The sequence below is a fragment of the Nostoc sp. DedQUE09 genome (genome assembly GCF_034530915.1).
Classification (GTDB): Bacteria; Cyanobacteriota; Cyanobacteriia; order Cyanobacteriales; family Nostocaceae; genus Nostoc.
The window spans coordinates 57,672-115,342 of sequence record NZ_JAVRCE010000001.1 but is presented as its reverse complement, the minus strand read 5'-3'; the positions used below and the strand labels follow the sequence as shown (position 1 = coordinate 115,342).

Below are 57,671 nucleotides of genomic sequence, written 5' to 3'. Positions count from 1 at the left end.
AATTAAGCAACTGGATAACCCGCAGCAGCTAACGCTTCCTTAATTGCTGTTTCTGATGCTTGAGTTTCTACACTGACAAGCTTGGTTGTTGGATCGGCCTGAACGCTAGCATTAGCATCGATTGCCTGAAGTGTTTTGGTGATGGTGCTTGCACAAGCAGAACAAGCCATGTTGGGAACTGTGAGTTGGAGAGTCATAGATTTACGGGATAAAATGAACAACTTAGCCAGATCGAGCTGGATGACTGAGACGTATCCCTCACACATCAGAAATAACTGGGAAGAGAGTCGCCTTGAATTCATCCTAGACTCTCTAGCCGGCTGGAGAGTCTAGAGATTTTTAAAAGTTTTTCGCTAAACTTCAAATTTCTTTACAACTTTGGTTTGGGCAGGGCTATTTCATTCCCTAAATTGCATGAAAAATCAAGGGTTCTAGCGATTAAAGATTGATTATTTTCTTACCAACGTGCCGATAAAATGAAAAATTTTACTGTTGTTTAAGTGCTTAAAAGTTCATCTCATTGTCACCCTCCTCAATGCATCGGGGAGGGTTAAGGTGGGGTAAAACCTTGATTAATCAGCTATTTTAGAGTTTTGTCTACACCGTAGCTTTAATCAGGGAAGGTTGAGACAGGTCAAAATAATGTGCAGCTTCACAGAGAATTGGTATTAACTGTTGACAGTGGAGAAATCTTACTGGAGTTGCTTTAATTTATTATTTGCCGATAGCAATAACTCTTGAGCTTTTAAATAAACAGTTGTACCTTTTTCTACCTTTTCTAATTGGTTAATAATCCCGTGGAACTGACTAATTATGCGATTGCGATCCAAATTTTTGGGGTCAGTGGGAATTGAAGCCACTAAACTTTCTATTTCTCGTTGTGCCATAAAGAAAGCCTGTACAGAAACGGACTCAGCTTGTCTTCTTACTTTGACTTGACCCAAATTAGTCTCATAAATTGCTAATAACTTTTGTGCTTCCAGATAACCTACCAAATCTTCAGAAGAAATCTGTTTTAAGCGATTAATAGCTTCTGACCATAAATTTTCTATTTGTTCCCATTCGGTGACTGTGTGCGGTGGATTTTGACCAGCTTTTGCAGCTTGCCAAGAAAATTGCTGCGCTGCGGTAATTAAAGCACTGACGCGCTCATTTCCCGCTGCTAATCCCACAACTTCTTTAAAATCACGCTTGTAGGCATCTAGTTGATTTTGAGCAGTTTTTCCGGCTAAGGTTTGTCCGGGAATCTCTTCTAACTTATCCAATGCTGAACGCCAAGCTGCGATCGCCGACTTTTTATCGGTTACTGTTGTAGCAATTTGATACTGCTGTTTTGCATTCAATAATGCCTGGCTATTATCAGTGAGCAAGGTTTGAGCGTTTTTTTCCTGAAAAACCTTGGCTTCTAGTTGTCCTACTTGACGACGTGCTGCATTCAAACCGTAAACGCTGAACCGCCAGTCGTACCACCAATATTTGTATTCCGGCCAATCGTTAACCAACCCAATTGGCAAGTTATTTAGATGTGTTTTTGTCTGTTGCAGTTGCTGTTCACCCAACGCCAAATCTGCCGCACTAGTGGGTTTTTCAATCAAGTATTCAGCTTGCTCAATTGATATCAACGCCTGTCGATAGTGCTGTTCCATGCTCATGTAACTGGGTAGCAATAAAAAAGGTGCATTTTGCACCACACTCCGACGAATTATTGGGTAAGGCTGATTCGCCACCCAAACCACACCTGCGGGAATGCCGATAAGTACTGCTATCCATATCAATTTAGTACCTATACCTCTGTTGGGTTTGCTAGGTCTTTTTTGATGCGATATACTGCTAACCTGCCCCTGTGCTGCTATTTCCTGTTCTAATTCAGCTAGAGTTTTTGGTTTTGATGGTTTTGCTGGTTGCTTCAGCCCTGTAGGTTGTTGGCTGATTACAGATGGATTTATCCCAGAAACATTTTGAGAGTTATTACGAGAAAATTTTTTAGTAATTTTGTGTAAAAAGGTCATATATAGATTCAGTGCTTAGTTTAGTATTCCCCAACTAAGCTCGAAATAAAAACAATACGTGGCTTTTTACAAAAGCTCTAAGGGTGCGATCGCTATTTTATAGTATTTTTGTACCCTGAAAAAGTGGTATCCACAGGTCATATTGATGTGCAGGTTGAAGCAGAAATGGTAGACCTTGTGGCGCGATTGAGTCTGGTGTTGACGTTTAAGGCGTAGCTGCTAAATAAAAAGCCCCTGGTCAACGCCAGGGGTATCCATCTTTATTCCCTCATTTAGAATGGCATCTGTAAAGCTATAGTAAATCCGTATTAATGCGATAAACGCATAGCAATGATGATTATTTTGCAATCAGCTAGATAGGAAGTTACTCAGTGGCATGGATGAGAGTGATGTCTACGATGGTCACTGAGCTTGTCGTACCACTTGCCTACGGCACGCTCCGCAAACGTGGAAGCAAGCTACGCAAAGCGTCTTGTAGAGAAGTGCGGGCTGCGCCTACGCCTTTTGCAATCTCCATTCAAAACATGGGATTGTGTTCATTATCCCAACACTTGCGATCGCTCCAATTTCTGCCAGTATGTTCGCATTCAGATGCATTATCTATCCAAGGGATCGATGTAGAGTGGTACGAGTTTCCAATGGAAGTGAATAAGCTAGCACTGAATAAGGGTAATAATAAGGATAAAATTATTAATGTACAAATTGGTAGAGTGATTAAATATCCAATGAGCAGTACAATGTTGCTACGAGTCAAAAGAAATGTACTTATTTTATTGTTCTTTTGACGAGTTTTTAAGCTGGTTTTTGAATTCAACAAATGCATAATGCAACCCTATTAATGCCAGCTTATATAACAATCACATTTGATTTTTAAAAGCCAAGCGAACTGAGAGCAAGCCAATCAGGTTTTGCTCTCTAGTCTATTTAGCAAAAATCAAATATAAGTCTTATATAAGTATGGATTTTTACGTAAGAACATTATTCAAGCTATACACTCTGATGTCAAAGGCAGAAATGACGACTTCTTATAATTTTTAATTTTTGGGCGCAAAAAAAATTTTTACATGAAAATATGTTGAAGTTTTGGCAACCACTTTTGTGTAAATACTGATAAATTTCACTCACAGCGTTCTTTTGTCAATGCAGCAAGAATACTGATATAACGCTGGATTGTTACATATCTGTATCTGATATCAAAATTTGGTTAGCAAAATTTTGCCTAATGCTGGCAGTATAGAAGTAGCGTTAATATTTTCTTATGCCTAGAGATAAGAAATCTAAAGCTTTAGAAAGGGGTGTATCTGATGTTGTCGGTTATGAAATTTTTTTAACTGAACTAAAAACACGAATTTCTAGCGCTCAGTTACGCGCCGCAATAGCAGTCAACAAAGAATTAGTATTACCCTACACTTTTGATTTTCTCAATTTAGGTGAAGATTTTCTGGAACCTAATTTTGAGCCTGCTTTAATCAACCACATCCGCGATTTTTTAATAGAGTTAGGGGTTGGTTTTGGTTATTTAGGTAGTCAATACCATCTTGAAGTTGGTGGTGAAGACTTTTATATTGATTTGTTGTTTTACCACGCACGTTTACACTGCTTATAGTGATTGACCTAAAAATTGAAGAGTTCAAACCAGAGTATTCTGGTAAGATGAATTTCTATGTTAGTGCAGTGGATGATTTATTGAGGCAACCAGATGATCAGCCTACAATTGGAATGATTCTATACAAGAGTAAAAGTAAGGTAATTGCCGAACATTCCCTGCGAGATATGCATAAGCCAATTGGTGTTTCTGTGTATCAGCTACAAGATATTTTGCCGGAGGCTTTGCAAGGTAATTTGCCAACGATTGAGCAGTTAGAAGCTGAATTGGAAACGATTACTAAAATTGAATTAAGGCTCGTTTAGGTGCAAAATTTCAGGGGAGAATAATTCATCCACTTGGAGAGACGTAGATGAGCAAAACGAAATCTAGCAATACTAACTTGACCAAAGAAAACGTGGTCAGCGGGAGACGCAAAAAACGGAGAGAGTATTGAATAACTCCTCCGCGTCTTTGCGTCTTCAATAAACAACTACCACCAAATTCGATTTCCATTTTCGTCAACTCGCGCTTCCCGAATTACGTCGGAAATTTCTTCAGCATCTTTAACGTGGTGGAGTGCCTTCTTTTCGCCGTTGGGTTCATCCACAACGAAGTAAGTCGGGACTGTGATTGTGTCGCCTGTAATATCTGGTACATGATCAATAGCTGCCTGTTTAGCCTTCTCTTCAACTGATTGAGGCTTATCAGAAATTCTATCTCCTGGATTCGCGGTTAGGTTTCTTTCGTTCACATCTGGCTTTTCACGAGAATCCCGATCTTCGCCTACTGGTTGATTAATTTGATTTTCTTGATTTTTATCACTCATGGCGCTTTCAGTTATTAAAATATGGAACTCGACTAACAACAGCTTAAAAAATCAAGAGTATAAAGAGTTCTTTCTCTGGAGAGAGTTTGAGAATATATTTTGAATAGATTTTGTGAGGAACATATCTTAGGTTATAGCCTAGCTCTGAGGTTTATAAATAACCTCCTACTCCAGAAATAAATAATAATTAAAAATTACAGTTCAGGAACAACTCTTAAAAAAGCCAATTTTATGAAAATCAACCCACAGTAAACATAAATGTAGATTAATCCTAATGCGATCGCACCGTAGTATATTAGTAGACCTTGCTAGGTAAATCGCATCATCATGGAACATTCTTCTATTAATGGCAAAATTCCAGCGAGGATAAAAACACGCCGGGATTTTTAACCTATGTGCTAGGTACTACAGTTGCATCAGTAGCTATCGGATATCTATTTCCCAAAGTCAGCCAAAGTCGTCTCAGGGTCGAGTTGTTCGTGACCCAGCTAAACGTTCTTTACCACTAATCACTGTAGTAGTCAAGCAAAACCAAATTCATTTGGTCGATCGCAGACCTGCTGTAGATCCTCCTTAAGCTACCAGTAAAAAATCAAATTTAACAATGCCACCATACTTTTTCAGCAAATTTATGAATTATAAAAGACTAACAAAAATTACTGCATGATTTAAATTTGTCGGGTAAGCTGACAACAGCAGTTTCATTCTCAAACCAATGACCACAAGTAGTCCCAAAATTTTAGCCCTGGACTTTGATGGAGTGATTTGCGACGGATTAATTGAATATTTTGAGGTAGCATGGCGTACCTACTGTGAAATTTGGTCTTCTGCTAACGACACACCGCCAGATGATTTAGCTTTGAGATTCTATCGACTAAGGCCTGTTATTGAAACGGGTTGGGAAATGCCCATTTTAATTAAAGCCTTGATAGATGGAATTCCTGACGAAAAGATTCTTCATGAATGGGTGAGCATTGCCCCACAAATTTTGTTAAATGATAAGCTCCAAGCAAGAGAAATTGGTGCAAAACTAGATCACCAGCGAGATGAATGGATTACCACTGATTTAGGTGGTTGGCTGAGTCTGCATAGATTTTATCCGGCTGTAGTAGAAAAAATAAAATTAACTATTGACGGTGGAGTTAAACTATACATTGTGACAACTAAAGAAGGGCGCTTTGTAGAGCAGTTGTTGCAACAAGAAGGAGTGAATTTACCACCAGAAGCAATCTTTGGAAAAGAAGTCAAGCGTCCCAAATATGAAATTTTGCGAGAATTAATTCAGTCAGCAGAAGATAAGTCAGTTAGTCTCTGGTTTGTAGAAGATAGACTCAAGACATTACAGTTAGTCCAACAGCAAGCAGACCTTGAAGATGTAAAACTTTTCCTTGCAGACTGGGGCTATAATACGCAAGCAGAAAGGGAAACTGCTCAAAACGATCCGCGAATTCAGTTGTTATCACTTTCTCAGTTTGCCAAAGATTTCTCCGCTTGGCTTTAATATATTAAATATCTAGTCAAAAAGAGACGTAGCGCTGCTATGTCTCTACAAAGATTCGGAATGATGGATATTTAATTTCTGGACGTATTTATATAAATTAAATATGTATTTTGTAAATTTAGCTGAAATAATAACTCATAACTATTCACTCCTAACTTCGTACTTACTTTTATGCTTGACCTAACAAAACTGGCGCGACAAATGCAGGGTTTAAGTCAGCATCTTACCTTAGAAGCTGCTGCTAGTCGTCAGCGTTTAGAACTGGCACAACAACATTTAAAAAATGCTTACGAGTGTCAACAAGATTTAATCGATCGCCAAGAAAAATGGCGCGATCGCATTCTCTTTGCTAATGCTACCCCAATTGAGCCGCTAGAAACCTGCATCGATATCCCAGTTCCCCCCAAAATTCATACTGTCATTGCTACCGATGGTTCCCAAATTGCCCCCAACCATCACGAAATTGCTTATTGTTATCTCCTAAATATCGGCAGAGTCGTCTTACACTACGGACAAAATCGCCATCCATTACTCGATAGTTTGCCAGAAGTATTTTACCGCCCAGAAGATTTATATATGTCTCGGCAATGGGGAATTAGAACCGAAGAATGGATGAGTTTTCGCCGCACTGCTTCCGAAACAACGGTGTTAGCAGAACTTGCGTGTGATGCAGCACAAGCGGAAACGCCAGCGCTAGCGATGGTAGATGGTTCGCTAATTTACTGGTTTTTAGAACAGTTGCCGATAGATGCACGCGATCGCATTTTACCCCCTATCTTAGAAGCTTGGCAGCAAATGCGTGATGCTCGAATTCCTTTAATGGGCTATCTTAGCGCCTCTCGCAGCATCGAAACAATGAACTTTTTACGGTTATTAGCTTGTCCCCATCCAGCGCCAGACTGTAAAAGTCATTGTCCAAATCAGCTAGAAAAAGTACCTTGTAAAATTTTTGAACAGTTGCGAGATACTTCTGTTTGGGCAAGCAGACTCAAACCAGGACAACGCACTACTTTGTGGCGCAGCAATTCTCCTATTCTCGAACTTTATGGCGATCAAATCATTTACTTTTGCTACGTCCACGTTGGCACTGAAATCGCCCGAATTGAAGTTCCAGCATGGGTCGCCGAGAATGCAACCATGTTAGACCAAGCACTGGGACTGATGTTAGCACAAGTACAAAAAGGATATGGCTACCCTGTAGCGATCGCCGAAGCGCATAATCAAGCAGTAGTAAAAGGTGGCGATAAAGCGCGTTTCTTTGCGCTTCTCGAACAACAAATGATTAAAGCTGGTTTAAAAAACGTGGGAACTTCCTACAAAGAAGCCAGAAAGCGCGGGAGTATTGCTTAAAATAATTTGTAATGACGCTCCTGCGTCGCTAACGCTGCGCTAACGTAATTCATAATTCGTCATTGAATTCTTAAGTACGAATTACACTTTGTGGTACTAATGCCTTGGCTTAAGGACAATGACAGGTAAAAATTCTGATTAATTCAGTTTACTTAACACTTCTTATCTTAATTTTAAAATATAAATGTTTACTTTACAGCTTTTTAGGGAAACCTTTATTTAGTAGATAAATAAGTCAATCGCTAGCTTACTTAGTAGAAACTAGTAGATAGTTATTGACTATACATCAAGTTAACTACGTTTTATTCGTAAGCAAAATAGTCTTTGCCATAACTGATATTAGGTGAGTCTCTAGGTTGATATATCTTATCAAAATGGGTGTTCAACTTCAGTAAAAAACGTACTAACTTATTTAACCTTTATTAAAAAAGATTCATACCTAAAAAGCTGATGAAACTAGTTAAATCTGAGTACAAACAATCTGAAGAAAAATACTCTCGATTTTTCTCACTTTCTATAGATTTATTGTGTATTGCTAATTTTGATGGTTATTTTAAGTATTTAAATCCAGTATGGACAAAAACACTAGGTTGGTCAATTCAGGAACTTGTTACTAAACCCTTTATCGAATTTATTCATCCTGAAGACCGTGAATCTACTATTGCAGCAGCCCAAAAAATTACACAATCTGTAGATGCAGTCAGCTTTGAAAACCGCTATCTTTGTCAGGATGGTTCTTACAAATGGCTATCGTGGAATGCGACTGGTTTTAGTGAAGAAAAGTTGATTTATGCAGTAGCTCGTGACATAACTATTAACAAAGAGAATGAAATAGCCCTAAAAAATTCTATCCAAGAATTAAAAGCTTTTAAATTTGCCTTAAATGCTCATTCACTGGTAGCTATTACTGATAGGGCTGGAAGAATAACCTATGTGAATGACCTATTTTGTGAAGTTTCTAAATATTCTTCAGAAGAACTTCTAGGGCAAGATCATCGAATTATCAATTCTGGATACCACACAAAAGAATTTTTTGCAAACTTATGGAAAACTATTGCCCAAGGAAAAATATGGAAGGGAGAAGTTCAAAATAAAGCCAAGGATGGAACTTTTTATTGGGTTGATACTTTGATCGCCCCAATGTTGGGACAAGATGGAAATCCTTATCAATATGTATCAATTCGTACAGATATTACACAGCGTAAGCTTTCAGAGTTAGCTTTATTGGAGCGATCGCGCTTGTCAGTTTTGAGTGCAGAAGTCAGTTTAGCTTTATCTCAAAGTGGCACACTTCCAGAAATTTTGCAAAATTGTACAAATACTATTTCCCAATACCTTGATATCGGCTTCGTTTGTATCTGGACATTTGAACGCCAGACAAACCAGCTACAATTACAAGCTGGCGTTCATTGCACAGATATTACTTGTAGTGCTTTGAGCGATACTCAAGATTTCCCAGAACATATTGCTTTAGTCAATAATATTATTGGCTCAATGATTCAAAATCATCAAGCTATTTTTAACCAAGAACTATCCGTTAATCATTCAGAAAAGCTTATAGAGTCTACATTTTCAATTTCTCGATTTTCTGCTTATCCATTAATAGTAGAGCAGCAAATAATCGGTATAATGGCTTTATTTAGTAAGCAATTATTTACCGAACCAACTCATAACCTATTAAATTGGATTGCTAATAATATTGCTGTAGCTATTGACCGAATCTGGGCGCGAGAAGAACTACTTAGCCGTCGGGAAGCCTTATTACTGCGTCTAGCTAGCCAAATTCGCAGTTCTCTTGACCTAGATATGATCCTAGAAACTGCTGTGAATGAAATTCGCAGCTTATTACAAATTGACCGTTGCTACTTTCTTTCTTATTTACCGCACCCATCCCAAGCAAGTCTAACTATTACCTATGAAGCACGAAACCCTAACTTAACAAGTATGTTAGGCAGTATTCCACTGCAAAAAAGCAATTTTTTTACTCAGAATCTTCTCTCTCAAGAACTAATCTGCATCGAAAATATTAATAGTAAATCACAACTTGATTATGATATGCAAGAACTTTTAACTGAGTTTGGGATCACATCTCAACTAATGCTACCAGTTAAGAGTAATTCCGGGGAGATTGGAGCAATTGTGTGCAGTCATTGTAGTGGCGATCGCATTTGGAATAACAGTGAAATTAGCCTGTTACAAGCTGTTTGCGATCAAATAGCGATCGCTATCGATCATGCACAACTTTATACCCAAAGTCGTGCTGCTACTTTAGAAGCTCAAACCCAAGCTGAAAAGCTCACTGAAACCTTGCATAAATTGCAACAAACTCAATCTCAACTGATCCAAAATGAAAAAATGTCTAGTTTAGGACAATTAGTCGCCGGAGTTGCCCATGAAATCAACAATCCAGTTAATTTTATTCATGGTAACTTAACCTATGCTAACGAATACTTTCAAGAGATGTTAACTCTCTTGCACCTTTATCAGCAACACTATCCCCAACCGGAAGTAGAAATTGAAGATTTCACAAAAAAAATTGATTTGGAATTCCTTACTAGTGACCTTTCTCAACTTCTTTCCTCGATGAATATGGGTACTAATCGTATCCGTGAAATTGTTTTGGGATTGCGAAATTTTTCTCGCCATGATGAAGCAGATAAAAAATTAGTTGATATCCATGAAGGAATTGAAAATACGTTATTAATTTTGCACCATCGTTGGAAAAATAATGGAATTGGCTTAGATATATCTATAGTTAAAGAATATGGCGATTTGCCTCTAGTTGATTGTTATGCTGGGCAGCTTAATCAAGTATTCATGAATATTTTAACTAATGCGATCGATGCCTTAGAAGATTCAATGTTAAAGAAAAAGACAAATCATAAACCACAAATTATAATTTGTACTGAAATTTTAGAGAGTAAATTTGTCCTCATCCGAATTGCTGACAATGGATTAGGAATGGTAGAAGACATTAAAAAGCGGTTATTTGATCCATTTTTTACCACAAAAGAGGTAGGAAAGGGAACAGGTTTAGGACTTTCAATTAGCTACCAAATTGTAGTAGAAAAACATGGTGGAATTTTGAATTGTCTATCAGAACCAGGAAAAGGTACAGAATTCTGGATTCAAATTCCCATTTAAAATACTCTACGTTTAAAAATACCATGTTTTTACGCAAAGCTGTACTTTGACATTTATTTAAAAAAAAATATGTAAATAGCCCTCTGCTCACATAGTATGTATAACTGATAACTGATCTTAGTCTGCTCATGTAGACTAAGGTCAGTTAGTCGTTCCGTACTCTAAGATCAACTATCTATAATTTAAATTGAATTTTATGAACAAATGCTTAGTAGCACCGTGGCACGTTACTAAATATCGCTTATTCAGTAAAAGTAAAGTTTTGATTGTAGCGGTAATCATGGCGCTAATAAATACAGGCTGTATTGGAAAAGAATTTCAGAAAAATAAGCCTGTTGTGGATAGTGTCTCAAGTAAACAAAACTTACCAACTTTAAAAATTGGGATGCTACTTACACAAAGCCGGATAGAGCAAGAACAGATGATTAAACCCTTAAAAGAATACTTAGAGCAATCTCTTGGAGAAAGGGTTGATACTGAGTCGCCATCAAAAATTATTGGGGGACAAGGGAGACACAAAAAACTAGAGATCGATAAAGTGCAAGATGCGATCGCCAGTTCAGTAGATTTTCAGATTGCTAAGGATTATGAGCAAATAATTGACTGGCTATTGCAAGATAAGCTAGACATGGCTTATTTAGGGCCTATGAGCTATCTGGAGGCAATAGACCGGGGTGCTAAAATTGAACCGTTGGTTGCTCCCATTGATAAACATACGGGACAACCCTGGTATCGGGCGTGTATCATTATCAAAAAAGACAGTCTCATCAAAACCTTAAAAGACCTCAAAGGTAAACGTATTGCCTTTGTAGACAAATTATCAACCTCTGGGTATTTGATGCCACTAGCAACGTTCAAAAAACTAGGAATTGATGATCGTCAAAATTTTGCTCAAGTCCTCTATGCTGGTAGCCATAGTAATAGTATGGCTGCATTAGAAAATGGCATTGTTGATGCCGCAGCGACTAATATTCCCTCTTACTTGAAACGGCAAAAAAGCGGCAAGCTAACACCTCAAAATTCCAGAATACTGTGGGAATCTGCCCCCATACCTAATTCTCCAATAGTAGTGTCCAAAAAACTGCCACCTGAGTTAGTTCAACGACTAAAGCAGGCTTTTATTAGTAGCCCAGAAGGTCTTGAGGATATTATCGGAACTGAGTCAGCTGGATACACCCTTGTTATTTCTTCAGATTACGCTCCTATCGAGCAACTCCGAAAATATCTCAACTTAATTTCTGTTCCGGCAAAATGAAAATTTCTACAAAGTTTTTTACAGGTTCATCTGTGTCTGTCGGACTGATAATAGCTATTCTCGTTGGCAATAATGTAGCTGTACAACAAATTAAGCAGACTATCCGTGAGAAAAGCAATCAAACCACTGAAACTATCAGAGTTGCTCTGATTGCGGAAAATGCCTTGAAATCTGAAATTATTGAACTCAAAGATATTATCTTACTTAAAACTCAAGATACAGGAAAAGTCAAGTTTTCAAAAGAGTTTTTAGACTCCCTGGATAAATTAGAAAAACTGATGCCAAATGCTACAGAAATTTCAGTGATTCGCCGCCGTCACCAGTTTCTTAGCCAATTAGCAAGTCAACTAACTAATTGGAATTATCAGGACACTTCTTTAGCAGATTCCCAGCAATACTTTAGAGCCATCAATTCCTTTGATAGAGATATTGAGTTGTTCCTGAGTCAGGTGATTAAACGTGCGAACCAGCAGAACCTCCTAGTTGAAGATGAACTGGAAAATTTATATCAAGTGCAGAGAATTATCTCCTTTGTAGTTGTGCAAGTAATTGTAATGCTATTTGTTGGTAAATTTCTAGTTATTTGGCGTCCAATGATTAAATCTTTGGAAAAATTACAAGCAGGAACAGCAGAAATTGCTGCCGGAAACCTAGATTACCGTTTAGATATTCAGACAGGAGATGAAATAGAAAACTTGGCTAAATCATTTAACTACATGTCACTGAAGCTAGCTGAATCTCGTGAAACGCTGATGAAGAACACTGAATTAACCCAAATGAACCAACGTCTAGAGTTGGAGATTTCTGAACGGAAACAGGCACAATCAGAACTTCAGAAAGCCTTGCAAGAACTCCAAAGCACTCAAGCCCAATTGATTCAAACAGAGAAAATGTCTAGTCTTGGTCAGCTTGTGGCAGGGGTTGCACACGAAATTAATAACCCCGTTAATTTTATCTCTGGTAATATCGTCTACGCCAGTGAATACACTGAACACCTGCGAGAAGTAGTACGCCTCTACCAAGAAGAATTCCCAAATCCTGGACAACAAATTCAGGAAAAGGTAGAGGAAATTGATTTGGAATTTATGCTAGATGATATGCCCAAAATTCTCAACTCAATGAAAATGGGATCTAAACGAATTCAGCAGATTGTCTTGTCTTTACGCACCTTTTCTCATCTAGATGAAGCAGACATGAAAGAGGTTGATATCCACGAAGGTATTGATAGTACACTGCTGATTTTGCAGAATCGATTAAAAGGTAAGCCAGAGAATCCCAAAATTGAAATCCTTAAGGAATATGGTGAGTTACCTCTGGTAGAGTGTTATGCAGGGCAGTTAAATCAAGTGTTTATGAACGTAATTAATAATGCGATCGATGCTCTTGATATGTGCAGTTCTCAATGTTCTCGGCAAGAGATTGAGAGCAATCCTAGTAAGATTATAATTAGTACTAAGCTGATTAGTGATAACCGAGTAGTAGTGAGAATTGCAGATAATGGGCCAGGTATGACCCAAGAGGTGAAAAATAAACTGTTTGACCCATTTTTTACCACTAAACCTGTGGGTCAGGGAACAGGGTTAGGCTTATCAATTAGCTATCAGATTGTGGTGCAGAAACACTCTGGAGTACTGCGGTGTAAATCAGAACTGGGCAAAGGAACCGAGTTTTGGATTGAGATTCCTTTGCATCAGATGGGGAAATCGGTAAGCCACAATGGATTAAAATTGCCTGCTGATTTGCAAGAGTCAAAAGTCTAGAGAAATTATTGACTAAAAACTATGCAAAATTTAAGTACGTCTAACATCATAGGGATGAGTTTAGAGCTTTTTCATGTTCAAAGCAATACTGCTTTTGAATTACCACCAAATATTGCAGTGTTTCATATAGGTAAACCTAATGACCAAATTCCACCGGATATTGATGTTTCCAACTTGCCAGATGCAGATGTGGTTTCTCGCATCCATGCACGAATTCAAATTCATATAAATAATTACTTTATTGAAGATTTAGGAAGTTCTAATGGGACATTTGTCAACAATACTAGATTAGAACCTAGAACACCCTGCCAAATAAATGTAGGAGATAAAATAGACTTTGGTCAAGGAGAAAAAGTTACATTTATATTTCAAGAGAAGATAAAATCTCAACAAAATCTTCTTCCTCTTGCAAGTTCCACAAAAATGCAGGCTCAAATTACTCTGAACAGCAGACAAACTCCGGTAAATCAAACAACCAGGTATATAGGCTTTGCTTTAATGGTTGCAGGCATCATCATTTTAACTGCAAATATTCGTGTTGGTATATTTTTTGGTATTCCTGGTTTATTGCTATGTATTTCTGGTATTTTCATCCTTTGTCAGCAGCAAATAAACCCTAACTTAGGATGGATTTTGATAGCGCTAGGAATTGTAGTCATAGCTTTTACTGGTAATGTGTTCGCGTCAGTTAGTCTTTTAGTTGTTGTGGCATCATCAGCATTATTTCTCGCTGGATATCAACTTTTGAATACTGGAAAAATATTAAATTATGATTTGCGATCGCTCCACAAATTAATTAAAAAATAGGTAGTTTTAAATAATTTCGAATTATCTTTATTATGCTCTCCACAATGCCACTTGCTGTTTCAGTTCCGTCATATCCAAATAATCGTTAGCAAAAGCTTTACGTAAAAGTGAATGAGGAATAAAACCATCATATTTTTGAATTTCCGGTGCTTCGGAGCTACTGACTAAATCTTCTGGAATAATCCTTTGTTCACACAAGGAAGCAATTTCACGATAAAGATATTTAAATTTATCCTTGCCTAATTTAATTGTCAAATAATAAGGATTTACTCCGCCAATACTTGTAATTTCCAACGATTCCCGACAGTATGAGTTGAGTAATCTTTCTAAAGTGCGATAAGCAACCGTACCCATCCAAGGAAAAATACAGCATTTACCTTTTTCTAATTGCAAAATATTCTGCTTATTTAATCCAACTTGATCTGCCAATTGGCGAACTTGACATAACCGTTGCAAAGCATTTTTTTGTAAGTAACTATACTCAATATTCTCAAATAAGACTTGCTGCATTCGTTGTAAAACTTTGGTATGAATAGTACCACCTCCACCACGCCAATAAATACTAGATTTACCCTCAGACTGTTTAACAAAAATAGCCTTCTTTTTAAAGTCAACTTCTACAACTTCCCAAGTTCTCCCAGCTAAAGCAAATTGATTGCCAACAGGAAGCGGTGTGACAATACTGCCAATTTCTGTTGCACCTTGCTTAACAATATATTCTTGTTGTTCAGCAAAGACAGCATAAAACTGAAATTTTCTCACTACTTTTTCTCCTGCCAAACCCAGGATTAATTTACCTTGTTCAGTAAGCTGAATATGACCAATATCAATTAAACAGCGGAGTAATAATTGAAAATCTTCTTTTAAAATAGCAGCAAAGGGCGGCAGACTAAAAATTTGTTTAGCTAGGGCATTAACTGAAATTTCTCCTGTTGCTGTTAAAATACTCATTGTTTGGTGATAAAGCAAACTCAAAGGATATTTAATTGGTTTGATTGGTTCAATCCATTGTTCTTCTAAATAAAGTTGAATTATTGCAATACACTGTAAAAGTTGCCAGGGGATTTGTTCTGGCAGAGAAGCTTCTGATAATGGCTTATCTTCAGCGCAGACGAAACGCATATCAGCAGCTTCACCTCTTCTACCACTTCGTCCCAAGCGTTGTAAAAAGCTAGCTACAGACAAGGGTGATTCTAATTGAATCACTCGCTCTAAATGACCGATATCTATGCCTAATTCTAGAGTCAGGGTGGCGGCGGTAACAGCTGGATTGTTGGGTTCACGCATCGCATTTTCAGCAGCTTGCCGTAAACTAGCAGATATACTCCCATGATGCACATGATATATATCTGGTAGTCCTTGTTCTGTGGCAATTTGTCGCAAAGATGCAATTACAGATTCGGTTCGTGTGCGATTATTAGCAAATATCAGGCATTTGCGAGACTTGCTGAGGTTGAAAATATATTGTTCATCAGCTGTCGCCTCTGATTCATCTACTCCATCAGTAATATAAAAATGTTCTACAGCCAGTTTTATCTGGCGTTTTATACCATCAATTTTTGGTGTAATTACTGGCTTATCTGTTCCCGAACTCAGCCAATTTTCCGCTATTGAGTAATCCCCAAGAGTTGCCGATAAACCAATACGACGCGGTTGTTTTTGTGTCAACTTTGCTAAACGTTGTAATTGGCAAATAATTTGACAACCGCGTTCTGAACCCATAAAAGCGTGAATTTCATCAATGATGACAAACCTTAAATCATCAAATAAGCGAGGTAGGTCTTGATTTTTATTAATTAGCAAACTTTCTAGAGATTCTGGGGTAATTTGGAGAATGCCTTGAGGATTCTTTAAAAGCTTATTTTTTCGAGTTTGCGAAACATCACCGTGCCAGTGCCAAACTGGAATATCTGCTTCTTTGAGTAAGTCGTTGAGACGCTCAAATTGATCGTTAATTAAAGCTTTGATTGGACTAATATATAATGCGCCAATTGTGGTAGCAGGGTTTTCATGTAATAGAGTCAAAACTGGTAAAAAAGCTGCTTCTGTTTTACCCGCAGCAGTTGCAGCAGTAACTAGCAAGTGAGCATCAGTGTCAAATATAACTTGACAAGCGGCAATTTGAACTGGTCGTAATTCAGTCCACTGGTGATGATAAATATATTCTTGGATGAAGGGTGCAAGTCGGTTAAAGGCATCGCTCATATTTTTTATGGATAATAGTGTTAGTAAAACTACTCCTTGGTATTTTAGAACCCTCGAATTATGGATCAACGAGTTCCATGCTTGGAATTACCGATTGCTAAAAGCGATCGCTACTCTTAAATTTCTGTCGTAGAGACTCTACGACAAGAGCATTGATAGCAGAAGTTCCACCTACTATGTCATATATGGAGATTGTTGCTTAATTATTTTATGTCTATTCAAGTCTACGGAATTCCCAATTGCAGCACTTGCAAAAAAGCTTTGATGTGGCTCCAACACAACAACATTGACCATGAATTTATCAACACCAAAGATACTCCGCCGACTCGTGAGATGATTCAAAACTGGGTAAAGTCTTTGGGTTTTGCTCCCATGCGAAACACCTCTGGTCAATCCTACCGCGCTTTAGGAGATGAAAAGAAGACTTGGGCTGATGAACAGTGGGTTGATGCATTCACTCACGATGCAATGCTGCTCAAACGTCCACTTTTCGTCAAAGATGGAACAGCTGTGCTGGTTGGCTTTAGAGATGAGGGAATAGTTCGAGAAAAATTAGATTTAGCTTAAAGAGTTCTAAGCGTTGAGTTTCCCGATAGTTAAAACTAGGGAAACTATATTATTAGCGATTATTATAGCGTTTCCTAATAAAACAAATTACATCATAGCCCCCTGGCACGAAACAGCGGCGAGGGGGTTGGGAGTTGCGTTCAGTACCGACTTAACCGAGAATCGGTCGCGATCGCCTTTTTAGATTTGATGCGATCGGAAGCCGATAGGGCCTTCACCAGAATATGTCGTGGTTCCAATTAGGGTCTTCCCACCATCATTAGATGTGACATTGAGCGCTACTACATTCTGTCCCACACGACTACCGATTATCCAAGTCCCACCAGGATTCCAGGGTGCTGTATTACCACCCCACTGGTTTTCTACTGTGTAGTTGTTGCCGGCGACAATGTTACCTTTAAAGCCGATGGGGCCTTCACCAGCATAAGTGATAGTTCCAGTCAGGGTTTTACCGCCATCGTTCGATGTAATATCGATCGCAACAACATTTTGATTCGATCGAGAGCCAAGTACCCAAGTCCCACCAGGATTCCACGGAGCAGATGAGCCTCCCCACTGGTTTTCCACATTATAGACACGGCCATCAACAGCAGCACTCTTAAAACCGATGGGGCCTTCACCAGCATAAGTGATAGTTCCAGTCAGGGTTTTACCGCCGTCGCTGGATGTAATATCGATCGCAACAACATTTTGATTTCCGCGAGCGCCAAGTACCCAAGTCCCGCCAGGATTCCACGGAGCAGATGAGCCTCCCCACTGGTTTTCTACGTTGTAATTGTCGCTTCCAGTTAAGGTAGCCTTAAAACCGATGGGGCCTTCACCAGCATAGGTCGTAGTTCCATTAAGTGTTTTGCCGTTGTCACTTGATGAAACTTTGAGTTCGACAATGCGCTGATCTGCTCTAGCTCCAATTACCCATACTCCACCAGGATTCCACGGAGCAGATGCACCACCCCACTGATTTTGTACATTGTATAGATTATTAGCATTAGTGGTTGTTGTAGCTGTCATTGTTTTCCTCCAAAGTTTTGATTGTTTAGTCAAAGTGAATCTATAGCAATCCAATTTGATTTGGAAAAAATTACGCACAATTAACAATACCTTCGCCAAATTACGAGGCTTGACATCGAACAAACCTAAGATTTTAAATGCTTCTTTTTGCCATGTAACAAAAAATTTCCTCAGGAAAATTTTGTTCTGTATGGTTTTACAGAAGTATTTTTAACTGTCGTGTAAGTCTGAGTGCAGATTCTAGTTTCTGCCTCATATTTAAGCAAGCGCTTGTCTTAGGCTATTTTGGCAAAAGTATTGTTAAGCAGCAAATATTACTGTTTTGCGCTGTCGTAGTTATACTAGTATAAGAGTAGTTAAAATTGCAAGCGTAGTTAAGAAAATTTTTGATAAAAATGTGGTTTTGCTTTACTAACCGAGCCGTGGCATAGTTAATAAATCCTTTAGTACAGTCCGGTGCATCAGTTTTATTTATAGTTGCAATCACTTTTTTCAGGAGTAGCCCAGTTGTGAGTTCCGTTAGCGGATAGCTAGGTTTAGCCCGTGCTGAGTGCAATTATTGCTTTTTTACTCAGCATTGTTTTGGTAAGTACTTGGGAAAATTTTGTCGATTTTTACTCCTATTGACTCAATGCAGATTAACATCCATCAGTCAAACTGAAGTAATAGGGCAAGTATATAAAGAGGCAAAAACCATGAATAAGCATAAGGAAACATTACGTGTCATCCTTGCTATATCCATCATTGTGGTTGGAGTAACACACTTTCTTGTTCCACAAGAATATGTCAAAATTGTGCCGCCGCAACTACCTTACCCTTTAGGATTAGTTTATCTCAGTGGCTTTTATGAAATTTTGGGTGGTATCGGGTTATTAGTTCCGCCTGTAAGTCAAGCTGCTGCTTGGGGACTTCTTGCACTTTTTATTGCTGTTTACCCAGCCAATATTTACATGGCGGCTAATCTGATTAAGATTGAACATATACCAAACTCACCTTGGGTACACGTAGTTAGACTTCCGTTGCAAGCCGTTTTAATTGCTTGGGCTTGGTGGTATACAAAATCTTCTGTTGGGGAAAAACAAGCTTCGATCATTCCTAAGTCATTGATTCCCAAGGAACTAGAATGAGAATAAGTGCGTTTCTTATATTTGAATTATGCGCCTTGCAACTTTGTTTGGAATAACACTCTCGTTAGCAATTGGCATTGGAGAAGTTACGCTTCCGGTGACTCAAGCTGTGCAGCTTAGAGATGGCTTAGTCTATTTCGTCCAACCGCCAAAACTTGTTAACGCGACAACTACTTACAAAGAGGTGAATGTTTTAAGCGCAACTTACTATTTCACTATCAATGTGCCGGAAAATGCTGGAGAATCCCTCCAAAAGGTAACGATCGCACAGAAAGAGGGAGCAGAAAACATCCACTACAATCTTGATGATACCCGTGCATTTGTCGGAACACGCGATCGCAAAGAAACGCAACTGAAACTAGGCTCAGTCACAAACGACCGCGACACACGCACGGTTTCTGTAAACTTTGACCCACCTGTAACTCCAGGACAGACAATTACCATCGCCCTCCGTCCTGTAAGTAATCCAAGCTTTTCTGGTGTTTACTTATTGGGTGTTACAGCATTCCCTGTGGGTGAGAAATCTCACGGTCAATTTCTTGGCTTTGGACGGTTTCAGTTTTACAGCAATAGGGGAAGTTGGTGGTTTCCATAGAGAGAATAGGGAATAGAAAATAGGGAACATTTTCTAAAAGTTGTGTTATAAAAACGGGCAAGAGTCTTAAACAATACGAAAGGGCTTAACATCAAGCTTTTTCGTTAAATACTTCTGAGGATTCAGGAAAAATACAGCTAATTTTTCCTGAGTCGCTGACGTATACTCTGATTTTTCGGTAAATGCGTAATTGTTACAGCAATGGAATCAAATGCTACTGTCAGCAATCAAGCTTTAGCGTTTAATCATCAGTAATCTTTAAAAAATAGAAAACAATTATGTTAAGTATTCCTATTAATCTAAATTTACCTCGTATACCCCGTTTAGTAACTTCTCTACCTGGGCCTCGCGCTCAAGCAATTGTACAACGCGATCGCGCCGTAACTTCCCCTTCTTATACCCGCGATTACCCGTTAGTTGTATCTCGCGGTCAGGGCTGTATGGTAGAAGATGTGGATGGCAATGTATTTCTGGATATGACCGCAGGTATTGCTGTCACCGCCACCGGACACGCCCACCCGGAAGTTGTCAAAGCAATTCAAGAACAGTCGGCGCGGCTGCTGCACATGTCAGGGACAGATTTTTATTATGAGCCGATGGTGGAACTAGCGGAACAATTAGCAATTCGCGTTCCCTTTCCCCACCCACATAATGATAGTGGGTTTCCCGCAAAAATATTTTTCACCAATTCCGGGGCAGAATCCAACGAAGGAGCAATCAAACTAGCTCGATATTACACCAAGCGATCGCTAATCGTAGCCTTCTTAGGTGCATTTCACGGACGCACTTATGGGGCAATGTCTCTGACTGGTTCCAAAGCAGTGCAACGAGCTAATTTTGGGCCTTTAGTTCCTGGGGTAACTCATATCCCTTATGGCACTCACGCAAGTTTAGATTACTTGGAAAAACAGCTATTTACGACGATTTTACCACCACAAGAAGTAGCAGCGATCGTCGTCGAACCAATTCAAGGAGAGGGTGGATATATCGTACCCGAAGATGGTTTCTTGCAGCGAATTCGGGAGATATGCGATCGCCACGGTATTCTGATGGTAGTGGATGAAGTACAAGCAGGGATGGGGCGGACTGGTCGCTTATTTGCGATCGAGCATTGGAATGTGATGCCTGATATCATTACTACTGCTAAAGGTATCGCCAGTGGTATGCCTTTAGGAGCGATACTTGCTAGACCAGAGTTAATGACTTGGCCTCCTGGTTCTCACGCTACTACATTTGGTGGTAATCCCGTAGCTTGTGCTGCTGGTATTGCCACATTGCGATTGCTAGAAAGTGGTTTGATGACTAACGCTACTCAGATGGGAGAATTATTACAAGCTAGTCTTACCCAGTTGCATCAAAGATTTCCGAGAGTATCATCGCCACGAGGTAAAGGTTTGATGGTAGCGGTAGATTTATTAGATGAACAGGGTAATCTTGATTATAAATTGCGCGATCGCATTATTCAAGAAGCTTTTTTACGCGGTTTATTATTGCTAGGTTGCGGTAAAGCAGCAATTCGTTTCTGTCCCCCTCTAGTTATCGACAGCGACCAAATTCAAATTGCCCTTCAGATTATCAGCGAGATTTTAAGTTCTTAAAAGATGAAGGAAGTGGGGAATAGAGTGCAGAAAGAGATTTCCTAACTTTTGACCCTTCCTTGACTAATGACAAATGACAAATGACAAATGACAAATCTAATATGAAACCCGAAATAGCCCTTGATTTATGGAAATTACTTTGGCAAGAATACAGTGCCAGGGTCAATCATGCTCGTACCTACCAGCAAATGATTACTACTGCGGGTGGGACTGTTGCCAACGACCACATCGCCTTTCGGTCATTGCGTTTATTAGTAGATACTCCACAAGGTCAACTTAACTTAGGAATTGACTACCTTGGACAACTTGCAGAAGCTTTGGGTTACGTTGCGGCTGGAGAGTATACCTTTGCTCAAACTCATTTGTACGCCCGTCATTATCGTCATCCACAGCAAGAGGAATTTAACTTACCCAAGCTGTTTATCAGCGAGTTAATTGTCGATGAATTGCCTGCTAATATTGCCCAACTCATCTTTAAAACAGTATCTTCAATCCCAAAGGAACTGACCTTACCCCTTACTCTTCTACAAAAAGACGGGAACCTTGAAACCATCGCTAAACAACTCCAGCAAGTCTTCACCCGTCCTTGGCTACCTCCCCAGCGTTCTGTTGTCGAAGAAGTGAATCAGGTTACTCAGTATGGGGCTTGGGTATTGCTGCACGGATATGCTGTCAACCATTTTACAGGTTACGTTAATGGACAGAATACCCCAGAATATCCAGACATCGATACTACCGCCAGTGCTTTGACTAACCTGGGTGTACCAATGAAAGCAGAGATAGAGGGAAATGTTGCTTGTGGTTTGCGGCAAACTGCAACTCAAGCAATAACAGAAATGGTGACGGTGTTAGATGATAACAGTGGTGCAGAAATTCAGATTCCTTGGACTTACGCCTATTATGAAATTGCCCAGCGCTATCTAGTAGAAGTGGAATCTGGAAAGCAGCTGCTTTTTGATGCTTTTTTAGGAAGTAATGCCCAGCAATTGTTTGAAATGACTCGTCTATCTAAATAACCGAGAGTTGTTATACCAATTGGAAAAAAGAATGCGACAAATAGACGATTTGTAGAGACGCGATGAATCGCGTCTTTATCCAAAAATATGTTGTAATCATTAATTGAATTGATATTAGTAAATAATTCAATTGCAAAGTTCCGAGCTAGTAGTTTAGTGTTTTGGACAAACTACACTTGCAAGACACAATCTGATGTCGTAAGAGTTGGCGCGGCGTAGCTTCTCGTAGACATTGCACTCTTTTTACAAATTGTATTGAAAAACGAAACCCAACATTTGCACGTTTGTTAGCTAAAGTTTGGGTTAAACACAACTTAAACTACAGTGTTAGTAACAAAAATAACGATTTTACTAACCAAAAAGGTAATTTTGTCACAAAAATAATGATGTTTGTAACGAAAATAAAGATTTTACTAACCAAAAAGATAATTTTGTCACAAAAATAACGATTTTACTAACCAAAAAGGTAACTTTGTAACGAAAATTGCGACTTGAGTATTTGAAACACACCTGTCGTCGGGGCGCAAGACCTTGCGCCCCTACCGCGTCGTCTATTTACTCAATACGGTTTAGTTAAGCATTTTTTTCTCTTTTCTCTGTTTTCTTTGCGCCTTTGCGGTTCGTTAAAAATCTTGACTTTGATAAAGAATTTTAGCTTTAACTAAACCGTATTGGGCTAATATTTAGAGAATTTCGCGTTTTGCTAAATATTGGTACATCTGCCAACGTGCATCTACTTCAGCTTGCGCTTGTTCTAACAAATGTTTGGCAACGTCGGGCTTACTCTTCGTGAGCATTTTGAAGCGATTTTCTTGATACATCGAATGTTCTACAGATTGCGTAGGCGATCGCATATCCAATTGCAATGGATTTTTACCCTGGTTAAGCAATTCTGGATTATGCCGATACAATAACCAACGACCTGATTCTACCAGAGTTTTCTGATGATTCATCCCGGTAGTCATGTTTATGCCGTGGGCTATGCAATGGCTGTAAGCAATAATTATTGATGGCCCATCATAAGCTTCTGCCTCCAGAAATGCTTTCAGGGTATGTTCATCTCTAGCGCCAAGGGCTACACTCGCTACGTAGACATTTCCGTAGGTCATGGCAATCATCCCTAAGTCTTTTTTAGGTGCAGGCTTACCACTGGCGGCATATTTAGCAACTGCGGCTCGTGGCGTAGCTTTGGAAGATTGACCGCCTGTATTAGAATACACTTCTGTATCCATTATTAAGATGTTCACATTTCGACCACTAGCAATCACATGATCGATGCCGCCAAAGTCAATATCATAAGCCCAACCGTCACCGCCAACAATCCAGACGCTTTTTCTCACCAAGTAATCTGCAACGGATTTTAGATTTTGGATTTTGGATTTTAGACTTCGGCTCCTTTCGACTTCGCTCAAGGCAAGCCGCTCAGTCGAACGATTATGATCGAAAGTTACGATTTCATCTAACTTCTGCTGCAACAGTTCTATTCTTTCGCGCTGTTCCCAAATGTCAGCCTCAGATTTTTGTTCAGCTTTCAGGATTGAATAAACAAGGTTTTCATCGATTTCACTCCCCAACTGCTGCAACAATTCCGCCGCAAACTCAGCTTGTTTGTCGAGGGAGAGACGGAAGCCAAAACCAAATTCGGCGTTATCTTCAAATAGATTATTAGACCACGCCGGGCCGCGTCCTTCGGCGTTGGTTGTCCAAGGTGTTGTGGGGAGGTTTCCACCATATATTGAGGAGCAACCTGTAGCATTGGCGATGACGGCGCGATCGCCAAACAATTGTGTTAATAATTTTAAGTAAGGTGTTTCACCACAACCTGCACAAGCACCAGAGAATTCAAATAAAGGTTCTTGCAGTTGTTGTTGGCGAATCTGGTTTAATTTTAGCGATCGCCTGTCAGGATTAGGTAAACTCAAAAAGAAATCCCAGTTTTTTCGCTCTTGTTCCCGCAATGGCAACTGCTGTGCCATGTTAATCGCTTTCCGCAATGGCTCAGATTTATCTTTAGCAGGGCAAATATTTACACAAATAGTGCATCCTGTGCAATCTTCTGGGGCAACTTGAATGGTAAATTTTTGATTGGCAAAGTCTTTATCTTTTGCACCAGTTGACTTGAAAGTTTCTGGTGCATTAACTAACTCATCGGCTTGATAAGCTTTTGCCCGGATGGCGCTATGGGGACAAACCATTACGCACTTACCACATTGAACGCAGACATCCGGCTCCCACACAGGTATCTCTTCGGCAACGTTACGTTTTTCCCACTTGGCAGTACCTACGGGAAAGGTGCCATCAACTGGTAGTGTGCTAACAGGTAAGTCATCACCTTCCCACACCATGATTTTGCCCAGAACTTCTTGTACAAATTCGGGAGCGGGGTTAAGTGAGGAGTGAGGAGTTAGGAGTGAGGAGTTAGGAGTTAGGATTGTTTGGGGGACATCTACTTTATGCAAGTTGTCTAAGGTGTTGTCTACAGCTTGCAGGTTCATGCGGACAACTTCTACACCTTTTTTACCATAGGTTTTTTCAATTGCTTGTTTGATTTTAGCGATCGCTTCTTCTTGCGGCAAGACACCCGCTAATGCAAAGAAGCATACTTGCATAATGGTGTTAATTCTGCCACCCATGCCATTTTCACGGGCAACCTGGCTGGCATTTATCACATATAACTTCAAATGCTTGTCGATAATTTGCTGCTGTACCTTTAGCGGCAGATATTCCCAAACGGTATCTGCATCATAAGGACTGTTCAGCAGCAAAGTCGCCCCAGGAATAGCAGCCTTCAAAATATCTATGCGTTCCAGAAATCCCCAGTGATGACAACCAATAAAGTTGGCTTGGTCAATTAAGTAGGTGGAGCGAATCGGTTCTTTTCCGAAGCGTAGATGAGAGACAGTGATTGAGCCAGATTTTTTGGAGTCAAAGACAAAGTAGCCTTGGGCGTAATTGTCGGTTTCTTCACCAATAATCTTAATAGAATTTTTATTAGCCCCAACAGTGCCATCAGCGCCTAATCCATAGAACATTGCCCTGACAACGTTATCCGATTCTGTAGAGAAATTAGGGTCAAAGCTCAAGGAAGTATGACTAACATCGTCATTAATCCCAATAGTAAAGTGATTTTTCGATTTAGCTTGAGCAAGGTTATCAAAAATGCCCTTCACCATCGCCGGAGTAAATTCCTTAGAAGAAAGACCATAACGACCACCAATAATTTTAGGCAGAGGGGAATCTAATCCTAATTGCTCCTCTGCTCCTCTGCTCCCCTGCTCCCCTGCCTTTTCTCCCCACGCCTCATGAATAGCAGCTACGACATCCAAATACAAAGGCTCACCGGCGCTACCTGCTTCTTTGGTGCGATCGAGAACTGCGATCGCTTTTACACTAGTTGGTAATACTGCAACAAACCGTTGGACATCAAAGGGGCGGTAAAGTCGCACTTTGACTACACCAAGTTTTTCACCACGGGCGTTAAGGTAATCTACTGTTTCATGGACAGTTTCACAACCTGAACCCATAAGAACGATAACGCGATCGGCATCGTTAGCGCCGTAATATTCATAGATTTTATAATGCCTTCCCGTGCGTTCTCCAAATTCATCCATGATGCGCTGGACAATATCTGGACAAGTTTTGTAGTAAGGGTTAGCCCCTTCACGCCCTTGAAAGTAGACATCGGGGTTTTGGGCAGTACCGCGCAACACTGGACGATCTGGAGTGAGGGCGCGGCTGCGGTGGGCAAGTATTAGGTTATCGTGGATGAGCGATCGCAAATCATCATCTGACAGCAATTTGACTTTCTGCACTTCATGGGAAGTACGGAAGCCATCAAAGAAATGCATAAACGAGACTCGCGTCTCTAGGGTAGCAGCATGGGCAATGAGAGCAAAATCTTGGCTTTCCTGCACGGAAGCGGAACACAGCAGGGCAAAGCCAGTAGCACGGGCTGCCATCACATCACTATGATCACCAAAAATTGATAACGCATGGGTAGCCAAAGAACGGGCGGCAACGTGAACCACGGCGCTAGTCAGTTCACCAGCAATTTTGTAGAAGTTGGGTATCATCAACAATAAACCCTGAGATGCCGTGAAGGTGGTACTCAGGGAGCCTGTTTGCAATGCTCCATGTACAGCACCAGCCGCTCCCCCTTCGCTTTGCATCTGCACGACGCTGGGAATAGTACCCCAGAGGTTGGGACGACTTTCTGCTGACCAAGCATCTGCCCATTCACCCATTGCTGAAGAGGGAGTGATAGGATAAATGGCAATCACTTCATTTAATTTGTAAGCAACACGGGCAACAGCCTCATTCCCGTCAATGGTTGCAAAGGTTTTGTTCATAATATGATTTTTGTCCCCGCCTCTAAGCTGCATTATCAGAACATGTGGATATAAGAATCAGAAATAGCCAGTATTAGAAAGTAAGTATATTATCTACATTAAAAATTTCACGGTAGGATTTATATCATGTCCGCTTCATTGCTTATTAAACCCGAAGAACCCCACCCCCAACCCCTCCCCGCTTGCGGGGAGGGGTTCTTTTCTTATGGGTAATTCGGCGGACATTATATTACTCCGTGTTTAAAGCATAGTTTGTTAATACCTTTAGGCTCTTAAATTAACTTTCAATCAATACTGCATCTATTAATATCTCATCCGCAATACTGCATCTATTAATATGTATTAATAATGTACTCAATGACCAAAGTCTTTGTTTTAAAGGACTTTTGGATAATTTATTCTTTTTTGTGGGGTACAGGGACGGGAATATTACATTACTAATCGCCGATTTCCATACCATTGACTCAAATCATCCTCAATCGCCTCAATAATTGCGATCGCCTCAGTTATTGATTTTGCATCGGCAGCTAAAAGTTTAAACGCTCGCTCAACCTTTTGTTGATAGTCCTGCGGGCAAATAGCAAACTTATTAGCAACTGCGATCGCTCCCTTTTCATTCAACAGGTAATCTTCATTGAGCGCGAATAAAACTTGATTCATACACGCCACACTGCGGAAACAACAACCTGCTGCGTAAACAACATCATCGCGTGCGATCGCCTTTTTTGCGACCAACAGCGAGAAACTTATTTCCCAGGCGAAAGTATCAATAGTTGCCTGTTTCAGCCCAACTGGATAAGGCTTTGTTTTGAGCTTCAAAGCTTCTAAAACACCATCAGGGTCATAAAGTGCCTGACAAAAAGCAATTTCTCCCATATAAATCGAAGATACAAAACCATGAGGATGTCCTGGTTGATAATCAATAGTAATTTGTCGAGCATGGCAATCATCAATGACACGATTTACCTTCACCAAATCACGATAGAGAAAATCTACACCTACACCTTGAACCTTTAGCCAACCACCACCATTAATCCACTTTCCCCATTCCCCGATTGCAGTAATCAAATTTACACGATGGTTATCATCAAGCTCACAGGCGAGGCGATTTAGAGCAATTAAATCGGGCGGGTTTCCTGGATTGTAATAAATTCCCAAATCTACATCTGACTTGTTAGTATGGTTGCCCCGCGCCCGTGAACCCCCCAGTGCGATCGCTGTAATTCCCTCAATTGACCGCAAACTTGAAACAATATGGTTGATAAATTGAGGCAATTCTTTATTCATAGATTTTTGCAAATTACGAATTAGTATTACTTGCTTGTTGTAATAGAATCTGCGCCATCGGTCTTCAACTGACCATCTTCCATATAAATGATGCGATCGGCAATATCGAGGATGCGGTTATCGTGGGTAACTAGCAAAATCGTACAACCTTGTTCTTTGGCTAGCTTCTGCATTATTTCCACAACATCGCGTCCAGATTTTTTGTCGAGTGCAGCAGTGGGTTCATCTGCTAAAACAATTTTAGGATGGCTAACTAAAGCACGAGCGATCGCAACCCGTTGTTTTTGCCCTCCAGATAGTTTCTCTGGGTAGTAATCTACACGATCCGCTAAACCGACAGTTTCCAAAATAGCGATCGCTTTGGCATTGATATCCTGATTTAAAAAATCCTCATGCAACTCTAAAGACATTCGCACATTTTCTCTTGCTGTCAAAAAAGTCATCAGGTTATGCGCTTGGAAAATATAGCCAATCTGGCGGCGCAGTTTAGTTAATTGCAGCTTTTTAGCGCCACGAATTTCCTCTCCTAAAATTTTGAGACTACCTTCTTGAGCAGAACGCAATCCACCCATTAAGGTTAACAAGGTGGTTTTCCCCGAACCAGAGGGGCCAGTCATAATAACGATTTCCCCAGCCTTAATCTCCAAATTAATATCGAATAATACTTGTTTGCGAAGCGCACCTTCACCAAAATAGTGGTTAAGGTTACTAATAGAAATCACAGATTCTAAAACAGAAAGTGTTGAGTTGGAATTTTCTGATAAAGATTTTTGCAACATTATGATTTTATAAAATATTGGGTACAGAGAAATAATTTTTGTAGAGACGCGATTCATCGCATCTAAAAAACATCGGCAGGGTCAGCAGATCGTAACTTCCGCATTGCGATCGCTCCAGAAACACTACACATAATCACGGTCAAAATCCAAACCTGGATCGCCCGTTCCATTTTCATAAAAATAGGAAGCATCGTCGCAGCGTAGGTGACTTGATACAATCCAAAAGAAAGGATGAATCCAGGCAGAAAACCTAAGATAGCCAATAACAATGCTTCTTGAATTAGAACACCTAAGAGATAATTATCGGTGTATCCCATTGCTTTGAGGGTGGCATATTCTGGCAAGTGGTCAGAAACATCCGAGTAAAGGATTTGGTAGACAATCACGATGCCAACGATAAACCCAACTCCAGTACCCAAACCAAAAATAAAACCAATGCCAGTACCGGCTTCCCAGTAAGTTCTCTCTACTTTGGCAAACTCTTCTGGAGTCAGAACTCTGACATCGTTAGGTAGTCCATTAACAAGTTGCGATCGCACTTTTTCTGTATCGGCATCTGGTTTAAGCGTAATCAATCCAACTTCGATGCGATCGGGTTGACGCTGTGGAAATAGCTGAAGAAAGGTCGAATCACTGGTGATCACATTACCATCGGCAGCAAAGGAAGCACCATCAGTAAACAAGCCCTTAACAAAAACGGCTTTACTATTGAGTTCTGTGTCAAATTTGCCGGTTTTCTTAAAGATATCGCCAACTGCCCCGTATTCTGGACGACCTGCCTGGTCAAATATAACTTGATACAACTGTTTAAGGTGATGTTGATTTTGGGTAATTTCGGGCGATTTGAATGGTGATTGTGCCGGATCAACACCCCAAACTAAAATGGCACGCTCAAGACGTGTTTCAGGATTTCGCCACTGTCCAGTACTGATGTAGACAGAATTAACTGACTGAACACCTTCATAAGCTAATGTTTGATATAGTCGCTCTCTGGAAAAGTTTTTTACAGAAAACAAAGTTTGAAATTGGGGACTAATTAAAACCAAATCTGCCTGTAAATTGCGATGAGGTTTCACAGCAGCATCAAAAAGCGCACTTTCAAATCCCAACTGGATAAACATCAGCATATCGGCAAAGGTAATACCTGCGACTGCAACAGCCAGACGAGTTTTTTCTTTCATTAACTGTCGCCATGCTAGCGGTGTTTTGCGAAATAGTTTAGAAAACATATTAAAAAAACCCTTTAATAACCTAGTGTTTCAGTTTGCTGTTCAAGTTGGCGCTCTCGCATGAAAAGAAATAGGGGAAGACCTAAAGACACGCCAAATAAAAGATTGCAGGCAACGTAAACCCAAAGATTTTGCATTTTCAAACGTGTTCCTTCCCAAAATACGAATGTCCAGAGAACTAGGGATGAAACAATAACATCCATGCCAAAAAAACCAGAGATTTTGTTGGCAAAGAGTTGTTCAAAAAACAGCTTTATATCAAGACCATGCTCTAAGATGAATGGAACAAACTGGGAGTAAGGTAGAACAAAGCCAAGTACACAAAGCAGAAGATATATGACTTTAAGCATGATTGAATTCACCTGATAAAGATGCTGGAATACAAGAGACAACAACTCTATATTTCAATCGCTGTCTGTATCTGTAAGTTAGTGAAACCTGCAACTCGTTTGCTGTCTTCAGGATTGAGGCGAATTTTCACCTCAACTACTCGGCTATCAAGGTTCTCCCCTGGCTGGTTGCTGAAAACGTTTTGTCTATTCACCTGCAAACCTATTTGGGCAACGGTTCCTCGCAGTTCACCGATAAATGCCTGACTGCTAATTACTGCCTGTTGTCCTAGTTTCACTTTACTGATGTCAGTTTGATAAACTTCTGCTACTGCCATCATCTGGTTTGTTTGCGCTAAGTCTGCAATGCCAGAAGCACTAATTTTTTCTCCGACTCGCGTATGAATTTTGATGATTTGTCCCGCCATCGGTGCTTTGATGTAAGCACCCGCCAACTCGGTTTGAGCATGTTTGAGTGTGGCGATCGCATTTTCAACTTCTGTCTTGGCTGCGGCTACATCTACAGGTCGGATTTCTGCAATACTAGTAAGTGTAGCTTTGGCTTCACTGACTTGTTTGCTACCAGTGGCGTTAGTACGGGCGAGTGCTGCTTTGGCTTCGGCAAGTTGTTTGCTAGCAGTCGTGTTAATCCGGTTGAGAACTGCTTTGGCTTCGTCTACTTGCTGTTTGGCAGTTTCTACAGTCAAACCTTTGCTATCGTACAAAGAATTAGAAACTGCGCCTTGAGAATAGAGCTGCTGATAACGTTGATATTCGGCTTCGGCATTTTTGAGTTCTGCCTCTAATTTCTTAATGGTTGCCTCTTGCGCTATTCTGTCTCCTTCCCACTGTGCCTCTATGCGGAATATCGCTTCCTGTTGCGCTGTTTTGTCTCCTTGGGATTGGGCCTGGAGACGTTCAACGCTTGCCTGCTGGGCCTGAATTTCTCCTGCTTTTGCTCCTGCTTGCACTTGAGCGAGTTTAGCTTGAGCAACTCTAACTTGTTGTTGGGCTTGTAGTACAGCAGTTTGCAAGCGATCGCGGGCATCTAAAATTGCTACCACCTGTCCAGCTTGAACGCGATCGCCTTCTTTGACTAGAATTCGGGCAATGCGATCGCCATCCAATGCTAAAGGCGCAAACAAGCTAATTACCTCTGCTTCCGGTTCTAGCCGTCCTAATGCAGCTACTTTTTGAATGTTGGGCATGGTTTCAACTGGCTCAGATTTCTCAGTTTGACCAACTAATCCAAACTGAGAAATCCCATAAGCAACAATTCCACCTGTAATTGCAGTAGCTGCAATTACTAATGTAATTAACCCTTTTTTAGAAGCTTTTTCTGACAGTTTTTGAACCATGTATTTTACTCTCCTAAAAACTTATTTTATTTATATTAAATGAGTCACTTTTGTCAAAAATAATTCAGGTTAATATATTATACATATAACAGGTTGCAACAAGTATGAGATACATAGCCTAACTCTCAAAACGTGATACAACCTGCGTTTCAACTTTTATTTCTGCTGTATGTTGCGGTAAATATGCTGTCAGTATTTTGCCTAATAACGCACATTGTTCAATAAAATCAATTGTTTCATTACCCCATAACTTCTCCAGAATTAAACCATCTACAAAACTCAAAAGAAAAGAAGCCAATACTGAATCTTGAATACCAAATAAATCGCAAATCGCCTCCTGATAGCGCTGATTATTCCGCTTAAAAATGCTATTTTTTAACATTTCTTTAGAGTCTTTGTGTTGGCAAAAATCAATCCAAATGTAAGTCCATTTAATGAAGTAATCTTCGTTTTTCACTAGATATCTTCCTAGTGCTTCCATTGATTCTTGTAGCGTTTGCGCTCCTTGTAGTTCAGCTAATGCTGTACTTAAGTCTTGCTCACAAATCTCCTGGGCCAATTGCTCAAATAGAGTTTGCTTACTAGGAAAATAGTGGTACAACGTACCAGTAGAAACCCCTAATCCCTCAGCAATTTGGCGCATAGTGATGGAACCATAGCCTTTTTGGGCAAATAAATCAAAGCACTTGTCGAGCAGTTCTTTACGGTATTGCTCATGGTCAACAATCTTTGGCATGATTCAGCTTATTTATATCGAACGATCGTTATATATCAGGTTAGCATCTTTATTGCTGAGATGTAAAAATATAGTGATTGATTTAAATCGAACATGCGTTATAGTTTAATCCAATTTTGCGCTAGATGTAATACTCATAAATTTTTATGTTTGCCACTTAGTATAAGCTTATGATTTTATTTGGGAAAAACACCGTATATTCTTGGGGAATTACAGTAAAATAATAATCAGTATATTTTTTATACGGTAAAATAATAATCAATGTGTTTTTTCTTAAGTGTAATTTATGCCTTATCGGAGAAAATTTTTAACAAGAGCAGGATATACTACCCTTTCTGCCTTATTGACTATGGGGTTTTTGCAAAAGGATAAGCAAAAAAAAGACCATAGCACGGATTATATTGCAGCAAATTATACAATTAATAATTCTCCCCTTCGGCAATTAGCTGCCGCCAAAGGAAAGCGTTATGGCGCAGCAATTGCTAGTGATATTTTGCTAAAAGACAAGGATTACGCTAACCTGATTGCTCGTGAATGTTCGATTGTGACACCGAATGGTGAATTAAAATGGAACGCCACTGAACCACAGCCAGGACAATTTACCTTTGAATCAGCAGATGCGATCGCCAATTTCTGCCAAAAGCATAATATAGACTTACACGGGCATACCCTTTTCTGGCACATGGGAAGACCAGACTGGGCAACATACCCCCCTACACTTAAGATGATCGAACGCCATGTTAAAGGAGTCATGGGGCATTATCGCAATAGTCCCGTTTTAAAGTCTTGGGATATTGCCAATGAAATTATCGCTGATAATGAAAATGAAACTGACAATGCTACCTACGGTTTGCGTAAAGGGGTAAAGCCAGAATTAATTCGAGACTTGTTTTTAATTGCCGCTTCAGTTGATAACAGCAAAAAATTCTATCTAAACGATTTTGGCATCGAAGGCGCTACATGGAAATCAGATCGTTTCTTAAAAATGGTCGAATATCTGAAGAATAGTGGCGTTAAAATTGACGGGGCAGGTATCCAATCGCATCTATGGTTTTCTACTGCCTATAGTTTTGACGAGAAAGGATTTAATTCCGTCTTAAAACGGCTTAACGATCTTGAAGTTAAACCAATAATCACAGAATTAGATATTATTATTGATACGCCATTGCCCGATAGTATTAAAAAGCTAGACCAGATGGTAGCCGATAGTTACAAGCGATATCTTGATCTGTGCTTTGCGGCTAAAGTCGATACTGTCATTACATGGGGACTTACCGATCGCCATACCTGGATACGTCATCCCGACTGGATGCCAAGAAAAATCTTTAGAGGCAATCCAAATCTTTGGAAATTTCTGCGTCCGCTTCCCTTCGATGAAAACCTGCAACCTAAATCTGCCCGCAATGCTATAGCTCAGGCTTTTCAGGAATCAACTTAATACTCCGTCCAAGCGGAAATATAGTATTTCCTTAGCAACTGAGGTACACCCAAATCTTGTTTACCAAGGTTAGTAGATTGGAAAATGTACCTCACTATGCCGGAGACTGCTATAGCACTTTTAAGTATTATTTTAAGCAAAATAGATGGAGACATTTTTTGTGATTCACGATTATGGAAGTTGAAGAAAAATTACTGACTAATTAATCATTAAACCTTGGTACAACATTCCATAAATTCGTGACGAATTGAGCAACCTACTGGTAAGGCTTTGAGAAACTCGATAACGCTACGAACTTATGAAATTTCGTACTTAGAAATACCAGCAGGTTATTTTTTTTTTGTTTACTTGAGATACTCCAGATTTCTCGTAAAAATAATGTCCCAACAAACCAAGGCTCAAGTAAGTAACGTCTCCAAAGTCTTTTCGGTTCAGATAACAAGCGATACAACCATTCCAACCCCACCTTTCCCATCCAGCGAGGAGGAGTAGGTATTGCTCCTGCTATATAGTCCATACAGGCTCCACTAGTCAAAATAGTGTTGGTATGAAGATGTTCAAGATTTTCGTAAATCCAATACTCTTGGCGTGGCATACCCATTCCCACCATTAATATATGGGGTTTGTAAGCATTAATTGCAGCTACAGTGGCGAGATTTTCTTGACTATCTTTATCTATATCAATATAGCCATGAGCGCAAGCAATCTGTAAACCAGGAAATTTCTCGCATAAAATATTTGCTGCTTTTTCAGCAACTCCTGGTTTTGAACCTAAATAGAATACACGCCAGCCTTTAGTAGCAGCTTCTGCCATCAGAGGCCATACCCAGTCAGCATAGGTTACTCTTTGTTCACGTTTAATTGGAAAACCCAACAGCTTTCCAATAAACACTAAAGGCATACTATCAATATGAGTATATTCGGCCTTGGAATAAAAAGCTTGCATTTTTAGATCGTTATGTAAGAGATAAAGACTATGTAAGTTGTGATTAGCAATAATCCATTTCTCATCTTGCTCAATAGATTCTTCAATCAATAAATTTAAGTCAAGGATAGAGAGTGCATCCACTTGAGCACCAATAATTTTATAAGAAAATCGCTTTTTCATATCTTGTTTTTCTTTTGATAAATATGAGATACTATCTCAATGTAAAGGTTATCATTGTAAAATTAATTGACAAAACTTCAATAATAAAATATTGAAATATGTAAGTTTTTTAGTTAACAACTATTATCTAAATATAACTAAAAAGCACTTATTTTCAGGAGGATGTCTGCGATATTCTGTGATCTTGCATTCCAGGAATACTTTTCTGTAATTAAAGTATATGCTGTATCTACAAGTGATTGATATTTATCGATATTTGAAGCAGCATCAAGTATTGTAGTAGCAACTTCTTCGCTAGAGTATCCTGTTACTAACAGATGTTCTAAGTTCCGAAATTCTTCTAAACCTCGCAAGCCTTCTGGTGTCGATACAACTAATTTTCTACTAGCAAAATAATCTAATGCTTTATTGCGAGCGCCACCTGCTACTGCTTGTTTTGAAAATGGCAACAAAGCAATATCTGCATATTTCAAATGGGTGATAAAATCTTCCCTTTTAGGTAAAAATCCTAAAAAAGAAATATTAGAGGGTATTGGTTCTGCAATATCACTACTATCCCTACCAATAACAACAAAATGTACTTTTTCTTGATGACTTTCAAGGCGTTTAGCGACCTCAATAGTCATTGATACAGACATATCATTAGTTGGAAATTGAAATGTTTTGGGAGCAATAATAACCACTATTTTAGCTGGTCTGAATGCTTGATAGGGGTCTTTATCTGGAAAAACCTCAGTATTGAGTAAGTCTTCAGTCACTCCATTACCGATGGAATAAATTTGCTGTGGTGTTTTTCCATACCATTGGGAAATTAGTTTAGGAATTGATTCACCTGCTGCAATTATTGGACTACCAGAGAATATTAAAATTCCCTGAGCAATATATGTCTTAATACATTGTGCAAACTCTTTGAAAGGATTGGCAACTGAAAACAAGCGCATCCAGTATTCATAAGGCGAAAATGTATGAAAGTCTAAAACAAGAGAGGAACTACTGTGTTTTCTAAGCTTTAGTGAAACTAAAGCAGCCAATCCAGGTAGTGTTTCTTGAGCATACACAATGTCTGGACAAAACTCGTCGATGCACTTTTCTATAGATTGAATATATGACTTTAAACTTCTTGAGCCAATAGAAAAAGAAGGTGCATAATTCACAGATGAACAATCTAAACCTAGCTGAAAAACATCAAAATGTTTAGTAAGATATTGTCCTAGATAAAAAGGTCTCGTAAATGCACCAAATGGCTGACTAGAATCGAGGGTTGAGACAATCAGTAAGCGTTTACCCATAAAATGATTGCAGATTATTATTTTATAATTTAAAATTACATTTGTCAAATTACTAAGATACTTGTAACTTATGGAAATCTCACTCAATAATGACTCTTTTGCAAGTATTAAACTCCTGAACTAGTTTGATTAATATCCTCAGAAAATGTGGGAGAGATTGCCAAATTTTTGTAGCCAATAATTGCTCTAATATAGGGTAAGAACCAGTACAATATCCAGAATGGCCCAGAGTGTCTGCTACAAAATATAGTCCATGATTTCAATGGAAATCCTTTAATTTCTAGTACTTTTTTTAAGCGTTCTAATAGATTTAAATTGGTATCTGCCCAACTATTGCGGATAGAGTTTTTAGTACAAGTACCAATATACCCAGGAGCTACCCATATTTTACAACCCAATTTACGCGCTCTCAGGGCATAATCTAAATCTCCTAGACTATGAACAAAAGCTGTATCAATATTGCCAACTTTGGCGGTAACACTTTTAGGAATTAACACGCAGTTACCATACATAGCATCGCATTTTTGGATAACTGAACTTGGTTCTAAAAATTCAAACTTATTAGAGTACCACTTTTTAGATTTTACTGCTCCTCCATAGGTTGCTTTTCCTGTAATTGAGTCTTTAGTTGAACCAACTACAATTGAGTCTGGATAACCAAGTTCTGTCAAATTTTGATGAACCTGTAATAGTTTACTCACAGCATTGGCTTCCAAAAATGTGTCATCATTCAACCACAGATAATAATCATATTGATATTTGATTGCCTCACCAAAAGCGAGATGCATTCCTCCAACCCAAAATAAATTGCCATTACCCTGAAAAATTTTTACTTCTGGATATTCTGCTTTAACAGCCTCTGTAGTCCCGTCAGAACTTCCATCATCAGTTAAATAAACATCACAATGATTTTTTTGCTGATATAAAGCATTTAGACATGCAAGAGTTGTATTCCGTCTGTTATAACATGTCATAATTACAGCTATATTCGCTTTTTTCATCTCATTTGCCTCAGATAATATGCACAACAATAATTAATCTAAGTAATAAACTTACACGCATTTTTGACAAATGTTATTCATATCTTAAGCATCAAATTTATACCTTCCATTATTGTTAGATAGGTTTAAAACTTAACCCTGCTTTCTATCCAGCCACTGAAATTAATATCTAAATTAAAGCTTTTGAGCTTTTGTTCCATTCTTCTGACTCTCAACAAATATCGATGCCAAACTGATACACGAGGCATATTAAGTCTGACAATCTCTTCACATAACCATTGATATTTCTCGGAATTGACATTAAATTTTTTCAATCTTTTTATTTGTCCATACCAATCGTTATAAAAAAATAAGTTGAAATAATGAATGGATACAATATCATCCCAATGTTTAATTTGTAGTTCTTTTGATAAACGGTTATGTAAAGGTAATGGATAACTATAATTAGGGGGAAGATGTTCAACATTTTCTTCCAAAGCACATAAAGTTACAGACAAAACAGACTGCTCAACAAAATAAATACCCTGGGGAGGAGTAATATCCAAGCGCATTACTTTTTCAAAATTCTCTTTCCAAGTTGTAAATATACCCGCACTCTTTCTTACAGCAATCAAACCAGAATTCCAGTAGGCTCTGATTCTTTTATTACCAATTGGTGTGTCAACAAATACCTCACGCTTTACTCCCAGTACTTCATACAGTTTTTGCCAATACCATTCTTGAGGATCTTGCAGGCCTGTAGAACCAATTCCTTGACCGTACTCAGGACGCATCCGTACATTACAATCTACGGGCAATAAAAATTCTTTTGGTTCAGAAAAAAAGCATTTGTCACTGTCTAAAAAAACCAATATTTCTGCATCAATATTTTGTTCCGCATAGGCACAAACTAGGGGCTTATTAGCTAAATAATATTCATGAAATTCTCGATTTATGGGAATTTGTTGATGAATCACCTGCAATGCTTCAAAGGCTTGTTGGGTTTGCTTTAAAATCGGTTCACCTACTCTAGGATGAAAACTATATATAGGTGTATTTTTCAATTCGCCGCAGAACTTCCGAATACTTTCTGCAAGCATCAAAGATTGACCTTCTAAACGACCAGGTTCTGTACAAATTATAAAAGCTATAGGTATTGACATATTATGAAGTATTGATTTACTAAGTTAATTACTCAATGAAGATTTCTTTGCTATCATCAATATTTCCTGAAACAAGGCTGAATAACGACGTGCTTGAAGTTCCAGGGTAAATTCTTGCTCGGCTTTCTCACGAGCATAAAATGACAGTTTTTGCAACCTCTGTTCATTTTCAAGAACCCAGGTAATTCCTTTGGCAAAATCCTCAACTTCATAAGGTTTAGCTAAATAGCCGTTCTCCTGATGATCAACAATATCTTTTAAGCCAGTGGAATTAAACGCCACAACTGGAGTACCACAAGCGAATGATTCCGAAGCTGTCTGTCCAAAAGATTCTTGAAGAGATGGTACAAGCATTACATCAGCAGCTGAGTAAACAGTTGCTAAAGATATAGCATCATGTAAGTGTCCTAAATAGTGGGTTTTGAAACCTAAATCAGGTGGATTTTCGGGTTGAGATGCTCCAAAAATCACAACTTCCAAGTCATCCTTCCAGCCAGATTTACTCAATTCTTGTAAAGCTGGTTGCAACAAATGAAATCCTTTATTTCTATCGCTTGTTGCTTCTATCGCTCCAAAGAGTATCAGCTTTTTATCTTGGGGCAGATTGAGTGCTTCTCGTGCAAAATGTTGATTAATCGGTCGATATTTTTGAGTATTTAGTCCGTGGGGAATTACCTCAATTCGCAAATTTTGGAATAAAGAGCTAGAACGAGCGCACTCTGCTAACCAAGAACTTGGTGAAACCAGAGTTAAATTTAAATTTTTCCAAGCTTTTACTTTGCGCTGCCATACCCAACGGGATAAATCCCATTCATTGCCACTGTTGAGTTGAGGACAAGCCCCACAGGATATTTTGTAGCGATCGCATTCTCCAGTTACGTGACACCCTCCAGTAAACCCCCACATATCATGCAGAGTCCAAACTAGAGGACGCTTCAGTTTAGCAAATGTTTCTATTTGCATAAAACCTCCGCTAATCCAATGCAAATTGATTATATCTGGATTAATCTGAGCAACTTTCGGAATAACTCTATCTGGCAACCATTGAGTAAAAAATGGAGTATTTTTCTTTTGGCGATAAAGCTTTAATGGTAAACTTTCAACTGTTAACTTTGCCTTAGCGATGCCTTGAAATAGTCTAATTTTAGGTGCAATTACTGTTTTATCATTACTATATTTTTCCTGAACTAACATTTGTGACTGTAGTCCTATATCCTGCAAACCTGTATGTAAACGATATGCAGCCCTTGCTGCACCGCCATTAATATCATGGGTACTAATATGTAAAATTTTCATTTTTATTAACTTAATAATCAATAAAACTATTTATGATCGCCATAAAACTAATTGACTAAAATATTTTTATGGTTTCGTTGATATTCAAGAGTTAAAGATAATGACGTGGTGACATACATTAACCAATTCCAGCTAGGAGTTAATAATCTGGCTTCTGAAAAATTAACTATGACAATAATAATTAGTATCTGCATTGGCCAATAATCTTCCGGTTTTTTCGCGACAGAAATAGTTCGAGTCAATGCCATGAGAAAAAACCGGACAAACCCTGCTGCGAAAGTCAAAAAACCTAAAAATCCTAATTCTAAAAATATTTCTAAAAAACCATTGTGAGCATTACTTGCCCAATCATAAGTAGCTCTTAATTTAGATGCAGCATTACTAGTCCAAAATCCCGAAAATCCATAACCGAGCCAAGGTCTTTCCAAAATCTTAGAAATTACTAGCTCCCAGAGGTCAGAGCGCCCATTGAAGGTAAGGTCTTTACCAGAAGTACCAACTACAGTTTCGATATTGTTGAGAAGTAATATTGAAAAAACTATCATTAACATCAAAGTTGAAGTAATCATAATAACTTGTAATTTATAATTAGTTCTCTTCAGCGATCTGTAGAAAGGTAAAAGTAATACCATTGTCAATAAGATCGTTAAAGATGTTGTTGAACGTGAGAGGATAATTAGACATACAGATATCCCACATAGTGCCCACATCAACCAGCGATATCGATGGCCGCTAAGAGCAAGGTGCAAAAAAACTCCTGCACTCCAAGCCATCATGTAACCTAATTCATTTTTATGACCATAAATTCCACTCCACATACCTACTAATTCAGGTGATTCGTGAATATAACCTGGTACGAATGCAGAAAATAACATAGATAATGATGCAGCTATGCCAAGCGCCCAAGCTATCAGCTTAATTTGTTCCTTAAGGGAATAACGCATTGCTAAATAGATTGCAAAAAAATATATGCGGATTAGACCTCTTAGATAAGTAAGACTAGAACTTAAGTCTTCTGACCATAAAAGAGAAAATATAACTATTGCTAGTAGAAAAAACTGTAATGGACTTCTAGTAATTACATAAAGAAAACCTTTCCAGTATAAAATTAGGAAATAAAATAGGATTAAATATGAAACTATGTTGAACAAAGTATCTAGCTTATCACCTCCAAGGGTAGACATGGAGACTTCTTGTGCAGGGTGTATTGTTAATGCCCCCACAGCAATGAGTAATAGCAAGATAGTTAATATTTTTTCTGTTAATTTTACTTTCATTTGGGATATTTAATTAATCTATTTTTTTATCACTGAGTAATTCAATCTTTTCTTCACTTCCTCTTTAAAAATGTCCAATGCAGTTGCTTTATAGACTGTTTTCTGTGTAAAATTATCTGCTTCTACATTCCTGACAATAAATGGTGGATGCTTTAATGGGAATTCCATTGCTCGCATCGGCATATTGATGAAAGAAAATTCTTGATTTGAAGTAAAATGAGTTGCGTCTACACCAACACCAACATTAGAGATTAAATTGACATTGGGAATAATACTTAAGCTTCCCTGCATCCAACAAGCAAATGTCCATTGGTAATCCCAGGTTATACCTGTAGGATTGTCATAAACAGATTGAAATATTCGTTGCCAAGAATTTACCGCTTTTTGGTCTACAAGAATGTCATGTAAAAGGTTTTCTGCTTGCACCTCTTTCCAGAGTTTGATAGTCAAATCATAATGTTGCCAAGCACGCCTCCAACTTGCCCAACCCCAGCAGTGGTTGTAGCGAGAAAAATAGTAACTGTAATTTGTACGTTTTTGTTCAAGTTGAAGATTTTGAGCAGAGATTGTGGCGATTCTGGTATCATTTCTATATTTTTCCAGCAGCTCTTGACTAAACCTGAAAAAAGTTGTGTGAGGAATACAATCATCTTCTAAAATAATTGTCTCTTCAACATTATTAAAGACCCAATCTAAACCACTTGATACCCGCTTTGCACAACCTAAGTTGACATCAGAATAATTCTTAATTACTTCACAATCCCAATCAACTCTCTCAATAATTGCCCTAGTAGCTTCGCATTTTTCTGCCTCAGCTTCGCGGTCAGTACGGGGCCCATCTGCAATTACAAAAAGTTTTGTTGGCTTGGCTTGGCGAATAGCCTCAAAAACTTTTTCTGTTGTTTGGGGGCGTTTAAAAATAATAAAAGTTACTGGTGTTTGGATCATATAAACTTTAAATAATAACGATTAGTATTTGTAAAAATGAATAAGCGATCGCACCTGAATTTTAAATAGCTTTTGTGTTCTTGAATCAAATGCGTTGCATATAAAAGCAGCAGCAGCTTGAGATATTATTGTTGCGATCGCAGCTCCAAGTCCTGCATATTTAGGAATCAGCAATAAATTGAGAATAATGTTTAGTATTGCCCCAAATAAAGTCTTACCTAAAGAAACGTGGTTTAAACCTTCAGCAATAAACCAAGGTGATGTTGCAAGACCCATAAATACAAACAAAGAAGTCCAAATATGAACTGCTAATATTGCTCCTGCCTCTGCATATCCACTTCCAAACATCACCATAATTATCTTGTCAGATAAAAAGGACATTGGAAAAGCAATTGCTAAAGATATACATGTCATTAGACTGAGTAATTGTCCTATTCGCTGATAGTAAAGACTTTCTGATTTTTCCTTTGCTGCATAAATTGCCGGAGCAACAGAAGAAACAATAGCCGCTGGAAGAAAATACCAAATTTCAGAAATACGCACAGCAGCAGAATAAATTCCAACCTCACTATCTCCAATCATTTGACCTAACATCACCTGATCTATTCTCATAAAAATCATGATGGCAAACCCCGAAAAAATTAGAGGTAAACTCTCTTTCAGAAGAGTTTTGGCAGCCGCAACGCTCCAACGCCATAACCACAATGAAGATCCTTTGACTTGGTAAACAATCAGTAAGCCAATAGCACTCATTGCAAATTCTGCTAATGTTACCAAAGCAAAAGCTAGCAACGGTGCTTTTGTTAAAATTAATGCGATTTTGATCAGAGTATTTAGCAGAAATGCCGTGTTTTTAGCGATTACAGCATATTTTGACTGCACCTGTGATTGAAACCACAGTTCAATAGTATCAGATGCCCTAAAAACTCCTGCTATTCCTAAAATTGCAACTAGCCATATCTTTAGTGTTTCACGCTCACCTAACAAAAACATCGTGCTAACTGCCAATAAAACAGAAGCAATTCCACCCAAAAATTTTAGCCAAAAAGTAGTTCCTAAAATTTCCTCTTTGTTTGATGATTGACGAACAAGGTGGCGAACTACTACGTCATCTAGTCCGAGAGTAAAAATTGGGCTGAATAAGGCAACAAAAGCTAAAGCATAGTTAAATAGACCATACTGTTGTACTCCTAAATAACGTGCTACCCATACTCCTACAACTAAGCTTGCACCCATACGTAGAATGCGGTCAGCAAATAACCAACCTGTATTAGCAATAATTGCACGCAGCCCAGAACGAGATTTAAATTTCGAGAAGTTTTTAATTTTTAATTTGCTTAACATTATGTTTATAAATTAATCATATGCAATTATTTATAATCAATCTAGCTCATGCAACTTTTTAACTTTCTTAAATACAAAAGAAAGTGGATTTATTCAGCAACTCACATTATTGAGCGCTTACAAAATTTTTAATTTACCACTAGTCAAAATTTTTAAAAAATAGCTAAACAAAAAAACCATACCCTTTATTTTCCAATAAAAACTATGCTCAAATAAAAATATTATTTTCAAATAAGTAATAAAATCGTGATATTTTGGGTATGGTATTGTTTGTAACTCATTAAGAGATATAAAAGCTAAGAATAGCGGAGAGTTAAAATTGTTTTTTTGCAAAATATAATTAAAGAGGGAATTGCGTTTCCAGAATCTTTTGTATTCATAGTTTTTGTCTACATCTAAAAACCTCTTATTATGATATTGATTATTTTCATGTATTCTATACATTACTAAAGGTTTAGACATATAAAACTTTTTAGCCCCCACCAAAGAAGCTCCCCATACCAAACAGTCATCAGCCCTTACACGCCAATCTTCTATATTTGGAATAGGTAAAAATTTTCTGACTATTTCTCTACGTATTGATAATGTTGAAGTTATGGAACCAATCCATTCACTATTATATAAAGTTCTAATTACTGAATAACCCAAATCTAAATCAACTTCATCGTCTTGAAATGTCCCTTCTACTGCTCCAAATTTTTTATACGCACAAAATAAAAAATCACATTCACTGCGTCTATTGTAAAAATTTAGGGCGTTTTCTAAATACTGAGGTTCATAAATATCATCAGCATCTAAAAAAAATATAATGTCACCATTAGCAGCTAAAAACCCTTCATTAAAAGATGATAATTGTCCTTGGTTTTTTTCTTTCAAGATAGATTTAACATTAGTTAATTGAGTAAAGTTGTTGATAATTTCCATAGAATTATCTGTGGATGCGTCATCAACAATGATAATTTCATCAAATTTAACTGTCTGATTTAAAGCGCTATCAATTGCCTCAGAGAGAAAATCAGCATAATTGTAATTATTAATTAAACAAGAAGTTTTAATTTTAGTTTTATCCATTATTTCTACAGTCAAAAAATTGGGTTTAGATGGTTGTAGTGATGGTAGCTTTCAAAATTTATCAGAAAAGTTAATGCTCTTTGCGAAATTTAGTTAAGCTGCTAGATACCAAATCTTGTTCAATTTGTCGTTTCTTAGTGTCATAAAAATAATTATTAGGTTCATTTTTAGTATTCACACCATTGATGACTATCCCTAATACCTTCTGACCTGACTGAGTTAAAAACTCTTTAGCCGCATTTGCACTGTTCAAGTCAACCACTCCAGGACGAACGACTAATAAGATACCGTCAGTCAAGGTGCTTAAAACAGCAGCATCTGCTATTCCTGACAATGGAGGAGTATCGAAAATGACAAGATCGTAATCTCTGCCAAAGTTACTAATTAATGTTGCCATGCGTTGAGAATCTAGCATTGCAACTGGATTTGGAGGCAAAACTCCAGAAGTGAGAACTTCCAGATTAGGCATTACTTCCTGAACAACTGTATCTAAAGAAGCTTGATTAATTAGTATATTACTTAGTCCCATTGTATTTGTTAGCCCCCAGATATGATGCTGTATGGGATGACGCATATCTGCATCCACCAACAACACCCTACGCCCTGCTTGAGCCATAGTTACAGCTAAATTTGCAGATACGTCAGACTTTCCTTCTTTTGCAACAGAACTTGTAACTACAATGCTTTTGAGCGGTTTATCAGAACAGAGGAACTTCAAGTTTACTTGTAGTATTTGATATGCATTACCAACAGGGAAGTAAGGAATATCTCTGCCAATAATTTTGGGAATAGCTCTATCCAGTCCTGGTATAGAAGAATGATCTTTACCATTTCTACCTTGTGTAGGAATTACTCCCAAAACACTGTATCTCAAGACTTCTTTGGCTTCTTTCACGGTCTTTACCGAGCGGTCTATCAAGTCTAAAGTAAAGGCGACAATGATACCTAAGAAAAAACCAACTCCTGCTCCACCAACAATAAACAGCATTTTCCGAGGCCCTTCTGCTTTATCAGGGATTAAAGCATAGGAAATGACACGAGCATTTGCAATTTTTTGGTTCTGTGCAATATCAATCTCTTGGCGTTTCTTTAAAAGTGTTTCGTAAGTCGTTTGAGCTGCTTGCAGTTTCCGTTCTAGCTCTCGTTGACTTTGTTCTAGCCTTGGCAAATTATTTGCTCGTTTTATATAGGCATTTTGCTGTTGTTTGAGTGTGGCAATTTGTCTCTCTAGCCCAACCCGTTCTGCCTGGGCACGAGTAATATCTGCAATTAGGCTTTGCCGTAGTTGTCCAACCTGTAAACTTCCCTGTGTTATCTGCGCTCCACCAGCTACTTGTCCTGTCCGCTCTTTTAGCAAGTTCTTAAGAGCTACGACTTTTTCTTCTAAGTTAGTAATTGTAGGGTGTTCAGCTGCAAAACGAGTCCGCTCTATTGCTAGTTTGCTTTCTGTTTCTTGGAGTTCAGCAAGCACTTTCTGAACTCCAGGTGCTTGACTCAATTCAGATTCAATTACCCCTTGCCGTGAATCTACTTGAGCTTCACTGCTTAACTGTTGTAGACGACCCTTCACATCATCTAGTTGAGCTAAAGCTTGAGAAATTTGGTTTCCTAACTTAGAAATTGTATCGACTGCTGCGGCTGCTTCTTGTTCTAGGACAACAACTTTATTCGTTTCTTTAAATACCCGCAGTTTTGATTCGGCTCTTCTGACAACTTCCTCAGCTTTAGGTACTTCCGTTACAAGAACCTGTTTGGCTGTCCGCGCTTCATTCTGATTAGCCTTGATATTTAGATCGATATAACTGTCAATAACTTCATTAACGATTTTAGCTGCTAGCTTTGGATCGCCGCCTTTATAAGAAAGTTGTACAACATCAGTGCCTTTAATTCCTTCTATTTTTAGTTGTTTTGCCAAGTCGGGAATCGAGAGCAGTTTGCCTTGACTATCTTTAAGGTTGAGGGAATTAATCGTTTTCTCAATTACTGGATTTGATCCAATAACTCTCACCTGAGTTTCCAAGGGATTGTCGTTCACATTCAAAGCTTCTAGGCGTCCTATGTCATCCGGTAAGCCCGTGAGTGAAGAAGAGCGATTTGTTTTAATCATCAAACTTCCTTCTGCCTTGTATGAAGGTTTTAGTGAAAATGCATATAAGCATCCAAGGCTAACAGATATGGCGAAAATTCCAACTAGAGGTAGCCAACGCCGTTGAAGAACTTCTAGGTATTTCTGAATATTTACTTCTTCAAAATGTGGTAAAGATTCCATCGTCATAATATATGTAAAGTTTTATAAAAAAAGACTATTTACTTACAGCAGATTGTTCTCACAATTTCGAATCCAGTAACACTGTAGTCTATTTTGTGATATTAATATTTAAGTTGATTGTTAGCTAACACCTTATTGCTGAGGTTCTTCAATATCTGAAGTTAACTAATAGTTTAGCAAGTCACAATTTTAACTTAATTCATATTTTACTGGCAGCAAAGCCAGGATAACTCACAATTTTATCCCTGATTGAGTTGCTTTCCATTTTTTGAGCTTAATTTTTGTTAACTTAGTTTTATGTTACTACTAACGCAAGTATTGATTAGTAACCTAACAATCACTATCATATTATGTAAGAACACTGAATTTAATAACTTCACGAAAAATTTATACAAAATACTAATATATTCACTTTTGGTTTGCTGATTTTAAAAAGGCAAAAGGAGTCAATTTTTCAGGTGAGGAATAGTTAGATTGTGCCAGTCTATAAGCGATGTATACACTTCCGAGATAGGCTTGAGACAGTGAAAATAGATACCTAGAAAGACTAGATGGATATTTATGTAAGCTACTTTAAAACTTTAATTAACAATGAATTCTTGCTTTGAATAATAGTCAATGGTAATAACACGGGACTGGCAATCATAAAATTGCATGATTTGAGTATTGAACCTATAAGGACTCACAATCAGCTTAATCTTTACTCCTCCCTCTTGTCTAATGGCTTGCTACCTACGACAAATTTTTCCGCTGACCGACTTAGTACAGGTAATTAAGTCGGTACAAATGATTAGAAGACAAGTAGTAAGACAAAATTAATTTACACAAAATTTAATTTTCAACTCTATCCAGCTTTAATTTAAAGTAGCCTAACAAAGGAGTATCAAATGACAGCGTGGTTAGAGCAATAAATTAGTTTACATCAGACTAGTACAAGACAGCGGAAATCCAGCTACTATCTCAATTAACCAGATGAATACCTCAAGCAAATTGTTCAAGGTAGGCCAACTTCAGCCATATTTTACTAGATTTCACTATATTTTTCATGAAGTTTCCCTATATTTATTATTACCTGTGTTAATCTGAAGTACTCAAGCTAGCCTCCTATTTTTTGGTTTTTGGTTTTAGGCAATTGTAATTATTAAACTGACATTAAATGTTGAGAGATGGAATTATGAAATCCTCTTCTATTATCTTACCCGTTGTGATTAGCACACTCACTTTCACTCATAGTGCCTATGCTAACCAGGAGAATGTTCCTACAACAATAGGCGATCACGATCAGGCTGGAGTTTTATTTACAGAACCAGCTACGATTAACGCTACATGGAGCAATTTTATCGGACAGACTAATAATCCAAAACAAACTGCTGAATCAATTTCCCTGATGCAGGAGCGAGGATGCCAAAAAATTAACCCGCTTGAGTTCATCAATAACCCAAGCGCTTTTTTTAAGCAATGTCAGGAGCCAACCAAGACTCAAAGTACTGAACCAATTGAGTATCTCAAGGTTCCTAAACTGGATTCTGGTATTAGTGTGACAGTTACTAAATTTTGATATGGGAACTTTTTTAACAATAGATAGCTAATTTTTGGTAGTGTGATTTATCTAGAGAATTTACGCTCAAATATGGATGCAATATTTATGCTGGCTGCTTTAGCTCAAAGCAGAAAAGCTTTGCCGGAATGTTTGCCGAACCCACCAGTAGGCTGTGTGATCGTAGATGGTCAAGAGATAGTAGCTCAAGGATACACACAAGCACCAGGAAAACACCATGCTGAGGCTAACGCACTTAAACAGATTCAAGGCAAAGCTTTCAACTTCTTGAAAATGTATGTAACTCTTGAACCTTGTTCTTTTCATGGACGCACACCTGCATGTGCTTTAGCGATCGCTGAAGATTGTCGAATAGATGAAATATATGTATCTATACTTGATCCAGACCCCCGCAATAATGGTAAAGGATTAGACATTCTTAAAAAAGCAGGAAAAATAGTTAATGTCGGATTATGCGCCAATGAGGTGAATGCTTTTCTTAACCAATATCTATTAAAGTGATGATTGAAGATTTAGATTAAAACTTCAATCATAGTACTATTTTCCGAAAAAACTTTGCAATAACCTAACTATATATGTATATACATAACTGGGCTTTTGTGTAAACTAAAAGTTGAAGCCAGTAACCGAGAAAGCTGTGAGATATTCCTTCATTACGAGTTTTAGACTATTTCCGACTTCTCCAAAAAGCGGGAATGTTGTTTAAGCTATGCTGCACAACAATCAACTAGATACCCTTACACAAAAATGTTTTCGCTTCAAGAGATATTAGGGCGATCGCGGGTGTTGCTGTCTTGCCAAGTATCATCCTTGATGTTAGTGTTACCACTGTTAGTACTTTTATTCCCTAAAATTTCTCTAGCAGTAATCAAGTTGATAATACCGCATCCAGTGCATATGTCTGCGTGCAATTATGACACAATTGCAATTGTCACAGATATCTGCGTCTTCTTGATCGTCCTAAATCCCAGCAAAGAGATATGAGTCAGAATGAATGTACAGATGTAGCAGTGCTACATCTGTGCAAGTGTTCTGGATACTGCATAATTAATTTCACCAGATGCCTAATTACTAAGTATTTGACCAGATTCTTAAAGTAAGCTGTTATTAAAGAAGGAGAGCAGGTGAAGTTCTTTCACGTTTAAGGATCCCGCTATGTACCTGGCTTGATATGATTAGATTGTATTATAAAAAATGAGGTAAAAAATTGATATTTTATATTTAATAAGTTCTTATTTAAGGGGATTACATCTATTGATAAAAAAATTATGAGCACATCAATGAATGAAATTTTTGTGATATTTTAAAATTTTCTATTAATAGTTTATCTCTTAGATAATGAAATCGTTCGTAACTTTTACTTTCTCCAGTAACACCATTGGATTACTAGACTAGATTTAATTGTTAATTGTATTTTATATGCGAAAATAAATGATAAAGGAATGTAATTACTTCAAAGGATATGCTAATGATACTTTAGGTAATTGATTTGTGACTGGTAATGATGTTATTATTAAGGAGTAGGTTGATTTTGGGTTTATTATCTCCAAGAATTAACTTGTAATGTATCATAGACCAGAATTCATCAGTGTTGCAAATTGATTAGACCTCTTGCATAAATTACAAATTAAAAACCCCACCCCGCCAAAGCGTAGCTTTATCTTCCCTCCCCGAAAGTGGAAGGAAATTAAGGGATGGGGTGTTAAGTACTTTTGCAAGATATCTATTAATTAACAGTGTGAAATGACTGTGGGTCTGAATATCTAGACTTGATACCAATAAATTGATGAGGTTACAGAGGAGCAAATAACCATGAGCAACTTAACATCTCCACATACCGAAGTTCAAAAAACGAAGAAAAAAAGTTTAGCCGCAGATAAAAAGCCTCGAGCTACAGATGATATTGTGCGTAGTTATCTGCAAGAGATCGGGCGTGTAGATTTGTTGACTCGCGAACAAGAGGTTATTTTTGCCCAACACGTGCAGCAAATGATAAATTTATTAGCTGCTAAGGAAGAATTGGCTGTGACATTAAACTACGAACCCACGCTGCAAGAATGGGCAGATCGGGTAGAGTTAAGTGTGGAGGTACTAGAGCAACAGCTAAATTTAGGACACCATGCCAAGCAGAAAATGATTCAGGCTAATCTCCGGTTAGTGGTAGCTGTGGCAAAGAAATACCAGCACCGGAACCTAGAATTTATGGATTTAATTCAAGAAGGTACTTTAGGTTTAGAACGGGGGGTGGATAAATTTGATCCCGCTCTTGGTTACAAGTTTTCTACTTATGCTTATTGGTGGATTCGTCAAGGAATTACACGGGCGATCGCTCAACAAGGACGTACAATTCGTTTACCTATCCACGTCTTTGAGAAACTGAACAAAATTAAGCGGGTGCAGCGAGAATTATCTCAGCACTTAGGTCGTGTTCCTACTACTGCTGAAATTGCCACTGCCTTATCTTTGACACCTAGCCAAGTTCGAGAGTGTTTATACTTAGCCCGACAACCCTTCTCTCTAGAGGCACGAGTTGGGGAACAACAAGATACAGAATTGCAGGACATATTGGAGGATGATGGTCCTTCTCCTGAAGATTATGCCGTTGAAGAATCTCTCCACCAAGATTTACAAGACTTATTGGCAAAGCTGTCTCCCCAGCAGCGAGAAATATTAACTCTGCGCTTTGGTCTAACTGATGGGTATGAACTTTCTTTAGCACAGATTGGCGATCGCATGGGTATTAGTCGAGAACGGGTGCGTCAGATAGAACAAAAAGCTCTCAGTCTCCTCCGACGCCAAAAGGAACAAGTACGTAGTTATCTAGCTAGCTAAAGTTATTTTTTCATAATTTAAGGCATTGAAACTCAAGAAGTCACCATAATGGCTGTATAAAATTAAGTCGTTTTGGGGGAAAATAAACCTAAATAATCTCTCTTAAAGATTTAATATGAGTACACCAAAGACAGTGCAACAATTGCAGGTACAATGGGTGACTTCTGAAAACTTTCGACGTTATGGACAGGTGATTTTTGCAAGTCTTGATGGCAAAACTTATGATGGGGAAGATGCCCAGTTAAACCTGCAAAACGGGATTCCACGATTTTATATTATGCGGTTGGAGAAGATAGGGCGAAAGTTCCACAAAATTACTCGTCATGTGGAATGCACTCAATGTCTGGGTTCTTTGGAAGGGAAGGATTGGTTAATTGCAGTTTGTCCTCCTCATAATGATGTGAATGAACCAGCATTAGAAGATATTGCTGCTTTCCGCATTCCGGGGAATTGTTTTATCAAGCTACACGAGGGTACTTGGCACGCTGGCCCCCATTTTGACCATGAAGCTGTGGATTTTTATAATTTAGAACTAGCTGATACCAATAGGGTAGATCATTTCACCCATGATTTTCTCAAGAGTCATCAATTAGAGTTTGAGATGGTTTAGGTAAGATTAGGTTTAATTATAGATATAGACAAGCCATTTCCCTGAATTAGTTCAAGTATTACGTCAGTTTGGTTATGATGTATGGATGTGTAATGTTAGCCTAGAAATTGTATCCCAGCAGAATGGTTGCGTAGAAGTTTCCACTGCCTTTGAAATTTTTCTTAAACATTCATTTTATGTCTTCTTCCAAGTCTCAATCTTCTGACAAAAGCTTTGTCTACCGCGAATTTGGCAATGACAACTCCGCCGCCACAGAAAGACCGATTCCAGAACTACCCCCACAACAACAAAATCTGAAAGTACAGGCTTCCCGCAAAGGACGCAAAGGTAAAACCGTCACAGTCGTTAGCGGTTTTCAAGCCAAACCCGAAACCTTAGCAGATTTGGTGAAGCAGTTGAAAACCCAGTGTGGGACAGGTGGGACACTTAAAGACAACGAAATTGAAATTCAGGGCGAACACAAACAGAAAATTGTTGAGATTTTGATCAAGCTAGGTTACAAAGCCAAAATTAGCGGTGGCTAATGTGTTGAGTGCGGTTTACCGTATCTTAAGCGCTATCTAGATTAAGAGAGGGAATGTTATCTTTGAGAGGTACAAATATGCTTGAACAGTGGTAAATTAGTTTGCCAACAAGCTGTTTTTTCTGAGATTAACAGGAGGTTTAAATGGATTTAGTTCGGATTCTGTGTGCCATTTTCCTGCCGCCTTTGGGAGTTTTTTTACAAGTAGGTTTTGGTATAGACTTTTGGATTAATATACTTTTGACGCTGTTTGGTTACATTCCTGGGATTATTCATGCAGTGTGGATAATTGCTAAGAAATAATTCTTTGTAGAAGTAGGTTAAGCGTACTAATATCTGTGTTAGTGATTGTTATAGAGGCAATTCATGAATTGCCTCTATAAAAAAGTTTAGAAAATTAACTACTTTGTATTCGTAACTTTAATTAAACAAAAATTTCTAAGAATACTATTTTATTTTTGAAATATACATAAACACTACCCAAGAAAACCCGATATCTAAATAAAAGTTGTAAAAACAATATTTATCAAGTCTCTAATGTAAGCTTTTGTGTGGAGTAAATACTGAATTAACTCTAACTTTTTAACATCGTATAGAGTCTAAATTCTAGAAGCAAGGGGCAGATGTGTAATTGCCATTGCACAGTTGAAACGTTTAAATCTTTGATTAACCCAGTGCGTATATCTAATACCCAGCCGTGAACCATAGGTGCTTTTCGCTCATGGAGTACTTGACGCATGATGGAAGTTTGGTAAAGATTTTTCACTTGCGCCACAACATTGATTTCCGCCAAGCGATTCAGACGTTCTTCTCTTGTTGGCAAAGCGTCAATTTCTTCTTGTTTCTCTAAATACAGTTCCCGAATTGGATTTACCCAGTTATCAAGAATTCCGATAGTTCTCCCTTCTAAAGCTGCCTTAATTCCTCCGCAATCGTAGTGACCACAAACGATAATGTGTTCCACTTTCAGGTGTAAAATTGCATATTCTAAAACGGCTAAAAAGTTTATATCTGTTAGAGAAACTTGATTGGCAATATTACGATGTACAAATAACTCTCCTGGTTCTGTACGGGTAAACTTTGTTAATGCCAGACGACTATCAGAACACCCAATGTATAAAAAAGGTGGTGTTTGTCCATTAGATAATTGTTGAAAGTAAGTTGGATCTAGAGCTAGCTTTTCGGCAACCCAAGCCTGATTATTTCTGAGGAGTTCATCAATGCTGTTGTATTTCATCTTTCGTTAAATTCGAGAGAGAATCTCATCAATATTTTATTTTAACTGATCTACAGATTTGTCTAAATCAAGATGAACTTTCTCAGAACTCAAATCTTCTAAAGATGACAATTTTTTTCAATCGGGGGCAACAACTTTGCTATCGTTATGATGATTGATTGACCAACGGTGATCGATAGCTACAGAGGAAAACTCGCAAATTTCTTCTAGTCGCTTTTGCTGTACAGCAGCTTTCCGGAGAGTAATAATTAGCTGATTCACCTGATGCCGTAAATCTGGGTTATCATTTACTGCTAACATAGTTTGTCTTTCTAAGAGTTGAAGTATAAGTTCGTAGTGAATAGGCGAAGGTAGAGGAATTTGCTCCATGAAGTTAAATTTTGATTTCATATTTGGGATTTTTTATTAGTCACAGTTCGTTTCTTGTTAATAAATTGTTACATACTAAATAACTAGTTGCTTATGGCTTTGATTTGATTAGCAATGAAGATTTGGCAAAGATATTGATGATATTTAATGGCAAACTGCTGCGTGTATACGCATAGTGTGCCCAATTGCTCAACTATTATGTGCAGCCCTGCACCTTTTAGGGGCAGGTGAGGTGTTTATTTCAAAAATTCCTCGGTAATATACGAGCGATCGCAGCGCCGGGATCTGGTTGTTTTACCAAAGATTCTCCAATGAGTACAGCAGATGCACCTGCTGTCAGCACTAAACTTAAATCTTCTGGGTTGTGTAGTCCTGACTCGCTGACAACAAGGATATTTTTCTCTTGCAATTGTCTACCCCTTGCAGCTAAAAGTTGGCAAGTAGTTTGCAGATCAACAGAGAAATCTTCCAAATTGCGATTATTGATTCCTACTAAGGAGACCCCATCCAAAGCTAACACACGGTCAAGTTCTGCCAAACTATGGACTTCAACTAAGGTTGCCATTTTCAGGTTGTTAGCAATTTTGAGGAAGTATTTCAAATCTTGATCGCTCAAAATAGCCGCAATCAACAAAATAGCATCTGCACCCTGAACCCGCGCCAAGTATATCTGATAAGCATAAACGACAAACTCTTTGCACAGTAGGGGCAAATCTACGGCAGCCCGAACCTTGGCTAAGTTTTCAAAACTACCTTGAAAAAACTTGACATCTGTCAGCACAGAAAGACAACTAGCGCCACCTTGCTGATAAGACAGGGCGATCGCTACTGGGTCAAAATCTTCTCGTAAAACACCTTTGCTGGGTGAAGCTTTTTTAACTTCGGCAATCAATGCTGGCTTAGTCTTACCTTGGCGCAAGGCATCGACAAAATCACGGGTTGGCGGCGCAGTCAGTACCCGCTTCCGTAATTCTTGCAAAGGAACTTGTTCCCGCATTTGGTCATATTCTACTTCTTTCTGCCAGACAATTTCTTCTAAGATGTGGTTTGGTGCTGCATCAGGCACGACAGCCTGATAACGCAATATCGATACATCAATAGCTGGGTTAGGTGAACGGCGACGGATTTGCATAATTTGTCATTAGTCATTGGTCATTAGTCATTGGTTATTAGTCATTGGTCATTTGTCCTTGTTTATTGACAAAGGACAAATGACAGAGGACAAATGACTAAATGGCTCGTTTATAAGCTTCGTCTAGGACTTCTGAGAGTGTCGGGTGGGCGTGAACTAGATGTGCAAGATTGTGGACAGATTGACGGTTGGCGATCGCAGCTGACGCTTCATGAATTAAGTCTGAGGCGTGCAGTCCGAAAATGTGAACACCCAAGACTTCTCCGGTGTCTTTGCGATATATCACCTTGGCAATACCGTCGGCTTCATTTTCTGCCAACGCTTTGGAATTTCCTTTGAAGTAACTCCTACTTGTGGCAATTTCAAACCCTTCAGCTTGTCCCAACTCCTTAGCTGCTGTTTCAGTTAAGCCTACATAGCTGACCTCTGGGTGGGTAAATGCCGCTGCGGGGATGCTGCGATAGTCTACTATTCTTTCCCTCCCAACTATATTTTCTACCGCGATGATGCCTTGAGCAGAAGCAGCATGGGCTAACATCATCTTCCCATTAGCGTCGCCAATTGCCCACAAATGCGGCACGACTTCACCTGCTGATAGCACTGCCATGCGATCGTCTACTGGAATAAAATTCCGGCGATCGACTTCCACACCCACAGACTCTAAACCAAGATTTTTGGTCGCTGGGATGCGTCCCGTAGCCACCAAGCAAGCATCTACTTCGATGACATCTACATCTTCTTTGGTTTTGAAATCTGCTAACTCAATCACCACAGGTGAACCTGGGATAACTTTTTTGGCGTATATCCCGACTTTCGTTTCAATATCGCGGGGATTAATTAGCACCCGTTCGGCAAGTTTGGCAATATCGCGGTCAAATCCTGGCATTAACTGATCTAGGGCTTCAATCAAGGTGATTTCACAACCCAAAGCTGAGTAAATATCAGAAAATTCTAAGCCGATATAACCACTGCCAATAATTGCCACCCAGTCTGGTAACGACTCTAATTTGACACCTTGATCGCTGGTAAAGACAGTTTTGCCATCTATTTCAATCCCTGGAGGGACAAAAGGAATCGAACCAGGGGAAAGGATAATGTCTTTGGCTGTGATGGTTTTTTCACCCCCGTCTCCGACGATAGAGACTTTTTGCGCCCCAGCGATTTTTCCCCAACCTCTGATGATATCGACTTTTAGACGTTTGAGGCTGTTGGTTAAGTCGCCTTGAAGTTTCGATACGAGATCGTTAGCATGATTAGCGATCGCTTGGCGATCGAATTCCACGCTACTAATTTGAATTCCCAGTGACTTGAGGTGGTGGGCATTGCGTAACTCCCGCACACGTCCAGATGCTGCCAGCAGCGCTTTAGAAGGAATACAGCCCCGATTAACACAGGTTCCTCCCATATCAGCAGCTTCAATAATTGCTGTTTTCAAACCACAACTTACGGCGTGTAAGGCTGCGCCATGTCCGCCTACACCAGCGCCGATAATTACTAAATCGTAATCATATCCTTGACTCACGTTAGTTTCCCCGTGTGCTTCGCCTATTTATTCTCAACTTGACCGACAATCAGCGCAACCCTTTTAACAGTTATCAGTTATCAGTTTTATCGCTGAACTCTAAATCCCTTACCTTACATTACCCTGACTGTTTACTGTTGACTGTTCACTGATTTCAGGTTTGGGTATTGCTAACTCAAATTATGATTCACTCACTTCTGGCGAAAATATGGATATTTTCATTATATGGGTTGGTTTTCCCAGAAAAGCGACAAGAAATTAAGTGAGTATTTGCAGGGTAATGAAGCTGATTACCAGTTCTAAGCTAGTTAATGAATAGAAATTGCGGTTTCATTCAGAATCTCCACACCTTTTTCTTTACAGGGCGTTAGCGTAACACTAAGCTGGATTTAGGATTGATCCAGAAGATTTACGCAGGCGATCGCTCGATGTCTATTCCCCAAATTAGTGAATTTACTATCCGCCGTCATGCCAACGCCAAATCTTTCCAGCGGGGCGAGGCATATTATAACGCTGGTGCTGTTAATGCCGTTATCCTACGTGGTCATTTGCTTCAGGCAGATGTTGTAGGCACCGAAGCTAGACCTTATCATGTCAGCCTGAATTTCGATAGTAGTGGGTTAACCTCAGTAAAATGCACCTGTGCCTACGACTATGAAGGGTGGTGCAAACACATTGTTGCGACGATGCTCGTTTGTGCGCGTAACTCAGAAAATATTGAGCAGCGTCCTACCCTTGAAGAACTACTAAATCGCCTGAATTATATCGAAACTCAAAGGCTGCTGCAAGAGTTGGTAGCAGAATACCCCCCTCTAATTGAGGCGATTGACCGCCATGTAAGTTGGATGACAAATCCTGCTGACAACCAAACAATTATAAAATCCGTGCGCCACAGTACTATTGATCCGGCTGCTTTTCGGCGGCAAGTACGGCAGATTCTCAAGGATACCGTGCGCTACTTTGAGGAGGGATACGAAGAAGACCCGATTGGCGAAGATTTGCTGAGTGTAGTCCAAACTGCGGTTGATTTTAGCGAACGGGGAGAAGGTGAAAATGCGATCGCTATTTTGTCAGCAATTACCTCTACCTGTGCGGAAAATTGGGATGATGTTGCCGAATACGGCGCTGAAAATGATGAAGTTGTCGCGGAATTAAATAATGCTTGGTGTGAAGCAATTCTTAGCACGGAACTTACTCCAGAAGAAAAAGTTGATATTCAAATAAATTTAGAAGCTTGGCAAGATGAGTGGAATGCTGATTTTGGTTTAGTTATGGAGGC

At 38.8% G+C, this 57,671-nt stretch carries 48 protein-coding genes and 1 pseudogene (1 of these 49 only partly in view); 22 read left to right on the top strand and 27 right to left on the bottom strand.

The annotated features are described in order from the left end of the window. Positions 1 to 2: 2 nt before the first annotated feature. Both RMY27_RS00460 and RMY27_RS00455 read right to left on the bottom strand, forming a co-directional pair. The gene (locus tag RMY27_RS00460; protein ID WP_322659443.1) at positions 3 to 197 is read right to left on the bottom strand and encodes a heavy-metal-associated domain-containing protein; all 195 of its coding nucleotides are present in this window, start codon (positions 195 to 197) and stop codon (positions 3 to 5) included. 495 nt (positions 198 to 692) lie between these two features. Then, positions 693 to 2,009 (bottom strand): hypothetical protein, encoded by a 1,317-nt coding sequence (locus RMY27_RS00455; RefSeq protein ID WP_322659441.1) that lies wholly within the window; start codon positions 2,007 to 2,009, stop codon positions 693 to 695. Between the two features lie 389 nt (positions 2,010 to 2,398). Between RMY27_RS00455 and RMY27_RS00450 the strand changes: the two genes are divergently transcribed. Beyond that, positions 2,399 to 2,794 carry a hypothetical protein gene (locus RMY27_RS00450; RefSeq protein ID WP_322659440.1) on the top strand — a complete coding sequence of 132 codons (396 nt, stop codon included), beginning with the start codon at positions 2,399 to 2,401 and terminating at the stop codon, positions 2,792 to 2,794. Positions 2,795 to 3,267: 473 nt separating this feature from the next. Then, positions 3,268 to 3,920: pseudogene (locus RMY27_RS35420) on the top strand (PDDEXK nuclease domain-containing protein). 167 nt (positions 3,921 to 4,087) lie between these two features. Here RMY27_RS35420 and RMY27_RS00435 read toward each other — a convergent pair. Continuing rightward, positions 4,088 to 4,423: a hypothetical protein gene (locus RMY27_RS00435; protein ID WP_322659434.1), complete on the bottom strand. Its 336-nt coding sequence runs from the start codon at positions 4,421 to 4,423 to the stop codon at positions 4,088 to 4,090. A 715-nt stretch (positions 4,424 to 5,138) separates the two neighbouring features. Between RMY27_RS00435 and RMY27_RS00430 the strand changes: the two genes are divergently transcribed. The 6 genes from RMY27_RS00430 to RMY27_RS00405 all read left to right on the top strand — a co-directional run bounded on the left by RMY27_RS00430 (position 5,139) and on the right by RMY27_RS00405 (position 14,240). After that, entirely contained in the window at positions 5,139 to 5,924 is a 786-nt protein-coding gene (locus RMY27_RS00430) for an HAD family hydrolase (RefSeq protein WP_322659432.1), read from the top strand. Between the two features lie 171 nt (positions 5,925 to 6,095). Further along, positions 6,096 to 7,274, top strand: coding sequence for a DNA double-strand break repair nuclease NurA (locus RMY27_RS00425; protein ID WP_322659430.1), 1,179 nt, complete (start codon positions 6,096 to 6,098; stop codon positions 7,272 to 7,274). A 450-nt stretch (positions 7,275 to 7,724) separates the two neighbouring features. Beyond that, positions 7,725 to 10,418, top strand: coding sequence for a PAS domain S-box protein (locus tag RMY27_RS00420; RefSeq protein ID WP_322659428.1), 2,694 nt, complete (start codon positions 7,725 to 7,727; stop codon positions 10,416 to 10,418). A gap of 196 nt (positions 10,419 to 10,614) precedes the next feature. Then, positions 10,615 to 11,673 (top strand): phosphate/phosphite/phosphonate ABC transporter substrate-binding protein, encoded by a 1,059-nt coding sequence (gene phnD / locus RMY27_RS00415; RefSeq protein ID WP_322659426.1) that lies wholly within the window; start codon positions 10,615 to 10,617, stop codon positions 11,671 to 11,673. Then, a complete protein-coding gene (locus RMY27_RS00410; RefSeq protein WP_322659423.1) occupies positions 11,670 to 13,433 on the top strand; it encodes an ATP-binding protein in 1,764 nt (587 codons plus the stop codon). Before phnD ends, RMY27_RS00410 begins: the two co-directional genes overlap by 4 nt. Before the next feature lie 21 nt (positions 13,434 to 13,454). Further along, a complete protein-coding gene (locus tag RMY27_RS00405) occupies positions 13,455 to 14,240 on the top strand; it encodes an FHA domain-containing protein (RefSeq protein ID WP_322659421.1) in 786 nt (261 codons plus the stop codon). Between the two features lie 30 nt (positions 14,241 to 14,270). Here RMY27_RS00405 and RMY27_RS00400 read toward each other — a convergent pair whose 3' ends face one another. Next, positions 14,271 to 16,445: a DEAD/DEAH box helicase gene (locus RMY27_RS00400; protein WP_322659419.1), complete on the bottom strand. Its 2,175-nt coding sequence runs from the start codon at positions 16,443 to 16,445 to the stop codon at positions 14,271 to 14,273. A gap of 7 nt (positions 16,446 to 16,452) precedes the next feature. On the opposite strand from RMY27_RS00400, the gene RMY27_RS00395 reads away from it, so the two are divergent. Beyond that, a complete protein-coding gene (locus RMY27_RS00395) occupies positions 16,453 to 16,578 on the top strand; it encodes a hypothetical protein (RefSeq protein WP_322659417.1) in 126 nt (41 codons plus the stop codon). A gap of 77 nt (positions 16,579 to 16,655) precedes the next feature. Continuing rightward, positions 16,656 to 17,012, top strand: a complete 357-nt coding sequence (locus tag RMY27_RS00390) for a Spx/MgsR family RNA polymerase-binding regulatory protein (protein ID WP_322659415.1) — start codon at positions 16,656 to 16,658, stop codon at positions 17,010 to 17,012. 180 nt (positions 17,013 to 17,192) lie between these two features. Here the strand turns inward: RMY27_RS00390 and RMY27_RS00385 are convergent, their stop codons facing one another. Then, on the bottom strand, positions 17,193 to 18,023 hold the full coding sequence (locus tag RMY27_RS00385) for a lectin ESA-2 (protein ID WP_322659413.1): 831 nt from the start codon (positions 18,021 to 18,023) through the stop codon (positions 17,193 to 17,195). Between the two features lie 695 nt (positions 18,024 to 18,718). Between RMY27_RS00385 and RMY27_RS00380 the strand changes: the two genes are divergently transcribed. The 4 genes from RMY27_RS00380 (at position 18,719) to RMY27_RS00365 (ending at position 22,359) form a co-directional block, all read left to right on the top strand. After that, a complete protein-coding gene (locus tag RMY27_RS00380) occupies positions 18,719 to 19,150 on the top strand; it encodes a DoxX family protein (RefSeq protein WP_322659411.1) in 432 nt (143 codons plus the stop codon). A gap of 28 nt (positions 19,151 to 19,178) precedes the next feature. Beyond that, the gene (locus RMY27_RS00375; RefSeq protein WP_322659409.1) at positions 19,179 to 19,745 is read left to right on the top strand and encodes a DUF2808 domain-containing protein; all 567 of its coding nucleotides are present in this window, start codon (positions 19,179 to 19,181) and stop codon (positions 19,743 to 19,745) included. 278 nt (positions 19,746 to 20,023) lie between these two features. Continuing rightward, positions 20,024 to 21,343, top strand: a complete 1,320-nt coding sequence (locus RMY27_RS00370) for an acetyl ornithine aminotransferase family protein (protein ID WP_322659407.1) — start codon at positions 20,024 to 20,026, stop codon at positions 21,341 to 21,343. Positions 21,344 to 21,444: 101 nt separating this feature from the next. Next, entirely contained in the window at positions 21,445 to 22,359 is a 915-nt protein-coding gene (locus RMY27_RS00365; RefSeq protein WP_322659788.1) for a DUF1338 domain-containing protein, read from the top strand. A 683-nt stretch (positions 22,360 to 23,042) separates the two neighbouring features. Here RMY27_RS00365 and nifJ read toward each other — a convergent pair. From nifJ to RMY27_RS00330, 7 genes are all read right to left on the bottom strand, one after another. Further along, complete coding sequence (gene nifJ, locus RMY27_RS00360) at positions 23,043 to 26,708, bottom strand: pyruvate:ferredoxin (flavodoxin) oxidoreductase (RefSeq protein ID WP_322659405.1); 3,666 nt, start codon at positions 26,706 to 26,708, stop codon at positions 23,043 to 23,045. A 429-nt stretch (positions 26,709 to 27,137) separates the two neighbouring features. Continuing rightward, entirely contained in the window at positions 27,138 to 27,995 is an 858-nt protein-coding gene (locus tag RMY27_RS00355) for a nucleotidyltransferase domain-containing protein (RefSeq protein ID WP_322659403.1), read from the bottom strand. Between the two features lie 26 nt (positions 27,996 to 28,021). Next, complete coding sequence (locus RMY27_RS00350) at positions 28,022 to 28,774, bottom strand: DevA family ABC transporter ATP-binding protein (RefSeq protein WP_322659401.1); 753 nt, start codon at positions 28,772 to 28,774, stop codon at positions 28,022 to 28,024. 62 nt (positions 28,775 to 28,836) lie between these two features. Next, positions 28,837 to 30,003, bottom strand: a complete 1,167-nt coding sequence (gene devC / locus RMY27_RS00345) for an ABC transporter permease DevC (protein WP_322659400.1) — start codon at positions 30,001 to 30,003, stop codon at positions 28,837 to 28,839. A gap of 14 nt (positions 30,004 to 30,017) precedes the next feature. Further along, a complete protein-coding gene (locus RMY27_RS00340; protein ID WP_322659399.1) occupies positions 30,018 to 30,353 on the bottom strand; it encodes a DUF2834 domain-containing protein in 336 nt (111 codons plus the stop codon). 47 nt (positions 30,354 to 30,400) lie between these two features. Then, on the bottom strand, positions 30,401 to 31,690 hold the full coding sequence (locus tag RMY27_RS00335; RefSeq protein ID WP_322659398.1) for an HlyD family efflux transporter periplasmic adaptor subunit: 1,290 nt from the start codon (positions 31,688 to 31,690) through the stop codon (positions 30,401 to 30,403). A 118-nt stretch (positions 31,691 to 31,808) separates the two neighbouring features. Further along, a complete protein-coding gene (locus tag RMY27_RS00330) occupies positions 31,809 to 32,426 on the bottom strand; it encodes a TetR/AcrR family transcriptional regulator (protein WP_322659397.1) in 618 nt (205 codons plus the stop codon). A 286-nt stretch (positions 32,427 to 32,712) separates the two neighbouring features. Here RMY27_RS00330 and RMY27_RS00325 point away from each other — a divergent pair, with 286 nt between their 5' ends. Continuing rightward, on the top strand, positions 32,713 to 33,864 hold the full coding sequence (locus tag RMY27_RS00325) for an endo-1,4-beta-xylanase (RefSeq protein ID WP_322659396.1): 1,152 nt from the start codon (positions 32,713 to 32,715) through the stop codon (positions 33,862 to 33,864). Between the two features lie 256 nt (positions 33,865 to 34,120). Here RMY27_RS00325 and RMY27_RS00320 read toward each other — a convergent pair whose 3' ends face one another. The 10 genes from RMY27_RS00320 to RMY27_RS00275 all read right to left on the bottom strand — a co-directional run bounded on the left by RMY27_RS00320 (position 34,121) and on the right by RMY27_RS00275 (position 46,615). Next, positions 34,121 to 34,972 (bottom strand): WecB/TagA/CpsF family glycosyltransferase, encoded by an 852-nt coding sequence (locus RMY27_RS00320; RefSeq protein ID WP_322659395.1) that lies wholly within the window; start codon positions 34,970 to 34,972, stop codon positions 34,121 to 34,123. 137 nt (positions 34,973 to 35,109) lie between these two features. After that, positions 35,110 to 36,261, bottom strand: a complete 1,152-nt coding sequence (locus RMY27_RS00315) for a glycosyltransferase family 4 protein (RefSeq protein ID WP_322659393.1) — start codon at positions 36,259 to 36,261, stop codon at positions 35,110 to 35,112. Positions 36,262 to 36,368: 107 nt separating this feature from the next. Then, positions 36,369 to 37,262 carry a glycosyltransferase family 2 protein gene (locus RMY27_RS00310; protein ID WP_322659391.1) on the bottom strand — a complete coding sequence of 298 codons (894 nt, stop codon included), beginning with the start codon at positions 37,260 to 37,262 and terminating at the stop codon, positions 36,369 to 36,371. Positions 37,263 to 37,387: 125 nt separating this feature from the next. After that, the gene (locus RMY27_RS00305; protein WP_322659786.1) at positions 37,388 to 38,341 is read right to left on the bottom strand and encodes a hypothetical protein; all 954 of its coding nucleotides are present in this window, start codon (positions 38,339 to 38,341) and stop codon (positions 37,388 to 37,390) included. An 87-nt stretch (positions 38,342 to 38,428) separates the two neighbouring features. Further along, positions 38,429 to 39,700, bottom strand: a complete 1,272-nt coding sequence (locus RMY27_RS00300; protein ID WP_322659389.1) for a glycosyltransferase family 4 protein — start codon at positions 39,698 to 39,700, stop codon at positions 38,429 to 38,431. Positions 39,701 to 39,747: 47 nt separating this feature from the next. Continuing rightward, complete coding sequence (locus tag RMY27_RS00295; RefSeq protein ID WP_322659387.1) at positions 39,748 to 40,977, bottom strand: O-antigen ligase; 1,230 nt, start codon at positions 40,975 to 40,977, stop codon at positions 39,748 to 39,750. A gap of 18 nt (positions 40,978 to 40,995) precedes the next feature. Then, positions 40,996 to 41,922, bottom strand: a complete 927-nt coding sequence (locus tag RMY27_RS00290; protein WP_322659785.1) for a glycosyltransferase family 2 protein — start codon at positions 41,920 to 41,922, stop codon at positions 40,996 to 40,998. 24 nt (positions 41,923 to 41,946) lie between these two features. Next, positions 41,947 to 43,269 (bottom strand): flippase, encoded by a 1,323-nt coding sequence (locus RMY27_RS00285; protein ID WP_322659385.1) that lies wholly within the window; start codon positions 43,267 to 43,269, stop codon positions 41,947 to 41,949. A 117-nt stretch (positions 43,270 to 43,386) separates the two neighbouring features. After that, positions 43,387 to 44,340, bottom strand: a complete 954-nt coding sequence (locus RMY27_RS00280; protein WP_322659383.1) for a glycosyltransferase family 2 protein — start codon at positions 44,338 to 44,340, stop codon at positions 43,387 to 43,389. A gap of 70 nt (positions 44,341 to 44,410) precedes the next feature. After that, positions 44,411 to 46,615 carry a polysaccharide biosynthesis tyrosine autokinase gene (locus tag RMY27_RS00275; RefSeq protein ID WP_322659381.1) on the bottom strand — a complete coding sequence of 735 codons (2,205 nt, stop codon included), beginning with the start codon at positions 46,613 to 46,615 and terminating at the stop codon, positions 44,411 to 44,413. Positions 46,616 to 47,783: 1,168 nt separating this feature from the next. Here RMY27_RS00275 and RMY27_RS00270 point away from each other — a divergent pair. Continuing rightward, positions 47,784 to 48,167 carry a hypothetical protein gene (locus RMY27_RS00270; protein ID WP_322659379.1) on the top strand — a complete coding sequence of 128 codons (384 nt, stop codon included), beginning with the start codon at positions 47,784 to 47,786 and terminating at the stop codon, positions 48,165 to 48,167. Between the two features lie 72 nt (positions 48,168 to 48,239). Further along, positions 48,240 to 48,668, top strand: coding sequence for a bifunctional diaminohydroxyphosphoribosylaminopyrimidine deaminase/5-amino-6-(5-phosphoribosylamino)uracil reductase RibD (locus RMY27_RS00265; RefSeq protein WP_322659377.1), 429 nt, complete (start codon positions 48,240 to 48,242; stop codon positions 48,666 to 48,668). Between the two features lie 257 nt (positions 48,669 to 48,925). Here the strand turns inward: RMY27_RS00265 and RMY27_RS00260 are convergent, their stop codons facing one another. Further along, positions 48,926 to 49,078 carry a hypothetical protein gene (locus RMY27_RS00260; RefSeq protein WP_322659375.1) on the bottom strand — a complete coding sequence of 51 codons (153 nt, stop codon included), beginning with the start codon at positions 49,076 to 49,078 and terminating at the stop codon, positions 48,926 to 48,928. 901 nt (positions 49,079 to 49,979) lie between these two features. Between RMY27_RS00260 and RMY27_RS00255 the strand changes: the two genes are divergently transcribed. The 4 genes from RMY27_RS00255 (at position 49,980) to RMY27_RS00240 (ending at position 52,435) form a co-directional block, all read left to right on the top strand. Then, complete coding sequence (locus RMY27_RS00255) at positions 49,980 to 50,999, top strand: RpoD/SigA family RNA polymerase sigma factor (protein ID WP_322659373.1); 1,020 nt, start codon at positions 49,980 to 49,982, stop codon at positions 50,997 to 50,999. A 115-nt stretch (positions 51,000 to 51,114) separates the two neighbouring features. After that, entirely contained in the window at positions 51,115 to 51,609 is a 495-nt protein-coding gene (locus tag RMY27_RS00250) for an ureidoglycolate lyase (protein WP_322659371.1), read from the top strand. 176 nt (positions 51,610 to 51,785) lie between these two features. Next, entirely contained in the window at positions 51,786 to 52,133 is a 348-nt protein-coding gene (locus RMY27_RS00245) for a translation initiation factor (protein ID WP_322659369.1), read from the top strand. Between the two features lie 143 nt (positions 52,134 to 52,276). Next, on the top strand, positions 52,277 to 52,435 hold the full coding sequence (locus tag RMY27_RS00240) for a YqaE/Pmp3 family membrane protein (protein ID WP_179065728.1): 159 nt from the start codon (positions 52,277 to 52,279) through the stop codon (positions 52,433 to 52,435). Between the two features lie 271 nt (positions 52,436 to 52,706). On the opposite strand, the gene RMY27_RS00235 is transcribed toward RMY27_RS00240, so the two are convergent. The 4 genes from RMY27_RS00235 to lpdA all read right to left on the bottom strand — a co-directional run bounded on the left by RMY27_RS00235 (position 52,707) and on the right by lpdA (position 56,392). Next, entirely contained in the window at positions 52,707 to 53,369 is a 663-nt protein-coding gene (locus RMY27_RS00235) for a carbonic anhydrase (protein WP_322659366.1), read from the bottom strand. A 117-nt stretch (positions 53,370 to 53,486) separates the two neighbouring features. Further along, on the bottom strand, positions 53,487 to 53,738 hold the full coding sequence (locus RMY27_RS00230; RefSeq protein ID WP_322659782.1) for a DUF5340 domain-containing protein: 252 nt from the start codon (positions 53,736 to 53,738) through the stop codon (positions 53,487 to 53,489). A 241-nt stretch (positions 53,739 to 53,979) separates the two neighbouring features. Continuing rightward, a complete protein-coding gene (gene trpC / locus RMY27_RS00225) occupies positions 53,980 to 54,870 on the bottom strand; it encodes an indole-3-glycerol phosphate synthase TrpC (RefSeq protein WP_322659364.1) in 891 nt (296 codons plus the stop codon). A 97-nt stretch (positions 54,871 to 54,967) separates the two neighbouring features. Next, entirely contained in the window at positions 54,968 to 56,392 is a 1,425-nt protein-coding gene (gene lpdA, locus RMY27_RS00220; RefSeq protein ID WP_322659362.1) for a dihydrolipoyl dehydrogenase, read from the bottom strand. Between the two features lie 428 nt (positions 56,393 to 56,820). Between lpdA and RMY27_RS00215 the strand changes: the two genes are divergently transcribed. Further along, a protein-coding gene (locus RMY27_RS00215; RefSeq protein WP_322659780.1) for an SWIM zinc finger family protein crosses the window boundary here: on the top strand, positions 56,821 to 57,671 show its start. It continues 925 nt past the right edge of the window; only the first 851 of its 1,776 coding nucleotides appear in the window; it begins with the start codon at positions 56,821 to 56,823; its stop codon lies beyond the right edge, outside the window.

Bases quoted from the DNA above. Each gene is read 5' to 3' on its own strand.
- RMY27_RS00460 (WP_322659443.1), bottom strand. From the start codon at position 197: ATGACTCTCCAACTCACAGTTCCCAACATGGCTTGTTCTGCTTGTGCA.
- RMY27_RS00455 (WP_322659441.1), bottom strand. From the start codon at position 2,009: ATGACCTTTTTACACAAAATTACTAAAAAATTTTCTCGTAATAACTCT.
- RMY27_RS00450 (WP_322659440.1), top strand. From the start codon at position 2,399: ATGTCTACGATGGTCACTGAGCTTGTCGTACCACTTGCCTACGGCACG.
- RMY27_RS00435 (WP_322659434.1), bottom strand. From the start codon at position 4,423: ATGAGTGATAAAAATCAAGAAAATCAAATTAATCAACCAGTAGGCGAA.
- RMY27_RS00430 (WP_322659432.1), top strand. From the start codon at position 5,139: ATGACCACAAGTAGTCCCAAAATTTTAGCCCTGGACTTTGATGGAGTG.
- RMY27_RS00425 (WP_322659430.1), top strand. From the start codon at position 6,096: ATGCTTGACCTAACAAAACTGGCGCGACAAATGCAGGGTTTAAGTCAG.
- RMY27_RS00420 (WP_322659428.1), top strand. From the start codon at position 7,725: ATGAAACTAGTTAAATCTGAGTACAAACAATCTGAAGAAAAATACTCT.
- phnD (WP_322659426.1), top strand. From the start codon at position 10,615: ATGAACAAATGCTTAGTAGCACCGTGGCACGTTACTAAATATCGCTTA.
- RMY27_RS00410 (WP_322659423.1), top strand. From the start codon at position 11,670: ATGAAAATTTCTACAAAGTTTTTTACAGGTTCATCTGTGTCTGTCGGA.
- RMY27_RS00405 (WP_322659421.1), top strand. From the start codon at position 13,455: ATGCAAAATTTAAGTACGTCTAACATCATAGGGATGAGTTTAGAGCTT.
- RMY27_RS00400 (WP_322659419.1), bottom strand. From the start codon at position 16,445: ATGAGCGATGCCTTTAACCGACTTGCACCCTTCATCCAAGAATATATT.
- RMY27_RS00395 (WP_322659417.1), top strand. From the start codon at position 16,453: ATGGATAATAGTGTTAGTAAAACTACTCCTTGGTATTTTAGAACCCTC.
- RMY27_RS00390 (WP_322659415.1), top strand. From the start codon at position 16,656: ATGTCTATTCAAGTCTACGGAATTCCCAATTGCAGCACTTGCAAAAAA.
- RMY27_RS00385 (WP_322659413.1), bottom strand. From the start codon at position 18,023: ATGACAGCTACAACAACCACTAATGCTAATAATCTATACAATGTACAA.
- RMY27_RS00380 (WP_322659411.1), top strand. From the start codon at position 18,719: ATGAATAAGCATAAGGAAACATTACGTGTCATCCTTGCTATATCCATC.
- RMY27_RS00375 (WP_322659409.1), top strand. From the start codon at position 19,179: ATGCGCCTTGCAACTTTGTTTGGAATAACACTCTCGTTAGCAATTGGC.
- RMY27_RS00370 (WP_322659407.1), top strand. From the start codon at position 20,024: ATGTTAAGTATTCCTATTAATCTAAATTTACCTCGTATACCCCGTTTA.
- RMY27_RS00365 (WP_322659788.1), top strand. From the start codon at position 21,445: ATGAAACCCGAAATAGCCCTTGATTTATGGAAATTACTTTGGCAAGAA.
- nifJ (WP_322659405.1), bottom strand. From the start codon at position 26,708: ATGAACAAAACCTTTGCAACCATTGACGGGAATGAGGCTGTTGCCCGT.
- RMY27_RS00355 (WP_322659403.1), bottom strand. From the start codon at position 27,995: ATGAATAAAGAATTGCCTCAATTTATCAACCATATTGTTTCAAGTTTG.
- RMY27_RS00350 (WP_322659401.1), bottom strand. From the start codon at position 28,774: ATGTTGCAAAAATCTTTATCAGAAAATTCCAACTCAACACTTTCTGTT.
- devC (WP_322659400.1), bottom strand. From the start codon at position 30,003: ATGTTTTCTAAACTATTTCGCAAAACACCGCTAGCATGGCGACAGTTA.
- RMY27_RS00340 (WP_322659399.1), bottom strand. From the start codon at position 30,353: ATGCTTAAAGTCATATATCTTCTGCTTTGTGTACTTGGCTTTGTTCTA.
- RMY27_RS00335 (WP_322659398.1), bottom strand. From the start codon at position 31,690: ATGGTTCAAAAACTGTCAGAAAAAGCTTCTAAAAAAGGGTTAATTACA.
- RMY27_RS00330 (WP_322659397.1), bottom strand. From the start codon at position 32,426: ATGCCAAAGATTGTTGACCATGAGCAATACCGTAAAGAACTGCTCGAC.
- RMY27_RS00325 (WP_322659396.1), top strand. From the start codon at position 32,713: ATGCCTTATCGGAGAAAATTTTTAACAAGAGCAGGATATACTACCCTT.
- RMY27_RS00320 (WP_322659395.1), bottom strand. From the start codon at position 34,972: ATGAAAAAGCGATTTTCTTATAAAATTATTGGTGCTCAAGTGGATGCA.
- RMY27_RS00315 (WP_322659393.1), bottom strand. From the start codon at position 36,261: ATGGGTAAACGCTTACTGATTGTCTCAACCCTCGATTCTAGTCAGCCA.
- RMY27_RS00310 (WP_322659391.1), bottom strand. From the start codon at position 37,262: ATGAAAAAAGCGAATATAGCTGTAATTATGACATGTTATAACAGACGG.
- RMY27_RS00305 (WP_322659786.1), bottom strand. From the start codon at position 38,341: ATGCTTGCAGAAAGTATTCGGAAGTTCTGCGGCGAATTGAAAAATACA.
- RMY27_RS00300 (WP_322659389.1), bottom strand. From the start codon at position 39,700: ATGAAAATTTTACATATTAGTACCCATGATATTAATGGCGGTGCAGCA.
- RMY27_RS00295 (WP_322659387.1), bottom strand. From the start codon at position 40,977: ATGAAAGTAAAATTAACAGAAAAAATATTAACTATCTTGCTATTACTC.
- RMY27_RS00285 (WP_322659385.1), bottom strand. From the start codon at position 43,269: ATGTTAAGCAAATTAAAAATTAAAAACTTCTCGAAATTTAAATCTCGT.
- RMY27_RS00280 (WP_322659383.1), bottom strand. From the start codon at position 44,340: ATGGATAAAACTAAAATTAAAACTTCTTGTTTAATTAATAATTACAAT.
- RMY27_RS00275 (WP_322659381.1), bottom strand. From the start codon at position 46,615: ATGACGATGGAATCTTTACCACATTTTGAAGAAGTAAATATTCAGAAA.
- RMY27_RS00270 (WP_322659379.1), top strand. From the start codon at position 47,784: ATGAAATCCTCTTCTATTATCTTACCCGTTGTGATTAGCACACTCACT.
- RMY27_RS00265 (WP_322659377.1), top strand. From the start codon at position 48,240: ATGGATGCAATATTTATGCTGGCTGCTTTAGCTCAAAGCAGAAAAGCT.
- RMY27_RS00255 (WP_322659373.1), top strand. From the start codon at position 49,980: ATGAGCAACTTAACATCTCCACATACCGAAGTTCAAAAAACGAAGAAA.
- RMY27_RS00250 (WP_322659371.1), top strand. From the start codon at position 51,115: ATGAGTACACCAAAGACAGTGCAACAATTGCAGGTACAATGGGTGACT.
- RMY27_RS00245 (WP_322659369.1), top strand. From the start codon at position 51,786: ATGTCTTCTTCCAAGTCTCAATCTTCTGACAAAAGCTTTGTCTACCGC.
- RMY27_RS00240 (WP_179065728.1), top strand. From the start codon at position 52,277: ATGGATTTAGTTCGGATTCTGTGTGCCATTTTCCTGCCGCCTTTGGGA.
- RMY27_RS00235 (WP_322659366.1), bottom strand. From the start codon at position 53,369: ATGAAATACAACAGCATTGATGAACTCCTCAGAAATAATCAGGCTTGG.
- RMY27_RS00230 (WP_322659782.1), bottom strand. From the start codon at position 53,738: ATGGAGCAAATTCCTCTACCTTCGCCTATTCACTACGAACTTATACTT.
- trpC (WP_322659364.1), bottom strand. From the start codon at position 54,870: ATGCAAATCCGTCGCCGTTCACCTAACCCAGCTATTGATGTATCGATA.